A 56,866-nucleotide genomic window follows, 5' to 3' on the forward strand; every position below is an offset into this window, starting at 1 on the left:
ATCAGGAACTGGCCCGGAGGGGGACTCGGCGATGGCATCGACGCACGGGCGGCGCGCGGCTGCCGCACTGTCGGTCGGACTGGCCACCGCGGTGGCTCCGTCAGTGGTGCTGACCGGCTCGTGGCCGGCACGCCTGCCGCACCCGGCCGCGAAGGCGGTGAGCACGAGCAGGATGGCGACGGAAACGGTACGGGCGCGCATGCTCGGTCTCCCATGGACGTGCTGGTACTGAGGGAGCATCATGCGACGCGCGGCACGCCCGTGGGGCAGGAGTGTCCGTCTTGTGATCACCAGCATGCCTGCGGGTCCGACGCGGCAATGTCGTACGGCCCGGTCAAAGGGTGACGGCAGCCCGGACCAGCCCTGCGACGGCCGGCGAGCGGCTGTGCGGGGGCCAGGCGATGACGGTGGTCACGTGAGGGGCGTCGGGGACCGGGACGGCGGTGAGGTCCTCGCCGAGGCCGGCGCATGCCGACTCCGGGACGATCGCGCAGGCCCGGCCGAGTGCGATGAGTTGAGTGAGCTGCGTGTGGTCGCGTACCTGCGGGCCCGGGCCGTCCGCGAAGGTGCCGTCGGGTCGCGGCCAGCGAGGCAGGGGAAGGTCGGAGAGGTGGCTGATCTCCTCCAGCCGCAGGTGGGGGCGGATGCCGAGCGGATGGCCCGACGGGAGGATCACGATCTGGCGCTCCGTGTGCAGGTCCTCGGTGTCGAAGCCGGCCGTGTCGTCGAACGGCCGGTGCAGGAGTGCCACGTCGGCCCGGCCGTCCTGCAGCACGCGGGCCTGCTCCCCCGGCCCGCACAGCATGACCTCGACGCGGACAGCATCGGGTTCGGCGGCGTAGGCGCCCAGGATCTTCGCCAGGAGCTCGCCGGAGGCGCCCGCTTTCGCGGCGAGGACGACGGCGGGGCGACCGGTCGCGGCGAGGGCGGCCCGGCGGGTTCGACGCTCGGCGGCTTCGACGGCGTCCAGTGCCGCTCCCGCCTCGTGGAGGAGCACCGTCCCGGCCGCGGTGAGGGTGACACCCCGGCTGTCACGGTTCAGGAGCGTGGCGCCCAGTCGCCGTTCGAGCTGGGCGATCGCCCTGCTCAGCGGGGGTTGGGCGATGCCGAGTCGCTGCGCGGCCCTGCCGAAGTGCAGTTCCTCGGCGACCGCGACGAAGTACCGCAGTTCACGCGTCTCCATTGCGCCAGCCTAGCGGGGGCTGCCAGGAACGATACCCGGGCGGTATCGCCGGCCACCCGATCGGTCTTGGACGGGGCGCCCGGGCCGGGAGAAGCATGGATGTCATGAGTGAAACGAACATCGCCAATCAGCCGCAGGTCGCGCTCGTGACCGGAGCCAACAAGGGAATCGGGTACGAGATCGCCGCGGGACTCGGCGCTCTGGGCTGGACCGTCGGGGTCGGCGCTCGGGACGAGGAGCGGCGCGAGGCCGCCGTGGAGAAGCTGCGCGCGGCCGGAGTCGACGCGTTCGGCGTTCCGCTCGACGTGACCGACGACGCGAGTGTGACCGCGGCGGCCCGGTTGGTGGAGGAGCGGGCCGGGCGTCTCGACGCGCTCGTCAACAACGCGGGGATCACCGGTGGCGGACCACAGGAGCCCACCACGGTCGACGTGGACAGGGTGCGGGCTGCCGTCGAGACCAACGTGATCGGGGTCATCCGCGTGACGAACGCCCTGCTTCCGCTGCTCCGTCGTTCGCCGTCGCCGCGGATCGTCAACGTCTCCAGCAGCGTCGGCTCCCTCACGCTCCAGACGACTCCTGGCGCCGAAGTCGGCCCCATCGCCGTCGCCTACTCGCCGTCCAAGACGTTCCTCAACGCCGTCACGGTGCAGTACGCCAGGGAACTCGCCGACACGAACATCCTCATCAACGCGGTCTGCCCCGGCTATACGGCAACCGACCTCAATGGCTTCCGGGGAGTGCGTACGCCGCAGCAGGGCGCGGCCTCCGCGATCCTCCTGGCGACGGCACCGGCCGACGGACCGACGGGTCGCTTCTTCGACGACGAGGGCGAAGTGCCCTGGTAGTGGATCCGGGTCGGCGCGCGACTGGGCCGACGCCATGGGTGCGCCGACCGGGCTGGTCGGCGCACCGGCCGCGTCAGGTTCCGACTGATTCGCCGGCGGCAGCAGCGCAGTGCGCCTGGGCTGTCGGCGCGGTGGCGCCCAGCAGACGCCCGCCGTGCGGGGCGGCGTGAGCGTGGTGGAGGACGCGCAGCGCGTCGGTCAGTGCCCGCGCGGCTTCGGAGTCCAGCGGAGCGAGGTAGGCCGCTTCGGCCTCGGCGCGGGCTTGTTCCGCGTCACGCAGACACGTGACACCGGCGTCCGTGAGGGTCACCACGTTTCGGCGACGGTCCCTGGCGCTGCGATGGCGTTCCACCAGTCCGCGGCCTTCGAGTTCGTCGATGACGGCCACCATCGTCGTGCGGTCCATGCCGATCGCCGAGGCCAACTCGTTCTGAGAGCGTTCGGCACCGTCCGCCCCGATCACCGAGAGCACGCCCAACTCGCGGGGCAGCACGCCGTACGGCTCCAGCGCCCTGGCCATGAGGGCGGCGAGTTCGAGGTAGGCGTGCTTGACCAGGTACCCCAGCCGGAGCGTGAGCAGGTCGGACAGTTCGGCGTCGTCCGTCATACGAGGTAGCGTATCCTGCTTCTGATAATCAGCGATGCTGACTATCGGTGGTGCTGCGCACTGGCACCTGCCACGCATGCGCTTCACGACCTCCGCGGACGAGGCGATGAGGGGAACCGGCGTTCCCGCCCATCGCGCCTTCCGTCACCGTCCCACCGCGTCCCGGGCCTCGTTGCGCCGGAACACGGTCCTCCGTCCCGCGCCGCCCTTCGCGGCGCATGCCTCACCAAGGAAGCGACGTCCTCGACATGAGTGACTCCATACCCGCCGGCGCCACCCGGACGGCACCGGGCTCGCACGCCTCCGATTCGGTCGAGCCGGCCGATCCCCGCCGCTGGTGGGGCCTGGTCGTCATCGCCCTGGCCCAGCTCATGGTGGTCCTCGACGCGACGATCGTGAACATCGCGCTGCCGTCCGCCCAGGAGGCCCTCGGCATGTCGGACGGCAACCGCCAGTGGGTCATCACGGCCTACACGCTCGCCTTCGGCGGTCTGCTGCTGCTCGGCGGACGTGTCGCCGACCTCGTCGGCCGCAAGCGGACCTTCATCGTCGGCCTGATCGGCTTCGCCGCCGCGTCCGCGGTCGGCGGTGCCGCGACCGGCTCCGCGATGCTCTTCGGGGCCCGGGCCGCGCAGGGCGTCTTCGGCGCACTCCTCGCCCCGTCGGCACTGTCCCTGATGACGACGACCTTCACCGATCCGCGAGAGCGCGGCAAGGCGTTCGGCATCTACGGCGCGCTGGCCGGCGCGGGTGGTGCGGTCGGCCTCCTTCTCGGCGGCATCCTCACCTCGTACCTGAACTGGCGCTGGTGCCTGTACGTCAACATCCCGATCGCGATCGTCGCCGTCATCGGCGCGGTCATCCTGCTGCACGACCGCCCGGGCCACAAGGACGTTCGGCTCGACGTGCCCGGCGTGATCCTCGGCTGCGGCGGCCTCATCGCCATCGTGTACGGCTTCTCCGAGGCCCAGCCGCGCGGCTGGGGCGACTCGATGGTCGTCTCGCTGCTCGTGGGCGGTGTGCTGCTCCTCGCCCTGTTCGTCCTGTGGCAGTCCCGCGCCAAGTCGCCCCTGCTGCCGCTGCGCATCCTGCGCGACCGGAACCGGGCCGGCTGCTTCCTCACGATGGGCTTCGCCACGATCGGTATGTTCGGTCTGTTCCTGTTCATGACCTACTACCTGCAGGGCATCCTCGGGTACTCCCCCGTCAAGACCGGCCTGGCGTTCCTGCCGATGTCCGCCGCGATCATCCTCGGCTCCACGCAGATCTCCGCCCGGCTGCTGTCCCGCGTCCCGGCTCGTGCCCTCATGGTGCCCGGCATGATCCTGGCCGCCTGCGGCCTGCTCATCCTGACCCAGCTCGGCGTCGATTCGTCGTACGCGACCCACGTGCTGCCCGCCGAGCTCATCCTGGGCCTGGGCATGGGTCTCACGTTCATGCCCGTGTTCTCCACCGCGACACAGGGCGTGCGCCCGCAGGACGCCGGTGTCACCTCGGCCATGGTCAACACCTCGCAGCAGGTGGGTGGTTCGCTCGGCACGGCCCTGCTCAACACCATCGCCACCTCGGCCACGTCCACGTACATCGGCAGCCACCTCACCGACCCGTCCCGCAAGGCGGAGGTCGTGGCCGCCGGGGTGGTGCACGGCTACACCCACGCCATCTGGTACGCGGTCGGCGCGATGGTCCTCGCCGGATTCTCCGCCGCCTTCCTGGTGAACGCGAAGCCCGTCGCCCACGGTGAGTCCGCGACGCCGAACGCCGCGCACTGACACCGAGGCCGGGTGGTTCCGGTCCCGTCACGAGGCGCCGGCAGGGGAAGTCCCCGGCCGGCGCCTCTCGCACAGCATCTGTGGGGACATCAGTGGCGGCAATGCACCCGTACCAGAACCGTCGCGCCGGGCGGTCGCGACGGACAGGCCTCGATACCCATCCATACCTGGCCTCTTGACGGTTCATCAGGCCCCGACTCCGGTTCTCCGGACGCGGCTGCCGCACGTTCGAAAGTGGCTTGCGGCCGCGAAGGTCGGGCAGAACGCAGAGCCCTCCGGCAAAGACTGCCGAAACGCCGGGCACGCCACGCGGCCACCATGACGGTCGATCGTGGAGGACTTCAGGCCGATGGGAACGGGATCCGCGTCCCGCCGGGCCAACGCCGCCTCGGCAACCCCACCGGGATCGACCGCCTCGCCCCCGAGCCCGCTTCATGCGGCCGCTTCATGCCATCGCCTCGTACGTGCATACTCAGGCTGCGCGCACCGGCGTTTGCGAGAAGCAGGAGGTAGGCGATGGTGTCGAAATCGGGGACGGAGCCCCGGAGGGTCACGATCAATGACGTCGCCAGGTCCGCCGGAGTGTCCCGGCAGACCGTGTCGCGGGCCCTCAATGACAAGGACGAGATCGACAGCGACACCAAACAGCGTGTGCTGGACGCCGCTCACGCGCTGGGTTACCGGCCGAGCCGGTTCGCCCGGGGCCTGGTGCGTCAGGACACGATGACCATCGGGCTGGTCATCCCGGATCTGCTCAACCCGTTCTTCACCGAGGTCGCGGCCTCCGCGCTGGAAGCCGCTCGGGCGCGCGGCTGGCATGTCGTCGTGTACGACACCGCCGACCGTGCGGAAGAGGAGCGCGGCACGCTTCAGGTGATCAGTTCGCAGGTCGACGCGGTCATCGGCTACTTCAGCTGTCCGGACAGCGAACTCGACTCGTTCACCCGCGGTATGCCGGTGGTGCTCATCGGGCGTGAGAGCGGGTCCTCGCGGTTCACGTCGATTCGGATCGAAGGTCAGGACGGGGTCCACGCCGCGATCGCGCACCTGGCCGCGAAGGGCCACACGCGGATCGGCATGCTCGACCACCACACCCGGGCCGAACCGAGCATCCGGCACGCGTGGTTCACGTCGGCCGCAAGGGCGCACGGGATCGACGCGGGGATGGTCGTGGGTGCGGACCAGACGGCCGACGGCGGCGGCAAGGCGCTCAGGGAGCTGCTCGGAGCCCATCCCGATGTCACCGCCGTCTTCACGTTCAACGACATCATCGCGATCGGCGCACTTCGGGAGGCCCGGCGCCTCGGCAAGAACGTTCCGCGGGATCTGGCGGTCATCGGCTTCGACGGCCTTCAGCTCGGGGCGCTCCTGGAACCCCCGCTCACGAGCGTCGCCCTCGACACGCGGCAGCTCGGCGCGCTCGCCATCGAGCAGGTCGCACGACTGTTGTCACAACCGCGCACGCAGGTGGCCGACGACCTGATCGTGCGTGCCGAGCTGCGGTTGAGCGGCTCGGCCTAACCCGCCGGAAACGCGTCCGTAGCGAATGTCTTGACGTGGAAGCGCGCCGGAGCGCAGACTTCCGACCACTCCGCATTGCATTGCGCGGGGTATCTCCGGGTCTTCCCGTGAACGCTCCCGTGAGCGTTCACGGGATCGCTCACAAGTACTTGGCCAGCTCTTTCGACCACGTCGCCTCGGCAACTCGGCGCTTGCGCCGGAACCGTCGCGGCGTATGCCTTCCGCCCACAGGGTGTTCAGCCCGAGGGTTCCGCATCGAGCCGTCTAGCACCGTCGCTAGCCGTTGTCTGGAACGGAAATTATGAGCAGCACACGCACGCGCATCCGCCTTGCCGTCGTCGCCGCGGCCGTCGGCTCCGTCGTACTCGCCGGATGCTCATCGTCCGACCCGTCCACCGAGTCGTCCGCGAAGTCCTGCGAGCCCACGAAGGGCAAGGTGACGCTCCAGTACTGGAACACGGTTCCGGGTATGGACAAGGTCGTCGCCCTGTGGAACAAGCAGAACCCGGACATCCACGTCGAGACGAAGAACATCTCCAACGACCAGTACGGCACCCTCGGTAACGCTCTCAAGGCGGGCAAGGCGCCGGACCTCGCCCAGGTCGGCTACGACCAACTGCCCAACCTGCGTACACAGAACGCCTTCGTGGACGCCTCGGCCTGCTCGGCCGCCGGCGCCGCCAAGTCGAAGTTCGTGCCGTGGACCTGGTCGCAGTCCAGCTTCGGGGGCACCGGCGTGTTCGCCCTCCCGCAGGACACCGGCCCCATGGCGCTGTACGTACGCAGCGACCTCTTCAAGAAGCACGGCATCGACATACCGACGACCTGGGACGAGTACGCGGCGGCCGCCGAGAAGCTCCACAAGGCCGACCCCGACCTCGACATCACGTTCTTCGACCCCAACAACGCCGAATGGTTCAACGGCCTCATCTGGCAGAACAAGGCCAGGATGTACAGCTACTCCGGTGACAAGTGGCACGTCACCGTCGCGTCGAAGCAGAGCGGGCAAGTCGCCGACTACTGGCAGAAGTTGATCGCCGCGAAGCTCGTGCGCACCGACCTCGCCAACGGCTCGACGCAGATGTACGCCGCGTACCAGAAGGACCAGATCGCCAGCTATGTTGGCGCCGCCTGGGGCTACAGCATGTTCCGCGACAACCTGCCCAAGCAGGCCGGCAAGTGGAGCATCGTGCCGATGCCGACATGGGGTGCCGACGGCACGTCCGGTGACTGGGGCGGCTCGACCGTCGCGTTCATGAAGGGCGGCAAGCACCTCTACGAGTCGGCCAAGTTCAACGCGTGGCTCACCACCGACCCCGAGGCCCTCGCGCTGGAGAACAAGCTGGGCGGCCTGTACCCGGCCGCCAACGCCGGGCTGCAACTGCCCGCCCTGTCCAAGGGCGTTCCATACTACAACAACGAGAAGATCTTCGATGTCTTCGCGGACTCGTCCAAGAAGATCGACACCAGCTTCGCGTGGGGCCCCACCCAGAAGACGGTGAACCTCGCGCTGCAGGACGCGATGGCCAAGGCGGCGGCCGGTGACGGCACCCTCGCCGACGCGCTCTCCGCCGCCCAGTCTTCCGCGCTGAAGTCGATGAAGGACCAGGCGATCCCGGTCACGGCAGGCGAGTGAGCACGGCATGACCGACCTCGCGACCCGCACGCGCACGACGCGTGAGGTGCCGTCCACCGGGGGCGGCCGCCGTCGTCTTCCGCACGGCGGCGGCCCCCGGGCGGGCACCATCACCGCGTTCCTGATCCCCTTCTTCCTCCCGTTCGTGCTGTTCTACCTGGTGCCGGTCGGCTATGCGCTCTGGCAGAGCTTCCGCGCCGTGCACCGCACCGGAGGCCAGTACGGCACCTCCTACACGACCTTCGGCGGGTTCGAGCAGTACCAGAAGGTGTTCGAGAACACCGAGTTCTGGTCGAGCATCGGGCGCATCGGACTCTTCGGCGTCGTGCAGGTGCCGGTCATGCTGCTCGTCGCCCTCGTCATGGCGCTGCTCCTCGACACTCCCCTGCTGAAGCTCAAATCCGTCTTCCGCATCACCGCGTTCATGCCGTACGCCGTGCCCGGTGTGATCGCCGCGATCATGTGGTCGTACCTCTACTCGCCCCAACTCAGCCCCGTCGTGGATCTGTTGAACGGCGTCGGCCTGCACCCCGACTTCCTCGGCCCGGGCGCGGTGCTCTGGTCGGCGGCGAATGTCTCCACCTGGCTGTGGACCGGATACAACATGCTCATCATGTACTCGTCCCTGCAGTCGATCCCGCCGGAGTTGTACGAGGCCGCCAAGCTCGACGGCGCGGGCAACTGGGCCATCGCGTGGCAGATCAAGGTACCGATCATCGCTCCCTCGATCGTCCTGACCACGGTGTTCTCGATCATCGGAACGCTCCAGCTCTACGCGGAGCCGGCCGTGCTGCGGCAGATCTCATCGAACATCTCGAGCACGTTCACGCCGAACATGCTCGCCTACGCCGTGGCATCGGGGAACAACTACCAGCAGGCCGCCGCGATCTCCGTGGTCATCGCCGTCATCACCTTCGTCCTGAGCTTCGGATTCATGCGACTGACCTCGAAGAGGGCCGGCCTGTGAGCAACGCGTCCACACACCGTGAAAGCCGCGTCAGCCGCTCAGCGGCCATGGCCCTGATGCTCCTGCTCGCGATCTACTTCCTGCTGCCGATCTACTTCCTCATCGTCGCGGCCACCAAGCCGCAGGGCGACCTCGCCTCCACCAACGGGCTGGCGTTCTCGCACTTCAACCTGCTCGACAACCTGCGCGTCCTGTTCACGCGCAGCGACGGCATCTTCGGGCGGTGGGCGGTCAACACCGTCATCTACGCCGTGCTGGGCGCCGCCGTGGGCACGCTCATCTCCGCGCTCTGCGGCTACGCCCTGGCCAAGTTCCGGTTCCGCGGGCGGGAGTTCCTCTTCTCCGTCGTCCTCGGCGGTGTCCTCGTCCCCACCACCGCGCTGGCGCTGCCTCTGTTCCTGCTGTTCTCGGCGACCGGGATCGTCAATACCTATCTCGCGGTGTTCCTGCCCAGCATCGTCAGCCCGTTCGGCGTCTATCTGGCCCGCATCTTCGCCACCGCAGCCGTTCCCCAGGAACTGATCGAGTCGGCACGCCTGGACGGTGCGGGGGAGTTCCGCACGTTCTTCTCCGTGTCGTTCAAGCTGATGACGCCCGCGCTGGTGACCATCTTCCTGTTCCAGTTCGTGGCCATCTGGAACAACTTCTTCCTGCCGATGGTCATGCTGCAGAAGGAGTCCCTGTTCCCGATCACACTCGGCCTGTACCAGTGGAACGGCCAGACCGCCCGGGCACCGCTCCTGCAGCAGTCCGTCATCACCGGCTCGCTGGTGTCGATCGTGCCCGTGATCATCGTGTTCATTCTCCTCCAGCGGTTCTGGCGCACCGGTCTGGCAGCCGGTTCGCTCAAGTGACCACAGCCGCACCCTCCCGCCTCCGCACGCCCGGCCCGTACAGAAGGTCCTCGCCGCCATGAGCAACTCCGCTGTCTTCGTACCCCACTTCCACTGGGACCGGGAATGGTACGAGCCGTTCCAGGTGTTCCGGCACCGGCTGGTCACCGCCCTCGACACCGTCCTGGAGACGGCCGAGACGAACCCCGACTTCCGGTTCACCGTCGACGGGCAGATGGCCGCGGTCGAGGACTACCTGGAGATGCGGCCGGAGAACCGCGACCGTGTGGCGGCCCTGGTCCGCGAGGGACGGCTGGCCGTCGGGCCGTGGCTCATCCTGCTCGACGAGTTCCTCTGCTCGGGCGAGACCATCGTCCGCAACCTGCAGATGGGGTGGTCCGCCGCGGCAGAACTCGGGGGCGCGATGCCCGTCGGGTATCTGCCCGACATGTTCGGCCACGTCGCGCAGATGCCGCAGATCCTCGCGCGCGCCGGCATCGGGCACGCGGCTCTGTGGCGTGGCGTGCCCGGCTCCGTAGACGGCCACGCCTTCCGCTGGCGCGCCCCCGACGGCTCCGAGGTGCGCACCGAGTTCCTCTTCGACGGCTACGACAACGGGCTCGATGTGCTGCTGGTGCCCGACCGGATCGGCCGCGCGTTGAACGACTACGCGGAGATGACGGCCGGCCGCTGGGGCAACGACCCGGTGCTGGCGATGGCCGGCACCGACCACAACGCGCCCGATCCGCACCTCGCGGCGTGGCTGCGGCAGGCGTCCGGCGAGGGGCGCCCCATCACCGTCGCGACGCTGGACGAATACCTCCGCGAGCACGTGCGTGACGGGGTGCCGGCCGTCGTCACCGGCGAGTTGCGCAGCCATGTGCGCGGCAACATCCTCCCGGGCGTGCTCTCCGTCCGCCTCGGGCTGAAGCAGCGGATGGCGGTCGCCGAGCGCACGCTCGACCACGCCGAGCGCATGAACGCCCTGTGGTCCCGGCGAGACGACTCGCCGTTCCTCACGCTCGCCTGGCACAAGGTCATCGAGTCGAGCGCGCACGACTCGGTCGTCGGCTCCGGCACCGACGAGACGTGCGACCAGGTCGCCGCGCGTCTGGCGGAGGCCGCGCAGACCGCTCGCGCCGTCCGGGACGCGGCGCTCGCCGAACCCGCCGGCCTGGTGCCGAGCGACGCCCATCTGGTCGCCAACCCCCTGCCGTTCGAACGCACGGCGCTGGTCGAGGTGAACGTCGTCGCGCCGCCCGAGGGCACGAGCCCGGTCGCGACCTTCGCCGACGGCTCGGAGCACCCAGTGCAGCTGATCTCTGAGGCACCGACGGTCCTCAGCGACGAGCGCATGGACGCCTCACAGCTTGAGCGTGTGCTGCGCCGCATCCACCGCCGTGAACTGTTCGGTCGGCTCATCGACCACTACGACCTCAATCCCGGCTCGCTGGCCTTCCACCTCGCGGAGGTCCCCTCCGGCGGACCCTTCGACCTGATGATCCTGCGCCAGGAGGTCGCCGCCGCCGCTGTCGCCCATCCGGGTGAGTGGCGCGTGCTGACGATGGAGGAGGCCCGCGCCACCGCACTCGTTCCCGTCAAGGTGCCTGCCTCCGGGCTGACCTCCTTCCGGGTCGAGCCCCGCGAGGGCGGCTCCGCCGCGCCGGGCTCCTTCGCGACCTCGCCCGGCCCGGACAGGCCCACACCAGACACGCCCACACCGGCTGCGTACACACCCGCGACCGCGACGGGCCGCACACTCTCCAACGGCCTGGTCGCTGTCTCCGTCGCCGCCGACGGCACGCTGGACATCACCGGGCTCGACGGCACCCGGCTGAGCGGGGTCGGCCGCCTCGTCGACGGCGGTGACCGCGGCGACAGCTACAACTACGCTCCCCCGGCGCACGACGTCCTCGTGCGGGAACCGACACAGCTCACCGTCGACCTCCTCGAGGACGGTCCGCTGCGTTCACGGCTGCGGGTCACCCGCGTCTACGCGTGGCCCGCCGGGCTCTCCGACGACCGTGACCTGCGCGACGAGCGCACCCTGCCGACTCCGGTGGAGATGCTCGTCGAGGTACGCACCGGCGAACCGTTCGTACGTATCTCCACCGCGTTCCTGAACCGCTCCGCGGATCACCGGCTGCGCCTGCACGTACCGCTGCCCGAGCCGGTGACCACGTCCTCGTCCGCCGGCCAGTTCGCCGTCACCGAGCGCGGGCTCACCGCCGAGGGCGGCTGGGGCGAGCACCCGCTGCCGACCTTCCCCGCCAGTACGTTCGTGTCCGCGGGCCCCGCCAGCGTTCTCCTCGATCACTCCAGCGAGTACGAACTCGTCGACGACGGCTCCGAACTCGCCCTCACCCTGCTGCGCGCGATCGGCTCGATCAGCGTCAACATCCACCCTCTGCGCGACGAGCCCGCCGCGAGCGAGATTCCGGCTCCGGGTGCCCAGGACCTCGGTATGCGGATCGAGAACCGCTTCGCCGTCGTTCCGTCGGCCACGGGCTGGCGCGGGGCCCACGCGGTCGCTCTCGCCGAGGAGTTCCGCAACGACGTGCTCGTCACTCGGGGGACCGCGCTCGCCGCCGGCCAACTGCCGCCCGACGCGGCCGGGTTGCGCGTCGACGGCCAGGACGTCCTGGTGTCCAGTGTCCGCCGTGTCACCGACGACGTCACCGCAGCCGGGATCGAGGTACGCCTGGCCGCGATGCGCGACACCGCGTCAACCGTCCGTGTGACGGGCGCGTTCTCCGAGGCCACCACCGTGGATCTGCTCGGCCGACCGATCTCGCGGGCGCAGGCCGCGAACGAACTCGAACTCGCCCTCGGCCCCTGGGAGATCCGCACGGTCGTCGTCCGATAGAGGACCGTGCGCGCCACCTCGCAGCCCCGTCGCATGTGACATCAAGAAAGAGTTGTGACCTCTTGTCCACCGAGCTCTCCCCCCATGTCTCCGACATCACGCCAGGACGTGGCGCGCTGCGTCCGGCGCGCTCGTGGCTGCATTCCGACGCGCCTTCGCTCTCCCTGAACGGGCCCTGGCGCTTCCGCCTCTCCCCCACGGCGTCCGGACCGGAGGACTTCGCGGCCGACGGCTTCGACGACCGCGGATGGGACAGCATCCCCGTGCCCTCCCACTGGGTGCTGGAGGGTGACGGGGCCTACGGCCGGCCGATCTACACGAACATCCAGTTCCCCTTCCCGATCGATCCGCCGCACGTCCCGGACGAGAACCCGACAGGCGACTACCGCCGGCACTTCGACCTGCCCGCCGACTGGTCGGACGCCGAGCGTGTGCTGCTGCGCTTCGACGGTGTCGAGTCGCTGTTCCGGGTATGGGTGAACGGCGCCGAGGTCGGCAGCGCGAGCGGGAGCCGACTGGCCCACGAGTTCGATGTGACCGCCGCGGTCCGCGCAGGCGGCAACACGGTCGCGGTGCGCGTGCACCAGTGGTCGGCGGCCAGCTATGTCGAGGACCAGGACCAGTGGTGGCTGCCGGGCATCTTCCGCGACGTCACGCTCCTCGCCCGGCCCGTCGGCGGCATCGAGGACGTCTGGCTGCGGACCGGATTCGAGGACGGTCACGGACGGATCGAGGCGGAGATCACCGCCGACGCGTCCGCCTTCCCGGTCACCCTGCGCATACCCGAACTCGACATCGAGCACGTCTGGACCGCACCGGGCGAGATCACCCCCCTCGACGTCCCCGATGCGCGACCCTGGTCGGCCGAACAGCCCCGCCTGTACGAGGCCACCGTGTCCACGGCCGCGGAGGCCGTCGCGCTGCGGGTGGGATTCCGCACCGTCGAGATCCGCGGCGACCTGTTCCTGGTCAACGGCCGACGCGTCGTCTTCCACGGGGTGAACCGCCATGAGGCGCATCCTGAGCGTGGCCGTGTCTTCGACGAGGCGCACGCCCGGGAGGACCTGGCCCGCATGAAGCGGTTCAACGTCAACGCCATCCGCACCAGCCACTACCCGCCGCATCCCCGACTGCTCGACCTGGCAGACGAACTCGGCTTCTGGGTGGTCCTCGAATGCGATCTGGAAACGCACGGCTTCGACCAGGTCGGCTGGGCCGGCAACCCGAGTGACGACCCGGCGTGGCGCGAGGTCTACCTGGACCGCATCCGGCGCACGGTCGAACGGGACAAGAACCACCCCGGCGTCGTGATCTGGTCGCTCGGCAACGAGGCGGGTACCGGCGGGAACCTGGCCGCCATGTCGGCATGGGTCCACGCCCGCGACGCCGGCCGGCCGGTGCACTACGAGGGTGACTACACCGGCGCGTACACCGACATCTACTCACGCATGTACGCCTCGGTGTCGGAGACCGAGCAGATCGGAGCCGACGGCGCGCGGTCCCCCCTGCTGAACTGCACCCCCGCGCAGAGCGCCCGGCAACGCACCAAGCCGTTCCTCCTGTGCGAATACGCGCACGCGATGGGCAACGGACCGGGGGCGCTCGACCAGTACGAGGCGCTCGTACGGCAGTATCCGCGACTGCACGGCGGCTTCGTGTGGGAGTGGCGCGACCACGGCCTCCTCGCCGCGGCCCCGGACGGAACGCCGTACTACGCCTACGGGGGCGACTTCGGCGAAGTCGTGCACGACGGCAACTTCGTCATGGACGGCATGCTGCTGAGCGACGATGTGCCCAGCCCGAGCCTGTTCGAGTTCGCGGCGGTCACGCGGCCCATCGACCTCGTCTTCGACGGCGGGAAGGTCGCGGTCACCAACCTGCGGCACACGGCCGACACGGCGGACCTCAGCTTCCGCTGGCGCGTGGAGCACGACGGAGTCCGCGTTGCATCCGGCGAGTTGGACGTGGCCGTCCTCGCCGCGGGCGAGTCCGGGTGGACGCCTCTGCCCCCGGTCACCCCCGCACCCCACGCCGAGACGTGGCTGACGATCGACGTGGCATTGGCGTCGCCAACGCCCTGGGCGCCCAAGGGACATGTGGTCGCGACCGCCCAACTGGACTGCACAGCACGTCGTCCCGTGCCTACCGTTCGCCAGCAGGCCGACTGGCAGCCGTGCGACGGCCACCGCTCCCTCGGAATCGCCGAGTTCACCGGCGGATCCCTTGTCCGCCTCGGCGACCGCCCCGTGTCGGGGCCGCACCTCGAACTGTTCCGCGCGCCGACCGACAACGACGAAAGCCCGTCCGACGGAGTCGAAGGGAGCGACGACAGCATCGCCGGTACGTCGCATGCAGACCTGTGGCGTCGTGACGGCCTGGACCGTCTGACCGCACGGCGCATCGGTGTGGAGCACACGCAGGATGCCCTGCGCACTCTCGACAAGGTCTCCGCGGCGAACTCCGCGGTGTGGGTGATGATGGAGTCCATCTGGTCGGTCGAGGACGGCGAGCTGGAACTGCGCGTCGAGATCGAACCGTCGCACGGTTGGCGGACGGTGTGGCCCCGGATCGGGATCCGTTTCGATCTGCCCGACGTCGCGGCTCCCGTCGACGGGGCCGAGTGGTTCGGCCTGGGCCCGCTGGAGTCCTATCCCGACAGTCTCCACGCCGCCCGGACAGGCCACTTCACGTCCACGATCCGCGACCTCTCCGTCAACTACGCCCGCCCTCAGGAGACCGGCCACCGCGCCGAGCTGCGCCGGCTGACACTGACCAGTGGTGCCACCGAGGTTCTTCGCATCAGGACCCTCGCCGACACCCGCGGACGCCGCCCCGGCTTCACCCTCAGCCGCCACACCCCCCAGCAGATCGCCCGAGCCGAGCACCCCTTCGAACTCACCGACTCCACGACGAGCCACCTCATCATCGACGCGGCCCAACACGGCCTCGGCTCACGGGCATGCGGCCCGGACGTGTGGCCCGAGTTCGCGCTCCGCCCCGAGTCCCGCACGATCAGGCTGCGTATCGCGGCGGGCTAGGAATCCGGCGCCGGTGCAGCGACGGCGGTTCGCGCCGGATGTACCAAGTCCAGACGCGCACAGTCGTCCCACAGAATCCGCGAACCCACTCTCGGGGGTTTGAAATCGCTGACACGGAACACACGGAGTCTCTGACACAGCCTTTATACGACCAGGTAGGAGACACACATCATGGGCATCATCGCCTGGATACTCATCGGTCTGCTCGCGGGCATCATCGCCAAGGCGCTCATGCCGGGCAAGGACCCGGGCGGCATCATCATCACGATGCTCATCGGTATCGCGGGAGGTCTCCTCGGCGGCTGGCTCGGCAAGGTCATCTTCGGCGTGGACTCCATCGACGGCTTCTTCGACCTGTCCACCTGGATCGCCGCCATCATCGGCTCGCTCATCCTGCTGGCCCTGTACCGGGTCATCACCGGAAACCGTCGCCACGCCTGACCGCACCCCCGCTCCCCCGGCGAAACGGCTCCGCCCTCCCGACACGGGAGGACGGAGCCGCCGCCTTTGTGCCGGGCCCACCCGGTTCGTGAGTTCAGCCACCAGGATCACTGTCATGGTGCTCGCGGCGGACGGTACAGGCAACGGCCTTGTCATGCGGAGCAGCGCGGCTCAGTACTCGCCTCCGTAGTACCCGCCCTCCGATGTCACTTGCGACATCGCTCCGAGGACGGTGAACGGCGTCTGGGCGATGGGGCTCTGCCCGCCGAAGGCGTCCAGAGCGACGGCTTCCACGGTGTACGAACCCGGCGCCCACTCCCACCCTGTCTCCCAGGCCCAGGTGCCGTCCTGACCGACCGCCGCGTTGCCCAGGAGGCGTCCTCCCTCGTGGAAGCCGACCCCCACGGCTCCAACCGCCACGCCGGTGAACACCACCCGAGCGTCCATCACCTGCTCGTAGGCCGCCGGCGTGTGCACCGCGGCAGCTCCCGCAGCAAGCTCCTGGGCCACGCCGCCCGACGGGGTGCCGCCCACGAAGCCACCGACACCTGCGGCGCCCGCGTCGAGCGCGGTGAACGCCACTTCGGTGCGCTCGGACTGGAACCCGGAAGCGTCCGCGGAGAAGATCTTCAGCGTGTGCGCGCCCTGGTTCCATGTACGGCCGAGCTCCCAGCTCCAGCTGCCGTCCTGTGCGACGGGAGCCTGGCCGATGAACTTGCCTTGTTCCCAGACGCTGACGCGCACGGCACCGAGGGCCTGACCGCTGAACCGGACCTGGTCGCAGGGCAGTTGGGCATGCGCTGCCGGGGCGGAGACGGTGGGCGCCGGGAACTCGGCGCCTCGCAGCACCGAGGTCGAGGCGAGATAGGTGTCGATCGCGGATCGGTCCGCGTCTGGCTGCTCGTAGCCGTGCCGGGTCACTCCCAGCCGCGGCGCGATCCCCTCGACGAGGAGGTATCCGATGCCGAGCAACGGTGGTGTGTTGCGCTGGGTGACCTTCCCGTGGCCGGTGATGAAGGGGGACTCGCTGAAGATCAGGTTGAAGTTCGGGTACGCCTGCAGAAGCCCCAGGTAGGGCTCGACCTGAGTCGGGTACTGCTCGTCCTGCGGCGAGGACACCATGTAGATGTGGGCTTCGGGGTTCGCGCCGGAGGCGAGCAGGTCCGGAAGCAGGGCATCGAGGACGGCGACGGAGTCGTCGGACATCGCCTCGCCCAGCATGTGCCGGCCGACCTCCGGATACGTCTCCCGCACGAACGAGCCGATCCGTAGCTGCGGGACACTCGCCACGATGTTCCGGAACCCGTACTTCAACCCGTAGTAGAGGGCCGCGCTTCCGCCCTTGGAACTGCCCCAGAGCGTGACGTCGCCCGGAGTGAGCCCGAGGGCCTTCGTGACACTGGTGATCAGGGTGATGACGGACGCCTCGACCGAGAAGTCCATCTCTCTGCAGAGGTAGTAGGTGTTCTTCTCCACGAACCGGTCCCGGATCCACAGGATGTTCGACCGCAGGCCGTCCAGCACACCCGTGCCCCAACCGTAGTCGTCGGGGGCGTAGATGTTCGAGAACACGACCATGAGGTGGCGGTTGCCGCTGCGCGCGTGGGCGAAGCGGTACTCCACCGGGTGGGCGCCGGACGCCTCGATCCCCTTGAGCACCTTTCGCGTCGGCGTGGCTGCTTCGGTCATGTGGGAACTCCAACTCTCCAACGTCTTACGGGTACTGCGGTGCAGACCGATTCAGGGGTGCCCACATCGGGAGGGGGCAGAAGGTCCGACGCGGTTGCGGATTGGTGCCCTGTCACCTCGATACGGCACGATGTCCGGATGACTGCCACGCTGGAGCGCCTCATGCGGCACCGCCGCAGGCGCCTCTGGCCGGCGGTGACCGTCCTGGCATCCCTCCTGCTGGCAGGCGCCGTCATCACCACGTGGCCGCAGACGGCCGGGACCACCACCTCGCATGCCGCCACGCGCGGCCTGACCGTGGCCACCTGGAACATGTGTGGCGTCGCCCGGTGGAAGTGCGCGGGTACCGGAAGCCGCACGGCCAAACGCGACGCGGCCGCGCACCTCGCCACAGGTGGCGGAGCCCGCGTGATCTTCCTGCAGGAGGCCTGCGCCTCGGACGTGGCCGCCGTGCGTGACCGACTGGGCGATTCCTGGAGCTCGGCCTTCCGCCCCTACACATGGCGTGGCGCGTCCGGGCACACCAGCACGGTGCCCTGTGTCACCGGCGGCAAGGAGCCGGCCGGGTTCGCCGTCCTGTCGGCGACGCGGCTCGCCGCTGCCCGCCTCGTGGCATCCCAGCAGCCCACGCTCGGACTGCGCCGCGGCATCCTGTGCGCCGTGGTCGCCGATCACGCTCTCACGGTCTGCAACGCCCATCTCAGCCGCCCGGGTGACGATCGGGCTCACCCTCAATGGGAGCTGAGGGACGACCAGTTGCGGGCCCTGGCCGCCGCGGCGCCTGACGATCGCGTCGTCTACGGCGGTGACCTGAATGTGGATCCGCCGGACCAGGGATCTCCGGTCGGCGTGTGGCCATCGCTCTCGTACTCCGGCCACCGCGAGTGCGACCAGGCGTCGGCCGACGGGCGTTCCGGCCGGCCGACGCACGTCAGCGGGCACAAGCTGGACTATCTCTTCACGGGTCTGCCCAGGGTCCGGTGCTCGGTCCGTGACACCCACGTCTCGGACCACTACGCGCTGTTGCTGACGGTGCGTACGGACTGATCCGGTCGCCGCTCTCACACCACCACGCCCTCGTGGATCTTGTCGTCGTGCGCGGTCCCCTTCGGCGGGGCCGGGCGCGACGGGGAGGACGTGGGCGGTTGAGTGCCTTGGGTGCGGTCGGCGGTGCGCTCCGTCGTGCGCTGGGTGGGGAGACCTGCGAGTCGCTGGTCCGGCCGGGATTCCGCGGGGCGCGACAGGAGAGTGAGCGGACGGGCCGCCCGGGGGGAGAAGACGGTGCCGGCTCTGGGGGCCCGGGCGTCGGCGCGGGCCAGATCGCCGCCCATGACGAGCATGCGGTCGGCGAGTCGGGCAGCGGCGAATCCGTCGTCCAGGTCGCAGAACTGGTTCTGGAACCATCGGTAGCGCTCTGCGTAGGACGCCTGAACCCGGTCGATGTCGCAGATCGCCGAGATCAGTTCCTGCGAGGTGTCGACCAGCGGGCCGGGAGCGCTGGCCGCGAAGTCGAAATAGAACCCGCGCAGGGTGTCGCGGTAGTGCTCGAGGTCGTAGGTGAAGAAGAGGATCGGTCGTCCGGTGTTGACGTAGTCGAACATGAGGGACGAGTAGTCGGTGATCATGACGTCGGTGATCAGCGAGAGGTCGGCCATGTCCGGGTAGTCGGAGACGTCGAAGACGAAGCCGTCGCCGGCGCCGGGTACCGGATCCACGACGTTCGGGTGTCGGCGTACGAGCAGGACGTGGTCGGCGCCGAGGCGGGCGCGAGCGTCGGCCAGGTCGATGCGGAAGTCCAGCTTGTACTTGCCGGGTGCGTAGAACTGGTCGTCGCGCCAGGTCGGGGCGTACATCACGACCCGCTTGCCCGGGGGGAGGCCGATACGTCGGCGGATTTCCTGCTCGCGGCGCTCGGTTCCGGTGCGGCGCAGGATGTCGTTGCGCGGGTAGCCGCACTCGACCATCTCGCCGGGGAAGCCGAAAGCGCGCTTGAGGATGGGGGTGGAGAAGCTGTTGGGTGACACGAGTATGTCCCAGTTCTGCACCTCCTTCTCCACCCGCTCCAGGTAACGCTGGTCGGCGAAGTGGATCGCCTCGATGTCGTGGCCGATCTTCTTCAGCGGAGTGCCGTGCCAGGTCTGCACGACGACCTGACCCTCGCGCTTCTGGAACCAGTCGGGCAGGTGGTTGTTGGCCACGACGTAGGAGCAGGTCGCCATGGCCTCGTACCACTCGGGGGACCACATGCGCACGGCGGTCGCCGTGGGCGGCACCTGCACCTGGTCGTCGCGCACGACCCAGAAGTGCTCCAGATCCACGCGCCGGCGGACGAGTTCCTCGTGCAGGGCGCGGGGGCTGTCGGAGTACTGGGTCCCCTTGAACGCGTCGAAGAGGATCGCCGGCCGCAGCGGAGCCTGCCGGGCGGACTGGTACGCCTTCGTGCGCAGCAGCTTCTGCCGGTAGGGCCCGCGTGCGTTGTCGGGCATGGCGGAGTGCACCAGCAGGGAGAGTCGGTCCCAGGCCTCGGCCTGGATTTCGTAGCGCCGCTCGTTCTCCGTGTGCTCTTCGGGGAACGCGGCGATCAGATCCTGATCGATCTTCACCATCAGGTCTTCCAGCCGGTCTTCACGACTGATGGACGACAGGTCCTGGCGGCGCAGGAAGAAGTCCCATCGGCCCGCGGCCAGCGGGATGTCGCCGGCGAGCGTGCGCATCGCGGCCGGGGTCAGCACGAAGCGAAACCTGTTGCCGTGCCACTCGATCGGAAGCTCTCGCTCCGCACCCTGGGCGCGGGAGCGGACCACGATGTGGGTGGCGCGGTACTCCTCGGGGCTCAGCCGATCCGCCGCGAAGTACTGCGCGATGACCTCGAGCGCTCCGTTCTCACGCCAGAAGTAACGTTTCGCCACAGGGAGGCTCGCGCGCTCGAAGAGCACCAGGTAGCCGGAGCCGTTGCGGTGTACGACCACCTCGCGGTCACCTTCGGACGTCTGCAGCGCCGCCGGGATCCGGTAGCTGCCGTCAGGTACGTCCTGCGCCATGACCGGATAAATGGTCATCTTGCGGCCCTCGACGTGCAGGGTGGTCTTCCAGCCGTTGCTCCCCATGTTCCAGGACTGCGGAATGTCTCCGCCGTCCTGGCCCAGGGCGCGGAAGCCCGGCACCAGGGTGCGCAGGGGCAGTCGTGTGGTGAAGGTGCACCATCCGTCGCCGCCCGGCGTGAAGTTGACCCGTGCGTCGTGCTGCCCGGACCCGCTCATCGACGTGACACGGAACTTGCCCCACTCGGGGGTCTGGGGGCCGAGGTAGACACCGCGCAGTTCCAGTTGGTCGCCGACCAGCCGGTGACCGGTGATGCGGCAGCGCACGATCTCCACCCGCAGCTTGAGCTTGCCCTGCAGGAACAGGGGGAGGACGCGCGTGTTGGCGTCCACGTAGCGGTAGGGCGGGTTGGCCGCGGTGTCGGACCCGCCGCGGTCGACGCCGCGGTAGCGGAACAGGCCCCGGCTGAGCACTCCGGTGGCCACGTCCCAGGTGCCCTCGGCCCATTCGCCCTTGCGCTTGAGCCGGGTGACGTCGATCTGGGTCTCGAAGCCGGCCCAGTCGTAGCAGTAGCGATTCTGGTTGGACCGTTCGGTGGCCTGCGGTGCGTACGTGGTCTTCGCGGTGGCGACGAGGGTGCGCCCTTGCTTCTTGTTGCGCAGCGCGATGGCCTTCACGGACATATGTTTCTTGTGCACGTTGAGGAAGCGCACGTACGCGGTGCCGGTCAGCGTCAGCTGATTCTGGTCACCGTTCCACCGGGCGCCGGACAGCACGCTGTGCAGCGAGAACTCTTCGTCCAGGCGGTACGCCTTACGGTCGAGACCTACCTCCTTGTCCCCGAGGTAGGGGTACTTCAGATAGCGCCGGAACCGGCGCTGCACCGGGATGGGGCCACCCTTGCGTTCGAACCTGATGACGTCGAGGAGTTCTTCCAGACGCCGCTTGCGCACCAGGAGCCACTTGACGCGGGCCTCCGCGGGCAGCTCCTCGATGATGTCGTCGTCGGCCTCGTCGAGAAACTCGTTGGCCCAGTGAAGGAACGACTCCTGATACTCCTCGTCCGCGTCGGGCAGGACCTTCAGATGCAGCATGAGGTCGGACTTCAGGCAGGCCAGGTCGTACTTGCGTTTGCTCTCCGCGTACAGCTTGGAGCGCCGCTCCGCGAGGAAACGGCTGACGGACCGGACCGCCGCGACGCGGTCGCGGAGGTTCGAGAGTTCCGTGTGCCGTTGGGTGATGGAAGGTGCCGCGCCTCCGTCCCGGCGGCGCCAGAAGTAGACGATGTCGGTGAGGACGTCGACCTTCTCGGCCCGGAAGTGGGCGAACATGTTGACCCAGGAGTCCTCGTAGAGGACTCCCTCGGGGAACTCGATGAAGTGGTAGTCCCAGAACGAGCGGCGGAACAGCTTGTTCCACACCGTACGGTCGTAGATCAGCGCCTCGAAACGCGTGATGTGTGTGCCGCGGCGGGACTTCAGCATCGGCGTCTTGTGCAGCGGTGACTGCCACTTGGTGGTGGAGTTCATCATCTGCACGTTGCCGGACACGAAGTCCGCCTCCGAGCCTTCCAGGGTGCGCACCATGAGTTCGTAGGCGTACTCGGGGATGACGTCGTCGCCGTCCACGAAGGCGAGGAACTCCCCCTTCGGGTGCATGGCCCGCAGCGCGGTGTTTCGCGCGTGACCAGGACCTTGAGCCTCTTGCCGGATCACGCGGAAGCGCGGATCGGCCGCACAGAACTCGGCGGCGATGCGGGACGAGTCGTCCGTCGACCCGTCATCGACAAGGATCACCTCGAAGTCCCGGAACGACTGGCGTGCGATCGACTCCAGACATTCGCCGAGGTACATCTCGACGTCCTGGAACGGCACCACAACACTCAGACGGGGCTGAACCGTCAACGCACTCTCCTACCAAGACCCATCACCCCAGCGTCCATGTCTACGGACCTGGCAGTGCCATCCCCCTGCTGGGTACGCCCGACAGACGCTTCGCTGCGGTCTTGGCGTCGCCACACCTGTGACGCCGGTGAACTCCCCGTTCACGACCGTCACAGGATGTGCACATCTTATGTCAGCCTTAAGAGTGGTCAAGGGAAGTTAAGGTGTAATCCATGTCTCGTACAGGCATGTGCCTGTTCTTTTGCCCACGCCGGACGTTGGGCGCCGAACAACCCCCCTTATAGTCATCTCTTCGTCATCGTTCTGCCTGCACGGACCGGTCTCCCCCCACCCGGGCCCTGGCACTCCGCATCGCGGAGCCCCTGAGGAAGAGGAACCGGACCTGATGTCCCACAGCGCCACCGCAGAGCCCAGGTCTGCCCGGAGAACCGCCCCCAGCCCTCAGCGACGACGGCGTCGCGACAAGCCCGGCAAGCGACGCCGGCTGCGCGCGACCCTGATCACCCTGGCGGTACTCCTCATCGGCGCGGCAGGCACCGGCTACTGGTTCTACCAGCACCTCGACGGCAACATCGACGGCTTGGACCTGAACAAGCAGCTCGGCGACGACCGCCCCGAGCGGCTCCCCACGTCGGGCCAGAACATCCTGGTGCTCGGATCCGACTCGCGCGCCGGCGCGAACGCCTCGCTCGACACCGGACATGTGTCGGGCGCCCGGTCCGACACCGCGCTCGTGATGCACATACCCCAGGGACGGACCCGCGCCACCGCGGTCAGCATTCCGCGCGACACCCTGGTCACTCGCCCGGCCTGCACCAAGGCGGACGGCACCACTGTTCCGTCGGCCCGGCGCGTGATGTTCAACTCCGTCTACTCGCAGGTCGATTCGGCCTGCGTGGTCAAGACCGTCGAGGCCATGACGGGTGTGCGGATGGACCACTACGTAGAGATCGACTTCGCCGGATTCAAGGGTCTGGTCGACGCGGTGGGCGGTGTGACCGTCACCCTCGACCAGGACATTCACGACAAGTCGAGCGGGTTGCAGATGTCCGCCGGCACACACCGGCTGAACGGCACCCAGGCCCTGAGGTTCGTCCGCACGCGTCATGGCGTCGGCGACGGAAGCGACCTGGGGCGTATCGGTCTGCAGCAGAAATTCATGATCGCACTGCTTTCGGAGATCAAGAAGCAGGACCTGCTGGGCAGCCCCACGAAGACGTACAAGATCGCCAATACCCTGACGTCGGCACTGACCACCGACTCGGATCTCGCATCGCTGACCAAGCTCGCCACCTTCGCCCGCAGCATGGGCGACGTGGATCCCGGGGACATGGAGACGATCATGCTCCCCGTCGCGTACGACAAGGTCGACCCCAACCGGGTGGTGACCGCCGAACCGCAGGCCACGCAGTTGTGGAAGGCGATTCGCACGGACTCCGCGATCCCCGCCTCGGCCAAGAAGTCACCCGCGACAGGCGGCTGATTGGCCGCCCGGCCGACACCTCAAAGGCGAACGTCCGAAAGGGGCGGCCGGACCTGGTCCGGCCGCCCCGTCACAGTTCCCGCCATGCCGACAGGCTCAGCCCCGCCCCGTTCTGGCGAGCCACTCGGGGGGTTCCGTCCTCACCGATCAGGGCGACGGCGATCCGGCCGCGGCCGTCCCGCGCCAGCGCGGGGGTGCCCTGGCACTGCTCCTGCGGGTACCACCAGAATCCGCCGGACTCGTTCTCGGTGGTCCCCAGACCGACGACGGCTCTGCCCGTGGCATCCCGGAACGCGAGCATCACGCAGTCGTAGCCGTCGACCTGGGCGCGCAGCGTGGCGTAGCCGGCTTCCGGTCCCACCGCGCCGAGCGGCTGCGGCCAGCTCCCGGCCCGCCAGGCCTCCCCGGAAGAACTGTCGGCATTTGTCCAGAAGAACGTCGCCCGCCCCGGTCCGGTCTCCAGCGCGGAGACCGTGCCGGGTGCGGGGCGCAGAGAGAACCCTCGCGGGCCCTCGAAATCGCCGCCCGGGGCAGTCTGTCCCCAGGTCATCACGCCCGTCTCCGCAGCAGCCACCACTTCGATGCGGCCATCACTCAGGGCCACCGGAACCGGCCAGGGGTCCAGCCCGCCACCGCGCAGATCCTCCCAGGCCCGCCACTTGCCCGCGGAATCCTCCCGCCGCAGCAAGAGGCCGCCGTGGGCGCCACGCGTGAAGACATGGACGCTGCCGTCCCCGGTGACCACACCGGCCGGCGGGCCGACCCTGCGGCCCTGGTCACCGTCCCGGTGCGGATTGCCCAGGGAGCGCCAGTCGGTGAAGGCGAGCCCGGTCTGGTACTGGATCGCGTGAACCACGTCCACCGTGGCCACGCCGTCCGCGCCCACCCGTTCGCGACGGCCGAAGAAGTGCACATAGCTGTCGGCGCCCTGAGCCACGCTCACGTGCGTCAGGTGCGGTACGGACACGAAGTGCGGCCCACTCCAGGACGGGCCGCCGACCGCCGTCTCGGTCCACCGGGCGAGCCCGCCTTCGACCAACACATACACCGTCAGCCGACCGTCCCTGCCACAGGTCAACCACCGTCCCCGCGCGGTACGCGGCGTCGGGGGTCGCACCCCCGAGCCCGCTGCTCCGGTGGCACTCGCGGGGCCTGACGCTGATCGCCGCATGGCCTGGTGCACCTTTCTGAGGCCCACTGCACGGACACATCACGTGCCTTGAGAATCGAAAATCCTCATCATCATATGCGGACCATTCGGCTCTCCCCGTCCCGGCCCTACCGCCTCTCCGCTTGCCCCGGCACAGTACCCACACGACAGCCGCCGCCCCCCAAGCACGATCGATGGGCGGTGGCCGACAGGGGCCCGTGCCATGGCCGACCTGGGGCAGGCACGGTGCTGTGGGCGCACCTATCGTGCAGCCCGACTCAGAGAACGTCGGCCGAGGGGGCTGCTGAGTGACTTGGCTCGCCCCGACCTCGTTCCGTCACGCCGGTTCGACGGGCAGCCACAGCTCACAGGTCGCGGTGTCGAAGTCGGCCGCTCGCTCCAGGAACGCGACGATCGAGGGACCTGGCCGGAGACGCCACGGGTTGGAGGGGAACCACTCGGTCGCGGTCGCGGCCCAGGTTGTCTGCAACGCCTGCGGAAACGGTCCAGCGGTGCTGAACACCGCCCACTTGCCGGCCGGCACCTCGATGGCGTCGAGGTCGTCGGGTGCCGGCGTGTCCCGGGAGACGGCGACCCCGTGGAGGTACGTCAGTTCCGTTCCCTCCGTTGCGTCGGGATCGACGTCGTCACTGACTTGCAAGAGGCCCCCCGGTTCGGCGTTGCCGAGGTCCTTCAGCCGGACATGTGCCTCTTGCGGCAGTGCGGCGATGTGCTGCTGGATGTGCGGGTTGACGCCCTGGTGGATGAGCGGTACCCGGGCGGCGTGTCCGACCAGCCGGAACGCGGGGCGGTCGGCGAGGCGGGTGTCCATGGGGGTGCTCCCTTCGACGGTCAGGTGGAACCTGAGCTTCGGTTGTGTCCGCAAGGGGCCTCCATCGCGGCGCACGTCACCGAGCCCGGCGCCGTGGACAGCACGGAACGCGCGTCCGAACGCCTCGGTCGAGCCATATCCGTGCCGGACGGCGATACTCAGCAGATCGTCGTCACCTCGGACCACATCGGCGGCGGCGACGGTCATACGGCGTCGGCGCACGTACTCCGACAGTGGCATGCCGGCCAACGACGAGAACATGCGACGCAGGTGGTATTCCGTCGTGCCGATCCCCCGGGCCAGTCCTCGCACGTCGAACTCTTCGGCGAGGTGCTCCTCCACGAGATCGACGAGCCGGTTGAGTGCCGAGATCATGAGGCCTCCTTTCGACTTCCACCCTGCCCGGCACCACCCCGGCCGCACCCGACCGCTGCGAACCGATCCGATCATGCGCCTGGACGGACGTCCGGCCGACCACGCTCACGACTTCGGGCAAGCATGCGAAGGGACTGTGCCAGGACAACTCGCCGGGCTTCCCGCCCTACTCTCCCTGGTCAGTCACGAGTCAGGGCCATGAGCACGTGCTCAACCCGCCCATGTAGGGCGGCGATGAGAACATCGCCCTCCGCGGAAGTGCACTCCATGACCAGGAACCGGTGATTGAGGCGCCCCTCCCCCTGGGCCGGAGGGCGCATGCGTCCCGGCCGCACGTCCGAGGGCAGCATGAACCGTCGCTCCTGCCGTGCACCGGGCTCCCACGTCCATCTCCCGGACTCGATGACGAAGTGCCCACGTGTCCATCGGGACGCCTGGGGCCCTTTCACCACGCACAGGACCTTGATCCGCCGTCCGTCGATGAGGTGGGCCGTGGTGTCGCGTTGCTGCTTGTTGAGATGAAGGGCCGCCATCACCGCTCCAGCGAGGAACACGGTCAGGGTCGTCGCGAATGCAGGCACGAACACATCCAATCAGCAGCTCTGGCCGTCGTGGAACTCGCTGTTGCGCGCTGTCGGTCGGGCTGAACACGTCCGCCGGTGATCCGGCCGATTCCTGCGGTCACGCTGTCCTCACAGCCAGGCCCGCCGAGCGGCCTGCCAGGCGAGTTGCATGCGCGTCTCCGCGCCGGCGAGCTCCATCATGCGTTGGATGTGCCGCTGCACGGTACGCCGGCTCAGTCCGAGCTGCGACGCGATCGCCTTGTCGGTCACCCCCGCCACCAACAGTGACAACAGCTTCCGGTCGACAGGGGTCAGCGGGGACGGGGTCGCGCCGTCGTCGGTGCCCACCGCAAGTCCGCTGTCGTCCACGCGCAGAGGGACCGCGTCCTGCCAGTAGCGCTCGAACAGGGCGATCAAGGCGCTCAGCAGGTTGCTGTCCCGGACCAGTGCGGTGGTCGGCTCACCCGGGCTCCCCGAGGGACCTCCCGGCACGAGCGGGAAGATGGCGACCGACCGGTCCGCGATGGCCAGGCGCAGGGGCAGTTGGGGGGCCGACCGGGCGATCTCGCCGGCTCGCACCCCTGCGACCACGTTGTCGACGGCTCCCTCGTCGTCGAAGAAAGCCTTCTCGTAGAGCACGCGGTACCGGACGCCGCGCGCGAGCGCCTCGAACTCTTCGGCGTTGCTGCCGGAGGGCATGGCAACGTACTCGGCCTTGCAGAACCAGAGCATCTCGTCCTGCGCGCTGGTCTGGATCTGCCGCAGTTGCTGCCGCAGAGCTTCGGCCCCGGTGATGACCTCCAGGAGCTGGCTCGCGTCGTGCCGGCGCAGCGTCTCCTGGTACGTCTCGACGAGTTGTGCCGCCTCACTGCGAGCGAGATCCAGTGCTTCGGCGCTCCGCTTCAGACGGGGCAGCAGGGCAACGTCGGGCGGAGCGGCTCTGAAGTGGCGGGGCGTTCCGTCCGTGTGGCTGGCCAGCCCAGCGGCGGTGAGCGCGTCAAGGATCTCGGCTGCTTCCGGCCGGCTGAGGTCCGACCGCGCGGCGACGTCTTCGGCACTTACGCGCCCTGAGAGCACGAGCATGCGGTAGACGACTTCTTCTGCCGGTGACATTCCGGCGGGTTCCAGAGACACGGCCGCCCTCTCCGACACCAGCGGCTGCGACAGTTGAACACTTTACTACGGGAGAGGGGTTGATTCGGTGGGGCGGGTGACGTCACTTGCCGTCACCCGCCCCACCCGGCATCCGTCAGCCGCGCATTGAATAGGCGCGCTGTACCGTCTGCCGCACACTTGTTCCGTCGTCGGCCGTGGCGGTGACCCGCAGTGTCACGTACCCCTTGCCGCGAACAGATGACGGACGCCCGACCTGCGCGTCAAAGGAGTTGCCGCCACGGCCCCGTACCTTCGCTCGCGACCAGGTGCGGCCGTCGTCGTACGAGGTCTCGACGTGGACGTCCACGCCGTGCGGGACCCGTAGCCCGTCCTGCGCGCGGATCTTCACCCCGATCGTGGTCGTCGGCGCGGAGCGGACGGTGTTGTGCGCGTCCACCGGTACGTCGTAGTCGAGCTGAAGCAACGAGAGGGGCGTGGCCTCCGCCGTCCGGCCCGAACGGAACGACCAGGAGGTCGTGGTGGCCGTGCCGTACTTCCAGTCGTCCGAGGAGCGCGCCGTCGACAGATCCAGCCGGTACGTCGCCGGGCCCGCCGGTACCTCGACGTCGGCCCAGGCGCCGCCGATCTCCCCGAACTTCACGCCGTCCCGGTAGAGCTGGGCGGAAGCGCTGTCTCCGGCCGGTGTGGCGGCGGAAGTTCCGACGCCTCCGTCACCGGACTCCAGCAGGCGTGACCAGTGTCCCTCGCCGGAATCGGTGAACTCCGGTATACGCAGCCGAAGTTGATCGCCGTCACGCACGGTGGGGGTCCCGAAGTGGGCCGGGATCGAAGGCCGGACGACCGCTCCCTGCCAGGCCTCCTGCGCGTGGGTACCGGCCTTGTAGGTGCGCGGCGCGTCCCGAAGACCGACGGCGAGCGGCATGTCGACGTCGAACGTCGTGGTGTGGTGGACGAGATGCTGCCAGCTGGTGTCGTCCGCGCTGATGTACTCGGTCCGTTCGAACCCTGTCGGCACGAAGCGGGTGTACTGGAGCCAGGCCGTGTCCTGGTAGGGACGCCTGCCGAAGCGCTGTTCACTGGCCCAGCCGTTTCCTCCGTTGTCGGCGTAGGTGGTCCGGACGACAGCGCTGTTCCGCTCGGAGACGGTGTACTCGACGTGCTGGGGAATACGCTGCTTCGAGACCTGCATGACGTCGTACAGGTAGGGGCTCGCGGCTGTGCCGGAGAATTTCACCGTCGTCGGGTGGGCGCGAGCCCGTGCCGTCAGTTGTGCCCCGGCGCTCGCTCCGACGCGCACGGTCGGAACGGCCCATCGATCGCCGACCGGTGACCAGCGCGTCCAGCCGATGTCGTTGAAGTGGATCAGCATGAGTGCACGGACACCCGCGTGTGCGGCCTTCTGAGCCAACTCGCTCTCGTTGACGCCGTCCTTGTTGGTGACCAGCGCCAGGCGGCCACGGGCGTGGGTGAACGAAGGGTGGGCGGCGTCGCCCGCGTCGACCGCGGTCAGGGTCGCTCCGCCGTCACCGAACAGCGGCGACGCGGGCATGTAGTAGGCGTCCGGGTCCAGCTTCGTCCCGGGGACCTTCATGGTGAGGAGCGGCGCGACGAGCTGCCATCGGGAGGAGAACTCGAACGTTCCCTTCGTGACGGCGTCGGTGGGGCTCACATAGAGCCGTTTCGCGACGTCGAAGTACATGGTGCCCGCGGTCAGGCTCTGGCCGTCGAGCCGGCGGTACGTCTGGTAGCTGAAGATGCCGCGCTGTTCAGCCGGCTTGGGCGTGCGGATGGTGACCGGTGTGGTCTTCCGCGCGTCCAGCGTGACGGTCCTGTCCTTGGTCACCTCGACCTGGGGCAGGACTACCTGGCGCAGCTCGTCGCCATCGCTCGCCTGGTCGATGGCGGCGTAGTCGAGTTGGTAGACGCCTTCCTCGACTTCCGCGACAGCGTTGTCGGGATCCGTGTAACCGACGAATCCGTCAACGCCCCAGATGGTGGGCAGGGCCTGGACGCGCCGGCCGTCCTTGTCGTACGTCCTGACGGTGATCCGGTGCACCGGACCGTGCACGACCAGACTGATCGTGGTGTGTGCGGTGGCCTTCCCGTCCGAGGAAGCCGCCGTCACGTAGCCGTAGTACTTGCCCTGGCGGGCCTTCGCCGGATCGGCGGTGAGGGGAACCTCGACCGTGCTGTGGGCCGGAACCCGCACGGAGTCGGAGCCGAGCCGCACCGCTCCCTCCCCAGGGGCCGTGCCACCCTGGGTCGCCAACCGCAGGGCCAGCGCAAGAGTGACCTCGGTGTCGGAGCTGTTCGTGTAACGGAGGGGGACCGTACGGGCGTCGCCGGAGCCGGTCTCGAAGGAACCCAGCGTGACACCACCGGTGGCAGTCACCGAGCCCAGCACGGCTGCCGGAAGATCGATGCGACCGCCGCCCTGCTCAGTGACTTCTTGTCCTGACACGGTGAGCGCCGTACTCGTCAGGGCGTCCTTGAGCCGGGACCCCGTCCAGTCGGGATGCCGCTGGGCGAGCAGCGCGGCGGCGCCGGTCACATGGGGAGTGGCCATCGACGTACCGGAGGCTGCAACGTAGTTCGCGTCCACGGGGTCACCCATGCTCGTGCCCGCCGCCCGGGCCGCGACGATGCCGACGCCGGGCGCCGTCACATCCGGCTTGACGGCGCCGTCGCCCACGCGGGGGCCGCGACTGGAGAACGGTGCGAGGGAGTCGTCCCGGTCCACCGCTCCGACGGTCAGGGCGGCGTCCGCCGCGCCGGGAGAGCCGATGCTGCCTTGGCCCTGCTCGCCGCTGTTGCCCGCGGCCACCACGAACAGAGCGCCGGTGCGCTCGCTGAGTTCGTTCACCGCCAGGCTCATCGGGTCCGTGCCGTCGGTGGCCTCGTCCGAGCCGAGGCTCATGTTGACCACCTTGGCGCCGTGCGCCGTGGCCCACTCCATGCCGGCGATGACCTGCGACTCGCTGCCGAACCCGTCGTCCCCGAGGACCTTGCCGACCAGCAACTGCGCCGCGGGCGCCACGCCCTTGCGTGTTCCACCCGATGCGGCACCGGTCCCGCCGACAATCGACGCCACATGGGTGCCGTGGCCGAAGACGTCGTTCGTACCCGCGCTGCCGGAGAAGTCCTGTGCCTCCGCGATCCTGCCGGCGAGGTCCGGGTGGGTCTGGTCCACCCCGGTGTCCAGCACAGCGACCTTGACACCTTCGCCGTGATACCCGGCCTCCCACACGGCCGGTGCCCCGATCTGAGCCGTGCTGCGGTCGAGCACGGCGGCCACCCGGCCGTCGAGCGACACCCGCGGGGTGGTCCTGAGTTCCGAGGCGCTCATCCGGCCGTCGGCGCCGCCGGTGACGTCCTTCCAGAAGGTGCTGAGATCGCCGGCCGGTACCCGCACCGCGCTGGCGCCGATGCTTTCGAGTCGCCGGACAGGCGACCCGTCAGCGGCGAACGCGGTGAGCCGGCGCACGGCCGAGGCCTCGACGCCGTCGGGCCGGCTCACGATGACCGGAAGGGTACGGGTGTGAGCCGCGTCGTAGTGCTGGGCGACAAGGGCCGTCACGTCGAAGAGGTTGCGGTCGAGCCGGCCCGACGCGACCAGGTCTCCGGCGTCCGAGGGGAGGACCGTCAAGTGCCCGTCGTGTTCGAAGGTCCGGAAGAGGATGTGTCGCCGTCCCGGGCCAGGCTCAACGGAAGCGACCTGCTTCCCCTCTGCCGACGACCCGACCGTCACGCTGTCACCGGTGATCAGCCGTACCGTCGCACCCGCGGTGGACCGGGGCGACACCTTGGCGGTTCGGGCGGCGTCCGTGCCGGCGGACACCGGTGCCACCGCCCCGGCCGTCAGCGCCAGGCCCGCCGATATTGCCGCCATCAGGCGGATCCGTCTCATCAGTCTCGTGCCTTTCATCGAACACGGGCTTTTGTTCACCCAGTTGACAGAATCCGGTGATCGCGAGCCGGGTGTCACGAGAATCCACTGGCACAGGTGGGACATGTCCCAACGGCGACACACACTCGCCGCGGAACGCCCTTTCTTCGGCCTGTCGACGACCTCGGCAGCGTGTGGACCAGCCGGAGCACGCCCACCGCAGTGAACGGGGGGAACGGTGATCAGCAGAAGGCTGGGCCGACCCGCACGGCAGATGACCTCACGTGGATGACCCGGCCCACCGAGTTCTGCTGACCATCACGTCGAGGGCGGCCATGCTCGACACCCTGACGCTTCATCGGGCGACGCCGGACGCACACGAAGACGAACGAACCGGCGGGGCCATCGGGCTCAGCCCGCGCGGAGAACGTCCTCTGCGGCAGGCCGCGTACGACCTGCTCAGGGCGCGACCGAGCAGTCCTTCCAGGCGCCGGCCAGGGTGTCGGGAATCGCTGGGATGTCTCCGCAGCCGTGCGGTCCGGCGGGGAAGCCGTCGCTCGCGACATAGGCCCAGCCGTCGCCGGAGTTCCGGAGGTACTTGGTCGCGCTGCCTTCGTCCTGCATGCCCACGAGTTCCTGGTACGTCGCACCGTCGACGGGCTGGAAGCGGGTGGCCGCGTATCGGACGGTGCCGCACTGGCCGTAGAAGAAGCCGTGCGGCACCGGCTCGATGTGTGCGAAGTGGACTCTTCGGCGGTAGGCCCGGGTCACGGTGGCCTTCACCTCGGCGGTCGCGGTCAGGTTGCGGCAGCCGGGGACCGCCGAGGGAGCGTGACTGGTCCCGGAGGGAGCGGTTTCCTCGGCCCGGGCAGGGGCGGCGGAGACATGTGACGGCGTGGGCGTGCCTGCGGAACTCGACGAGGGTGACGTGGCCGGGGCCGAGCCGTCCGCCCGCGCGGCCGCTGTCGCGGAGGCGTCCGGGGAGGAGTCCGCCGGGCCTGCGGAAGTACTGCCCGTCGAGCCCTGGCACCCCGTCAGCAACATGATCCCGCCGGCCAGCGCCATCACCGACGTACGTCCGAGACCGGGCATGTCCCATCCTTGTCTCCACCGAGGAGGCCACGGGCCCGCCCCACGTGACCATGGCTCACGGCCACCGTGCGAGCGGCCGTGAACTCTGCCCCATAGAACAGCACGGGTCGGCCTGGAAGTCGCGGCGAGTGGGGTCTCGATTCCGCATAGATGCCCTGGTCGCCGGTTCGCCGGGGCAGCCGGCTCTCCCGTCGCTAGAGCTCGAAGTCCTCGGCCAGCTCCTCCCAGCGGATGCCACGCAGCGCAGGATCGGCGTCCTCGCCTGACGGGACGTCCGGGACATGCTGGAACCAGACCACGATGAGGGCGGAACGGTGCAGCACCGGATCGAGCTCGGGAGCGACCGCGGTCGAGCGGAAGACGCCGGTGCACACGACGGAAGGCAGCACCTCAACAGGGCCGAAGGCGCCGCCGGTCCGCTCCGGGTACTCGCGCAAGGGCGTGACGAGATGGACCGGCGCGAAGGAAAAGGTCTGCTCGGCCTCCCGCTGGAGGCCCCTGACCTTCCTGTCGTTGATGAGCTTGCACGGGTAGCCCTCCAGCAGCCCGCCGTAGGTCGAAGACATCCGCAGTTCGGCAAGCTCGACCGTACGACGGGACGAAAGGACTATGCGGCTCAGCGACATGCCAACCCTCCTATGCTCAAGATCTACTCGCGGTACACGGCCTAGCTGCCAACCCCGGCCTCCCACTTGCGCAGGCGCAGCACATGGTCGCTGAAGAGGTGTCGGCTTCGGTCGAGCAGGTCTGCCACTTCCGCGTCGCCGCGTCCTGCGTGCGACGTCGGCTTCCAGTGCTGCACGGATTGCCCGGCCCAGAAACGCAGCTTCGCGTCCGGGTCCTCCAACAGAGCGACGGCGGCCCGGAGCGCCATGATGCCGCCCCGCGCCTCGAGCAGCCGGAAGGCGCCGAGGCGGACATGCCGAGGACGCTCGGAGCTTGTGCGCTACAGGAGCCAGTCGCCGGGCAGGTCCGTCGCACAGGGGAGCAGGGCGAGGACCGTCTCGCGGACGACACCAAGCCAGTCACCGGAATCAGTGACAACTAGCGTGCTCCCGAGCCGCGCCCGTCCGGCGAGCCGCACTGCGGCCGCCGCCGTGTCCTCGACGTCGTCGTACATTCCCGCCCCTCCCCGAGCCGTACGCGGTGATCGTAAGACGCGGAGTCCGTGCGGGGCACGCGAAATATGCCCCGGCGGATCAGAGCAGTGCCATCCCGCTGCCGGGCACCCAGTGCATGGCGCCGCGCGAACGGGAGTGGTTCGCCCTGTGCCGTGACGGTCGTCTGCACACCCGCCCTTGCAAGTCCGGTGCCTGCCCCGTCCGCAGGTGGGCGTCGCGCAGACCGCCAGTAGCCTGCGGCCGGCTACGCGACGCAATGGAGGCAGTGCGGTGCACGAGCACCCTTCCAAGGGTCTCCTGCGACGGTCACGCCTGCCTGATCACCCGGAACTGTCGGGCGAAGCGGAAGGAGACGGCGGCGGGTAGGTCGGGTGCAGCGAGGAAGGCAGCGGCGCCAGCGACTCGCACAGTGGGGGCGGGAAGGCAGGCTCCTTGCGCTGCACATCCCCGCAGCCTCCGGCCGAGGTACGGATGATCGGCTCCCAGCCGGACTTCTTCGCGCGGAAGAACCAGCGGTCACCCAGCCGCGACGTGCAGGCCGGGTCCGTCGAGTCTCCGCAGGCCGGGCCCGTACGCCAGGAGAAGTCCAGCACAAGCCACTTCCCGTCGCACTGCTCCGAGTTCCGGTAGGTGTGCCGGGGTGCGCCGACCGCCATCAACGCCTGGTCGTACGAGGCGGCTGTGCAGCCGGTGGCGGCCGGTGTGCAGCCCAGGTTCCCGCACAACCGCAATGCGGGCGGCTCGGCTCCATCGGCGGTGAAGTGCGTGTAGTTGTCGACGATCACGTCCCGGTCGCCCAGCGGCTCGGGCAGCATGACCTGTGCCGTGGACGGGCTCTCCTTGGTGCATCCGGAAGCCCGGTCCCCCGACGGCGAGGTGAAGGTGACCTGAATCCGCACGAGGTCGGTTGCCGGGTCGGTGAGCACGGCCTTGAGCTTGCGAACGCACGCCCGGGCTCCGCTGGGCACCTGCGTGTCGAGGAACAGCGTTCGGCGGTCCTTGCCGAGACGGACCCCGGTGACCGCCGAGGGTTGCATCGTGGTCCAGGGGATCGGTTCAACCGTCGGCTGCGAAGACGGGTTCTCGCCTCCCTGCCCGTACACCCGGGTTCCGCACGCGCTGAGAAGGAACAGGATTCCGGCACAGAGTGACGCGGCCACGGCCGCTCGACACCCACCACGTGATCGCCGCACGAGCCCGTCCCCCTGAACGCACCGACATCTCCCGGGCCAATATAGAACCGGTCCTCGAACGGCCTTGCACCTGTTGCTGGTTCGCAACCTGACGTCGGCGCTGGGGGTGCGGCACAAAAGCATCCAGAGCCTGCCACTCACCTCACGAGGCAGACGCCGTCCGTGCCGGAGCGACCGCGCGACGAACGCAGTCTCGCAACAGGTCGCGCCTCTGGTCGTGCACTTCCGGGGGTTCCGTCGCGGTGGCGGCGTAAACGTTGCTCACCGGCGACCAGGCCATGGACATGGCGATGACCATGGCCATCACGTCGAAGGGGTCACCCTGTCTGATGCGACCGGCGGCCTGGGCCTCGGCGATGGCGTGGAGCTTGCGATCGTCGTACTGCTCGTGCTCCGCTACGAGATGCCCCGTAGGGCGCCGCTCCAGACGGGCCCAGGTGGCGAGGCGGATGAGATCGGGGCGGGCGAGATACTCGTCGTAAAGGCGCACGGCCCAGTCGGCCAGGTCCTCGACGTCGATGGGGACGACGTTGGTGATGCGCTCCAGCGACGCGAAGAAGATCGCGTCGAAGAGTTGTTCCTTGTTGCCGAAGTAGCCGTACAACTGCGCCTTGTTCGTCCGGGCGGCGGCGATGATGCGCTCGATGCGGGCCCCGGCGACGCCGTACTGGGCGAATTCTTGTGTGGCGGCATCGATGATCCGCTGGTGCGTCGCGGCCCCACGGGCGCTGGATGGCTGGTCAGGCATGATCCCACCGTAACAGACAGACTGGTTTGTTTGCATAACAGGGACAGCGCACCTAGGCTCAAATAGACCGAACGGTTTGTCTGAGGAGAGATATGCGCACCACAACCGGCTGGCAGGCGGATCCTTCGACCGACGCCCTGCGCCGCACGAGCCTTCAGCGCCGAGACCTGCGTCCGGACGACGTCGCTGTCCGCGTGGACTACTGCGGTGTCTGCCACAGCGACCTGCACGCCCTGCGCGCACACAAGAACGACGGGGACGGGATCCTCGTGCCGGGGCACGAGTTCACGGGCACGGTGAGCGAGGTCGGCGACGCGGTCACCGACTTCGCCCCTGGCGACCTCGTGGCCGTCGGCAACATCGTCGACTCGTGCGGGACGTGCCCCATGTGTCGGGCCGATCAGGAGAACTTCTGCCGCGAATTCCCGACGCTCACCTACGGCGGAAGGGATCGCCGGGACGGTGCGACCACCCTGGGCGGCTACTCCCGTGAATACGTCGTCCGTGAAAGGTTCGCCCACCACCTGCCCTCGGGCCTCGACCCGGCCGGAGCGGCCCCCCTGCTCTGTGCCGGCATCACCGTCTGGGAACCCCTGCAGGCCCTGGGGGTGGGCCCTGGCAGCACCGTCGCTGTGGCCGGACTCGGCGGTCTGGGACACCTCGCCGTCAAACTGGCCGCCGCGCTCGGTGCGACGACGTCCGTCATCAGCCGCACACCGGACAAGGCGGCCGAAGCACGCAGCCTCGGCGCAGCCGGATTCGTCGTCTCGACCGACGCCGATCAGATGGAAGCTGTCCGAGACCGATTCGACGTCGTCATCGACACCATCTCCGCCCCGCACGACCTGACTTCCTATCTGCGCACGGTCGCCATGGACGGCACACTCAGCCACCTGGGCCACCTCGGCCCGGTCACGGTCAACGCCACGGACCTGCTCATCGGCCGCAAGAAGCTCAGCTCCGCCGGCAGCGGAGGTCGCCCGTCAACCGCCGCCATGCTGCGCTTCTGTGCCCAGCACAACATCACCGCCGACATCGAACTGCTGCCGTCGTCCCAGGTGAACACAGCCCTTGAACGCCTGGACCACAACGACGTGCGGTACCGCTTCGTGCTGGACATGTCCGACCTGGACTGACCACCCCGAGCCGAGGTCAGGCCGTTTCCGGCAGCAGGCCGCGCCAGTTGGGCGGGATGGCATCGTGGCAGTGGGCAGGGCTTCGGCGATGACGTCCTTCGTGGGGGCATGGGACGTCTTCGCCCAGCTTAGGAATGCGGGGCTAGTGCTGCTCGCGCTGCTCGGGTTCGGCCTGTGGCAACTCGCCTCGCGGAGTGTCGCGTTGCTGCCGCGGCGGGTTGAGGTCGGGGCGCCCGTTGGCGGTGCCTGGATTCTTGAGGTCGCGGGCGGCCGCTTCGTCGTGGTCCAGGTCCGAGGCAAGGGTGGCCGTGTCCGGATCGATTCCCTGCCAGTGCCAGCCGTGCTCGGCCATCGCCTCTTTCGTCCACTCCCGCAGACACCGCGCGCCCTCCTCGCCACGCCCCATGTCATGCCCACCCCCCGAGGCGAACCAGAACAGGAGGGCGCCGGCCGCCGGCTTCTCACCGTCGCACGGGCTGCACAACTGAAGGTGGATCGGCCGACCGGCAGCGTCGTTCCTCGGCGCGATGCAGCTCACGAGAAGTTCCCCGCCGCACCGGGAGCACGGCGGGAGCCGGTCAGAGGTTTCGAGGCTGTGCACTTCGCTCCATCCCGGAAGACCAGGGCGATCGGCGGACCAACGCAGGGGTCCGGCGTCACGCCGGGCCCCTGCTCTCGCAACGTGACAGGAATACGCGCCTGGGCTCACGGAGCCCGGGCCGTCCCGTGAGTTGTCGTGGTCGTCAGCCGCGGACGATGTTCTCCGCCTGGGGGCCCTTCTGGCCCTGGGTGACGTCGAAGGTGACGTGCTCACCCTCGTTCAACTCCCGGTATCCGTCACCCGAGATGTTGGAGTAGTGGGCGAAGACGTCCGGTCCGCCGCCGTCCTGCTCGATGAAGCCGAAGCCCTTTTCGGCGTTGAACCACTTCACGGTGCCGCTGGCCATACTGCTGTCCTTCGCATAGCGCCGGGAACCCCCGGCTGATCTGAGAGAGGTGTCCGTCCGTGACCGGAGGACACCCGGCAATTGTCGTACCCCACCAGTCGCGCCGATCACCCACCTGCGCGACCGCGCTGTACCCCCCGCCGGTCACCCGGCATGTGGCCGAGGCGCCTCAGCCCGCGTACGGCGCCGCGGCGCCGGGGTACGCGTCGACACCCTTCGGGTTGGGGCCGTACTCGTTCGGACCCGGATTGCCTTCCAGGACGGTGAAGATGAACAGCACGAGCCCGCCGACGAACGGCACGAAGCTGATGAAGAACCAGGCGCCCGAGCGACCCGTGTCGTGCAGCCGACGGACGAGGACGCCCAGCGACGGGAGGACCACCGCGAGGATGTACGCGACGTAGAGGACGTAGAAGACCGTCGACTTCGTGGCCGCCGCCAGACCGATCAGAACCAACGCGATGACGACGTTGAAGAGAGCGAACATCCAGTACTCGCTCCGTCTGGCCCGCCCCTGGAACGACGCGTACTTCTTGAGGACGTCAGTGTAGTAGTGCATGGATCCCCCTGCTGGATGGCCTACCCACCCCGATGGCATGGTCATGTTCGTATGACCAGGGCGCGAACGTAAACGGCACGGGCCGCCCTGGTCAAGACCATTCCGGCGCCTCGCCCTCGGCGCACCTTGACACCGTCGACGGCCGAAGCCGACCATCCTCGGGTCGCACACCGGTCTTCGTTCGGACGGGAACGCCGGCAACGCAGCGGCCCGCACGATCCCGATGCCGGCGACGGCATCAGGTCACCGCGTACGACCGCCCGGGCAGCGACGAGAGGACGGGAACCACCATGGCCGACACTCGGCCCACCGCAGCCACGAACGCCCTTGCCCGGACGGCTGTTGAGGAGGACACCGGAATGCGCCCCCGGGAGCTGCTCAGTGGGCAGCGCACCTGCGTATGGATCGCCACCGCCGACTCCCCCACTCCCGAACTGGCCTACGAGACCTCCGATCTCCTGCTGGAGGCTCCCAACTGGTCCGCTGACAGCACCCATCTGGTGCTCAACGGCGACGGAAGGCTGTGGCGGCTCGACCTGGCGGAGAAGTCCCCCGAACTCGTGGAAGTCCCCCTCCACGGCGTCCCGCCGATCAACAACGACCACGTTCTGTCTCCCGACGGCACACACGTCTTCCTGTCGGGCATGGACGGCCACCTCTACCGCGCCCCGCTGGGCGGCGGCACCGGAACGCGTCTCACCGGCGACGACGGACTGCTGCACTTCCTGCACGGAGTCAGCCCGGACGGTGACACGCTGGCCTACGTGGCCATCCCGCGCCACACGGCAGGTGCCCCCGGGCAACTCGCGCTCATGCCGGCGGAGGGGGGCCCGAGCCGGCTCGTGGACACGGGCGCCGGTCATGTCGACGGTCCCGAGTACTCCCCCGACGGTGCGTGGATCCACCTCAACACCGAGGCGTTCGCGTCGGTCCCCGGGCATGCGCAGCTCGCCCGCCTTCCCGCGGCGGGCGGACCGTTGGAGCGCATGGTCGCGTCCGACACCGTGGACTGGTTCCCGCATCTGTCTCCCGACGGCCGCTTCGCCACGTACGTGGCCTTCCCACCCGGCACTCTCGGCCACCCTGAGAACGTCCACGTCGACGTGCGCCTCGTCGCGACCGATGCGTGGGAGAGGCCCCTTCGCACCTTCCCGCTCTTCGGGGGCCAGGGCACCCTCAACGTCAACAGTTGGGCCCCCGACGGCCGGCGATTCGCCTTCGTCTCCTATCCCATGACGGACCACTGAGCGACGGGGGCACGCGAGGGACGCCCTGGTCCTTCGTCGGTCATGCGTGAGGCGCTCAGAGCCGGCGGATCATGACCTCTGACCTCGCCCCTGAGCTACAGGTGTGGTGCCGGCGGCAGCGGCGTCCGCGCTCCCGTCTCCGGTGCCGCGCGGAACGCGTCGATCACGTAGGCGGCGAAGCGTCGGGAGGCCGCGTGCCGGGCGGCGCGCGGCGCGTCTTGAAGGCCGCGGTGGGCCATGAGCATGAGGACCAGGTCGTCGACGACGAAGCCGGGGCGGAGCCGGCCGGCCTTCTGGGCCCGGCGGGACAGTTCGGCAACCGCGCGCAGGGTCCGCTCCCGGTCGGCGGTGAAGTCCATGGCTTCGGGGAAGGACGCCATGAAGGCGTCGGCGAATCCCCGGCTGTGCGCGTGGAGTTCGCAGATTCGCTCAATGAGGGTCCGGAATCCGTGCCACGGGTCCGGGTCCGCCAAAGCGTCGCGGACCGCTGCGTGACAGGCTCCCCGCTGCTCGGTGAAGGCGCCCTCGATCAGTGCCTGTTTGGTCGGGAAGTGCCGGTACAACGTGGCGGGGCCGACGCCTGCCCGCCGGGCGACCTCGCGCAGGGGCGTATCGAGGCCCTCCTCGCCGAACACCGCTCGGGCGGCCTCGAGGATGCGGGCCCGGTTGTCGCGGGCGTCGGAGCGCGTGGCGTGAGGCAAACGGTCGGTCATGGTCTCTCACTTTAGCCAAGCGGACGGGGGCGTCCGTTACGGTCCGATGGCGGTCGGGCCTCCGCCTGAGCACCTTGTGGGTGACGCCTCGGGTGGTGGGCCGGACTCGCCCCCGCGGTCGCAGGCGACTACGACCCGACCGTTCACCGACTTGAGGAGCAGAGATGAAGGCCGTCGTGATCAGGAAGTTCGGAGACCCTGAGGGTATGGAGGTCGTCGATCTGCCCGTTCCTGTGCCTGCCCCGGGTGAGGTGCGGATCACCACGGAGGCCATCGGGGTGGGCGGTGTGGACGCCGTGATCCGCCGCGGCACGCTCGCCGCCTACGGCTTCCAGGAGGGCCATCTCCTCGGCAGCGAGGTGGCCGGACGCGTCACCGCGGTGGGAGACGGCGTGGACGCCTCCTGGATGGGGCAGCGGGTGTGGGCGTTCACCGGACTGTCCGGCGGGTACGCCGAGCAGGCCGTCGCCTCGGTCGAGGACGTCCTTCCGCTGCCGGAGGGCCTGTCCGGCGCCGACGCGGTGACTCTCGGCGGGTCCGGCGTGGTCGCCCACTTCGCCTTGGACCGCGCTCGCCTCGCGCCCGGCGAGACGGTGCTCGTTCGTGGCGCGGCGGGCAGTATCGGGATCACCGCGGTCCAGCTTGCCGCCAGGGGTGGCGCGGGCGCGGTGGCGGTCACCACCTCGTCGGCGGAACGTGGCGCCCGTCTGCGGGCCCTGGGCGCGACCCACGTCCTCGACCGCTCAGGCGAGGGCGGCCACGACGCCCTGTCGGGCTTCGATGTGGTGATCGACGTCGTCGGCGGTGCCCAACTCCCCCTCTTCATCGACAGGTTGAACGCCAACGGTCGGTACGTCGCTGTCGGCGTGGTCGGCGGGCAGCCGCCCGCGGACTTCGGCAGGCGATTGATGGACGCCTTCCGCAGGTCGCTGTCGTTCGCCACCTTCAGCTCCGACACCGTGCCCGGCTCCGAGCGACAGGCCGTGCGATCGTCCCAGTTCGCCGCTGCCGTACGCGGTGACCTGCGCACGGTCGTGCACAAGGTCCTGCCGCTGGACCAGGCGGTGCCGGCCCACCGCGAAATGGACGCGGGCACGGTGTTCGGCAGGGTCGTGCTGACGCCCTGATCCGGGCAGGAATCTCGCCTGCGGTAGCCGGAGACGGCACGAGGACCGCGAAGACAGCGGCTCAGCGCGGTTGACGGCGGCGCCTTCCGTCCCCCGGGCGGGGACGGGAGCGACGTGCCCGAGGTGACACCGCAAGCGGCGGGCGGGTTCACTGCGATGTGAGGCGGCCCAGGCGATGCGCCGCCTCTTCGGTGAGAGCCGACCGGGTCTTCTCCCAATCAGAGCTGTCGATGCCGGTGACGTGGCGCAGGTAGGCAAGGGTGACCTGCTGCACGAGGGCGACGCGTTCCGGGTTCTCGTCGGTGGTCTCGGCCACCTCGTAGCCGGAGATGCCGCCGAGGAAGTGCTGACCGCCGTGGACGGTGAGCAGGCTCTTGTGGGTGCTGCCGCTGAGGAGGTACGGGTCGACGGTCCAATCCGGTCCCCGGGTGGACAGCCCCACTTCGTCCTCGTCCCCCGCGACGACGAGCTGGGGCGCGGTGATGTGGGAGAAGTCCTGGTCGCGCAGCCAGGGCAGGTTCTCGTGGGCGAAGGGAGTCAGTTCGTCGCCCCCTTTGCCGGCCGTGGCCAGTTGGACACTTGCCATGACCCGCCCGTCGGACAGGTCCTCGGCCATGCCGGTCCTGGGGTCCGTCACGCGCAGTCCCACGAGAATGCCCGCGGTCTGCCCGCCGAAGGAGTGGCCGGCCGCGACGATCCGGCTGTGGTCCGTGCGCCCGGCCAGTCCGGGCACGGCTGCTTCCACCGTGTCGAGTTCGTCGAGGATGCGCTTCATGTCCCGGACGCGGTGGAGCCACACGTCAGGCTTGCGAGGGTCGCCGATGGGGACGGCCGGCCGCTTGGAGTCCAGATGAGTTGCCTGGACCACCACGAAGCCGCGCGCGGACCAGTAGTCGACCAGGGGCGCGTACCCGTCCAGGTTCGAGCCGAAGCCGTGCGCGAACACGACGATCGGCAGGCGCTCCCCCGCGACCGGCGCGGAGACGCGTACGTGCAGGTCGTCACCGCGTCCGGGTGCGGGCAGCACGATCGGCTTGACCGAGACGATGCGGGAGGGGGTGGTGACGGGCAGGTCGGTCGAGGTCATCGGCGATCGGCTTCTCTCTCGTGGTGCCTGTGATGCGAGGGGCATGCACCGGGCGCTGCGTCGTCGGGTGGGAGTCCTGCGGGGCCCGTACGCGTTACGCTAAAACCTGACGTTGACGTCAGAGGCAAGTGTTGTGATGCAGGTCGCGTAAGGAGTGCAGCGTGCGTATCGGTGAGCTGGCCACGCGGACGTCGGTCAGCGTTCGGGCGCTGCGGTACTACGAGGAGCAGGGCCTCCTCGGCGCCGAACGCAGCCCGAGCGGTCAGCGCCGCTACTCGGCCGACGCGGTCGACCGCGTCCTGTTGATCCAGCAGCTCTACGCCGCAGGCCTTCCCAGCAGAACGATCGCCGAGCTCATGCCGTGCGTCATCGACGGCAACGCCACCCCCGAGCTGATCGAGCGCCTCACGGCAGAGCGCGACCGCATCGATCAGCAGATCACCGACCTGGCAGCGACACGCGACCGACTCGACGCGGTCGTCACCGGCGCCACCACCAGCCTGCACACCGGCCAACCGTGCCCGGCCGCCGGTTCACCCCGCGCAGCTCAGGACATGGCAGGAGCCTGATCCCGGGACCGGTGCCGTACGGTCCCCGTCCCGGGATCAGGCTCCTGCAGGCCACGTACTCGTCAACCGGCCGTCGCGTAGCGGCTCGTGGGGCGTGGGAGGTCCAAGTGGGCGCGGAGGGTGGTGGACTCGTACCGCGTGCGGAATACCCCGCGCCTCTGCAGTTCCGGGACCAGGCCGCGGGTGATCGCTGTCAGGTCGTGGGGCAGGGTGGCCGGGCGTAGGCGGAAGCCGTCGAGGCCCGCTGAGCGCCAGTCGAGGAGCAGGTCGGCGAGTTCGGTGGGTGTGCCGGTGAAGACCTCGGCGTCGGAGACGAGTTCGGCTCCGGCCACCTCGTCGAGGCGGGCCTTGCGGCGGGCGGCGGCGCCGGGTTCGTCGTCCAGGAGGACGAGAAGGTCCGCGAAGGTCCGCAGCGGCCGTTGCGTCAGGTCCCTGCCGGTGCGCCGCACCGCCTCCTCGACCTGGGCGACGATCGCCACGGCGCCGGCCCGGTCGTGCGGGGTCACGTGGACGACATCCGAGCTGAGAGCCGCGAACTCGTACGGGGTGGAGGCGTGAGCGAGGCTTGCCACCAACGGCTGGCCCTGGGGGGTGCGCGGGGTGATCGAGGGCCCCTTCACGCTGAAGTTCGTTCCCTGGAAGTCGACGTGGTGGATCTTGTCGCGGTCGATGAAACGGCCTGTCGCCGCGTCCCGTATCTCCGCGTCGTCCTCCCAGCTGTCCCAGAGCCGCCGCGCCGCCTCCACCGCCTCGGCGGCCTCCGTGAACAGTTCGCGCAGCCGCGCGGCGATCAGTTCCGAGTCGGTCACGTCCCCGTCGGTGAGCTGGGGGGTGGTGCGACGGCCGAAGTGGGCGGCGTCGGCGGCACGCGACGAGATCTGCGGGCGCCATCCGGCGCGGCCCTTGGCGGCGTGATCGAGCGTGGCGATGCCGATGGCCAGGTGGAACGGCTCGGTGTGGGTGACGTTCGCGGTCGGGACGAGGCCGATGTGGGTGGTGAGCGGTGCGAGGTGGGAGGCGAGCAGTACCGCGTCCATGCTGCCCCTGACCTGGTCCGTACGGTCGTCGGGCCGGTGGAAGGCGGCGGACTGAAGTCCGAGGGCGTCCTCGAAGGTGACGAAGTCGAGCAGGCCGCGCTCGGCCTCCGTGACCAGGTCGGCCCAGTACGCGGCGGTGAGCAGTTCGCCGGGCCGGGCGCCTTCCTCGCGCCAGGCGGCCGGGTGCCAGCCGGCGCCGTCGAGCGCGACGGCGAGGTGCAGCGGGGCTCCGGCTGCGCCCGTCGGCTCGGTGGTCGCGGTTGTGCCCGTCATACGGAGGTCTCCTTGTCGTCGCGCGGGGCAGGTCCGCCCCAGCCGGGCGGGCGGGGTGCGTCGGACAGGCCCAGGTGGTCGCGGAGCGTGCCGCCGGTGTAGTCGTCCCGGTGGACGCCCTTCTCCTGGAGCAGTGGCACCACCCGGTCCACGAAGTCGTCCAGGCCGCCTGGGGTGAGGTGGGGGACGAGAACGAAACCGTCGGCGCCCTCGGTCTGGACGTAGTGGTCGATTGCGTCGGCGACCTTACGCGGGCTGCCGACGAAGGTCTGGCGGCCGCCGACCTCGATCACCAGCTCCCGGATCGACAGGTTCCGCTCCTCTGCGAGCTTGCGCCACTGCCGGGCCGTCTCCCCCCTGCCCTTGCGGAACACGGAGTGCCCCTTCAGGAGGTGGGCGTCGTCCTCCGGCTCGATGTCGGGGAGCGGTCCGTCCGGGTCGTACGCGGACAGGTCGCAGCCCCAGACGGCCTCCAGGTGGGCGATCGCGGTCTGCGGGCTCACCAGCTCGCGGCTGATCTCCTCGGCGTAGGCGGCGGCCTCCTCGTCGGTGTCGGCGACGACGGCGTTGGCGGTGGGGAGGATCAGCAGGTCGTCGGGACGGCGGCCGTACGTGGCGAGGCGCCGTTTCACGTCGCGGTAGAAGTCCCGGGCTGCGTCGATCTTGCTGTGTTTGCTGAAGATGACCTCGGCGTCGGATGCGGCGAACTCACGGCCGGCTTCGGACTCCCCGGACTGGATGATCACCGGGTGCCCCTGCGGTCCGGGCGGGGTCGTGAAGCGGCCGGATATGTCGAAGTGCCGGCCCCGGTGGTCGAAGCGGCCGGCCCCTGCGGTGGCGAACTCCCCCGTCGCCGCGTCGGCCCGCAGGTCGCCGTCGGCCCAGCTGTCCCACAACTGCCGTGTCGTGTCGAGGAATTCGGCGGCCCGGGCGTAGCGGTCGGCCTCCGGAAGGAAGCCGCCCCGGCGGAAGTTCTCACCGGTGAAGGCGTCGTAGCTGGTCACGACGTTCCATGCGGCTCGCCCGCCGCTGAGCCGGTCCAGGGTGGCGAACCTGCGCGCCACCTCGTACGGCTCGTTGAAGGTGGCGTTGACCGTGGCGGCGAGGCCGAGGTGCGTGGTGACGGCGGCCAGGGCGCTGAGCACGGTCAGGTTCTCCGGGCGTCCCGCGATGTCCAGGTCGTAGACGTGCCCCTTGTGCTCGCGCAGCCGCAGGCCTTCGGCCAGGAAGAAGAAGTCGAACTTGCCGCGTTCGACGGTCTGCGCGAGCCGGATGAAGGAGTCGATGGAGATCTGGCTCTCGGAGCGTGGGTCCGACCAGACGGTGACGTTGTGGATGCCGGGCAGCTGGGCTGCGAGGTGCACCTGTTTCCTGCGGGTGGCGGGCACGGCTCGGTCTCCTCCTGCGAGGTCGGGCGGCGGGACGGGGTGGTCGCTCTCAGAGCGTGCACGGGCCGGTCGGCGTCTGCACAGCTCGGCCGGCCCCGCTTCACGAGGTTTTCATGCCGTGGTGACACGCTCCGGGGCCGTGGCGGCGAGGGGCACCGGAACTGCGGCCGGGGTGATGGACGGGGTCGGGGAGACATACCGCACCTGGTTCTCGAAGGCCACCCCGTGGCTCTTCACGTCGATGGCGACGCGGTCGCCGTCGGCGATGCGGAATCCGTCGTGGAAACTCGCCTCGTCCGCGCCCAGGAGTACGTAGTTGACCAGTCCGGGCCGTCGCACCGCCGGGAAGGTGAACAGGTGGTCGGCCATGTCCTGCACGCGGTAGTAGAGGGCGTCGTCGCCGCAGTCGAAGAGTCCCTCCCAGGCGGTCGTGCCGTCCCGGACGATGGTGACCCGCCCCGTCACCGTGCGCGGCGGCGGGCCGAGGAAGAGCCAGGGGGTGAGAGCGGTGTCGCACAGCTTGCAGTACGGGTTGTAGCCCGGGTCCTGGCGGTGCAGGCCGATGTCGCACAAGTCGTTGCCGAAGGTGTAACCCGCGTAGTGCGGTGTGCCGTCGGCGTCGTTCACGTAGACCAGGGCGACCTCGGGTTCCTCGATGAGGGCGACCGGGTGCGCGGGCACGTTCAGCGCCTCGCCCGGCAGGCGCACCCAGTCGCCGAACCCCTTGAAGAACCACTTGGGCGGGGTGAACTCCCCGCCCTCAGGCGCTGTTTCGCCGCCCCACTTCTTCTTGTGGGTGCCCATGAAGCCGCTCAGCAGGGCGTTGCCCGTGGCCGCCGGGAGCAGGGGTGGCAGCAGTTGTACCTCCGGGTCCCCGGCAAGGACGGTGACGGTCTCCGCCCCCTCGGTGAGGGCGGCCCGCAGGGCTTCCTCCGAACCGTCCGTGGCGATGAACGCGGCGGCCGTCCCGCCGTCTTCCACTCGGTACAGGGTCTGCGGGGCACCGTCCTCGGCGCGGCCGAAGCCGACGTGGCGCGCGCCCTTGTACAACGCCTCGAAGAGGACGGGCAGGTGAGGGTGGGACACGGAGGGCTCCTTTTGTGCGTAGGTGAGTTGAGGCGGATCAGGGGTGAGGGAGGAGGGCGGGTGGCTGTGCGCCCGTGAGGTCGGCGAGCACCTCGCCGACCCGGTCGACCGACTCGCGTATCCAAGGGAGGTCGAGTGGCTCCGCGGCGTCCAGCGCGGCCGTGCGCCGTTCGTGGGTGTCGCCGTAGAAGTGGCTTGTCGCCGCTCGGATGCGCAGGGGGCTGCCGGGTTCCCCGAAGGCGCTCGCGGGCAGGACTCCGACCCCGTGGCGCTCCGAGAGGAGGCCGGCCAGGGCGTCCCCGTCGCGCACACCGTGTGCCTGGGCGAGGTGGTCGCGCAGGGGCTCGAAGTCCGGGTAGAGGTAGCAGGTCGCCGCGACGGGCGCCAACTCCGCTCCTGCGGCGGTGAAGCGGGCGGCCACCGCGCGTACGACCTTCTCGTGCAACCGCCTGCTCACGGCGATGCGCTCGACGACCTCGGGCGGCTCCCCGAACGCGTACGCGGCCGCCGTCTGCACCGGCGCGGGCGGGCTCGACCAGATCTGGCTGGCGATCGCGACGAGCCGGGTGCGCAGGACGTGCCCCCGCTCGCTGTCGGGCAGCCGGGCCACTCCCGTGCGCCAGCCGCCGAGCGCCAGGTTCTTGGTGAGGCCGGTGGTGACCACGGTCCGCTCCGGCGCGTGCAGGGCCGGGGAGACGGCCGGCGCGGCGGTGTCGTACACCAGATCACGGTAGATCTCGTCGGAGACGACGACGAGGTCCAGTTCGCGTGCCGCGTCGGCCAGCCGGCGTACGGTGCCTGCGGAGGCGACCGTGCCGGTCGGGTTGTCCGGTGTGGTCACGACCACGGCCCGCGGGTCCTGTCCGGCGGCCCGGGCGTCGGCGACCGCCTCGCGCAGCCGGTCCGGGTCGGGCACGCCGCCCTGGCCCGGCAGGATCGGGACGGGGATGGGCCGGGCACCTGCCAGCCGGGCCTGTGCCGTGTAGCTGACCCAGCTCGGGACCGGCACGATCACGTCCCCGCCGATGGCGAGGAGCAGCGCGAACAGCAAGGACTTGCTGCCGGGACCCGCGACGACGAGTCCCGCGTCGACACCCAACCCGCGTCGCTCCCAGTACCCCGCAACGGCGCTACGCAGGAGGGGACTTCCGGCGACGGAGCCGTAGGCGTTCTCGGCTGCAGCGGCGGCGAGCCGGTCCCTGAGCGTGGGCAGGACGGGCAGGCCGATCTCCCCGCTGGCCATCGACAGGACCCGCTCCCCGGCCCGGCGTCGTCGGGCCAGGGCCTCGTCGGCGGCGAGGGTCGCCGACATGGGAACCGGTGCGGGGCGGGGCATGACAGCTCCAGCGGTCGGAGGAACGGGGATCAAGTGCCGTTCAGAGAAAGGGTGATGTCGACGGCACGGTGTACCGCTCGCGCAGCTCCGCCTTGCGGACCTTGCCGGTCAGCGTCTTCGGGAGGGCGGGGACCAGTTCCAGCCGGTCCGGCAGGAAGCGGGGATCGTGGCCCGCCTGCGCGACCCGGTCCCGTACCTCCTGGAGTGTCGGGCCGCGGCCGTCCCGCGGGACGACGACGGCGACGATCACGTTCCCGGGCCCGGCTCCCCTGTGGTGAGCCTGCGGCTCCAGGCCGACCAGCGCGGCCTCGACGGCCTTGGGGTGACTGCCGATCACCGCCTCCAGCTCCGTCATCGGCGCCACCTGACCGTCCCGCAGGACCGCGTCGCGGGCACGGCCGACGATGCGGATGCCGCCCCTGCCGTCGTCGCGGGCGAGGTCTCCGGTGTCGAACCAGCCGTCCGCTCCGAGTTGGGCCGCGAACGCCTCCGGGCGCCGGTGGTAGCCGAGGGCGAGGGACGCACCCCGCACCTTGAGCCGGCCCACGGAGCCCGGCGTGCCGGAGGCCTGGGGGTCTCCGAACTCCGCGGACGTCTCGATGCGGGTCTCCATGGCGTCGATGGCACGGCCGTTGCTCCGCGCCGCCCAGCCCGCCGGGTCCTCGGGCCGGGTGGTGGTCACGGGACCGTTCTCGGACATGCCCCACAGGGAGTGCGCGCGGGCCCCGAGCGTCTCGTGGACCTCGTCGGCCAACTCCCGCAGGACCGGGGCCGAGCCGATCACCACGTGCCGCAGCGTGCTCGTGTCGCGCCGCTCGGCCCGCTGTGACGCGGCGACGTCGGCGAGGGTGGCGGGCGGCCCGTACAGGAGGGTCGCCCCGTACCGCTCGACCAGGTCGAGCAGCGCCTCGTTGCGGCGTACGTCCTGGAAGGTGACCGTGCCGCCGAGCATGATGCCCGCGAGGACGCCCTGCGCGAAACCCGAGTAGTGGACCAGGGGTGTGGACACCGCCGCCACCCAGTCGTCGCCCGCCCCGAACGCGTCGACGTAACCGCGCACGGCCGAGTGGACCGTGTTCTGGCTGTGCACGACGCCCTTGGACAGGCCCGTGGTGCCGGAGGTGAACAGCACCACGAACGGGTCGTCCGCGCCGAGGGCCAGGCCGTCCAGACGGGCGGCGGCACCCTCATGTTCCTCCCGCTCCGCCGACACGAAGTGCTCGTGGAAGGAGAACGCGCCCTCGGGTACCGGGCCGTCGACCACCGACACGTGCTCCAGGGCGGGCAGTTCACTCTGAAGCCGGGTGATGATCTCCGCCAGCGGTGTGCCCGCCCATTGAGGAAGGGTGACGCACACCCGGGCCCCGGTGAGGCCGAGGCGGTGGCGCAGCTCCTCCTCGGTGCAGATGGGCGAGATGGGGATGATGACGGCGCCGACGCGGATGGAAGCGAAGATCAGCGGCACCATCTCCCACCGGTTGGGGAGCTGTACGGCCACGAAGTCGCCGGGGCGCACGCCGAGTTCGAGCAGGGCCAGGGCGAACCGGTCGGTCAGCCGGTTCAGTTCGGCGTAGTCCAGCGTGTCGGTGCGGGACTCCGCGACGCGCCGGGCCGCGACGGCCAGCCTGCGCGGACGCTGGGCGGCCTGGCGGTGCAGGTCGTCGAGGAAGGTCTCCTCCCGCCACCAGCCACGGCGGCGGTACTCGGCGGCGCGCCGCTCCGGGACGGCTGTGTCCGCCGGGTTGGCCCGCTCCCCCGCCGTCGCGGTCGTCCCCGCCCGCGCCGTGGCCGTCGTGCCCATCAGCGGTCCTTCCGTCGGGCGGCCAGCAGCTCGGGCAACGGATTGCCCGCGCGGGCGGCGGCGATCTCCAGCAGGTCCCGGGTGTTCTGCCGTACCCGGTCCCCGACCCAGTCGAAGACCCATGCCTTGCGGGCGTCGGCGGGCAGGTCGAAGGGGACGACCCGGGTGACGGCGAGGGCCGCGGAGGCGGCGCCCCCGATGTTGGCGATCACTCCGGGAACCAGGGCGGCCCCCGAGGCGGCCACCTTCTCCTTCGCGGCCGCGCTGGAGGCCAGGTTGGCGCCCTCCACCACCAGGCCGGCTCGCAGGCGGTGGGTGTTCTCGGCCGTGAGCGCGTACTTCTGCGCCGCCAGGATCAGGATGTCCGCGTCGACGTCCAGCCAGGCGTCGGGCTCGCCGGCGAGGTGCACGCCCTGCGGGAGGCGGGTGCGGTCGATGCGCCCGAACTGGTCGGTGATGGCGACGAGTTCGGCCACCGGCAGCCGGGCGGCGCTGATCGTGCCCTGGACGTCCGCGATGCCCACGATGATGTGCCCACGGTCCTCGAGGAACCGCGCCACCGCCCGGCCCACCGCGCCGAAGCCCTGCACCACGACCCGGCCGGGCTCGGTACGGCCGCTCGCCTCCAGGGCGGTGATCGCGGCGACGCCGACCCCGTGGCCCGTGGCGTCGATCAGGGGCTCGTAGTACGTACGCCAGTCGATCGGCATGTCGGGGGCGCCGAGGCGGTGGCGGGGGTCGTAGTTCGCCTCGGCGAAGAAGACGGCGCGGTCGGCGGGAGTGACACCCATGTCGATGCCGAGGTGGATGCCGCCGTGCAGAAGCGGCTTCACCGTGCGGCCGAAGGTGCGGAACGTGTTCTCACGGTCGGTGCCGTCGGAGACGATCCCGGCCTTGGCCCCGCCGATGCGCAGCCCTGCCAGGGTGAACTTCTCGGTCATGTCGCGGGCCAGGCCGGCGACCTCTTCCTCGGTCACCCCCGTGGTCATCCGGGTGCCGCCCATGGCCAGGCCGTCGACGAGCGTGTCGACGACCACCCAGCCCTTGATGGCGCCGCCGCTGCCGTTGAGGTGGACGGTGAGGGCGGGGTCCTGCGGCTCTTCCGGAGCGCTCATGGCGAAATTCCTTGCGTCTGGTGTGTGAGGGATCTCAGAGACTGAGAGGTGTGGGGAATCGGGCGGGGTGCGGGTCACCGGTAGAGCTGCGCGAAGCCGCGCAGGATCTCGAGGCCGTCCTTGCGGAACTCCAGATGGGCCTGGGAGCCGAAGACGCGGCCGTCGTCGGAGCGGAGGAACTCGACGGGCGCGTGCTCGGAACGGCCTATGGTGCGATAGCCCGCCGGGGCTTCCTGGAGGTAGAGGGTGTGCCGGTGGAAGACGGTGACCGTCGGCTTCACGTAGGTGAAGAGCGGTTCCTGCGTGTCGACCTGTGCCTCGTAGCCGCCGACCCGCTGCGGCCCTTCCTCCAGGCGGCCGCCGGCCGCGACGGAGAGGATCTGCATACCGCCGCAGATGCCGAAGACCGGCACGTCCGTGGTGGTGACGAGGTCGATCAGCGGCTTGTAGTACTCGGTGTCGTACGCGCGCACCTTGGTGCCGCTCAGCACGATCGCCTGGTAGCGGCCGTCCACGCGGGCGGGTACGGACAGGGCGTCGGACGCCTCCGTGTCCGAACCCAACGCCTCGAGCCGGGACCGGAGTTGTTTGAGCGACAGGGTTCCGTTGTTGACGACCAGTACGCGGGGCCGCGTCATGCGTTCGCTCCTGAGGTGTGGGTGGAGTGCCGCGCGTCGGTGACGACCGTGCCGGTACGGCCGCCCAGCAGCTCGGTGACGGCGGCGCTGCCGATGACGACCCGCTCCACTCCGTGGTCCAGTGCCTCCCCCGCGGCCCGCAGCTTCTTGCGCATGCCGCCCTTCGCGCCCTTGTCGCGGAAGGCGGCCGCGTCCCGGCCGCTGATCAGCGACACCGGTTCGCCGTCCATGAGGAGGTGGCCGACGTCGGTGACGAGGACCAGGTCGGTGGCACCGGTGGCCCCGGCGATGGCGGCGGCGGCCCGGTCGGCGTCGGTGTTGACCTCCAAGCCGGCCGTGTTCCGTGCGAGCGGGGTGACGAGGTGGGCGTGGCCGGGCCGGAGGTTCTTCAACGAGGTCACGTCGACACCGGTGATCGGTCCGACGAGGTTCTCCAGCTCGACGAGTTGCTTCTCCCGCCACCACCAGCGCTCGCCCTCGCCGGCGCTCACCAGGCCGTCGCTGCCGAGCAGCCGCTCCGCGGTGATACCGCGGTCCTCGAGGCGACCCAGCACGTCCGCGGCCAGTTCGGCACTGACGGCCTTGATGTCGTCGATGACCTCGGGCGTGGTCCAGCGGCTCTGGTTGCCGTAGCGGTCGCGCAGGATCGCCGACGGTTCGCTGTAGCGTGCGCTGAGCCGCTTGAGGGGCTTGGACCAGCCGTGCACGAGGACCAGGGGGCGGTCCCGGCCGTGCCGGGCCAGGTCGTCCCACCAGCCGCCGTCGAGGTCGTCCAGGCAACTGCCGCCGAGCTTCACGACCGTGGGGGCAACGTTCTGCGCGCTCATGCCGGCATCACCGGCTGTTGCGTCAGTCCGGTCTCCTCCGGCAGGCCGAACCGCAGGTTGACCGCCTGCACCGCCTGTCCGGCGGCGCCCTTGACGAGGTTGTCGAGCGCGGCGAGCACGACGATCCGGCCGCCCTCCTCGTCGTGCAGGACCGTCACGTCGGCGAAGTTGGAGCCGAGGACGACCTGCGGGTCGGGCACCGGGATCAGCGTCTCGTCGTGCCGCCGGACCCGAACGAACGGGTGCCCCCTGTAGAAGCGCAGGTATGCCCGCGACAGCTCCCGCTGGTCCACCTTGTCGTCGGTGAAGACGTACGAGGAGGTCAGCAGACCACGGACGTTGGAGACGCCGTACGCCGACATCGACAGGTTGCCGACGGCGCCGGGCTTGCTCCGCTCCAGGAAGTCGGCGACCTCCGCGGCGTGCCGGTGCCCGGTCGGGGAGTACGGGGCGATGGCGCCGGACCGGAACGGGTGCAGGTCGGAGGTGCGCAGTTGGAGCCCCCCGCCGCTGGAACCGCTCTTCCCGTCCACCACGACCGTCTTGAGGTCGAGGCCGAGGCCGAGTGTGAGCGGGGCCAGCCCCAGGGTGATCGCGGTGGCGTAGCAGCCGGGCAGCGAGATGAGCGCGGCGTCCTTCAACTGGTCGCCGACCAGTTCGGGTACGCCGTAGACGAAGCGGTCGGCCAGGTCGGTGCGCCGCGCGACCTTCGGGTACCAGCGGTCGTGCAGGTGGGGCGTGCGGATACGGAAGGCACCACTGAGGTCGACGACGGCCGGGATCCGGTCGGCGAACAGGGAGGCCAGCTCGGCCGAGACCGGCGCCGGGGTGGCCAGGAAGAGGACGTCCACCTCGTCGGCGACCGCCTCGGTGACGGGCTGGACGGTCAGGCCCTGGTGGATGCGCAGACCGGGGTGGAGCTCGGAGGGGCGCCTGCCGATGCTGGAGGAGCCGCCGAGGAAGGTCAGCTCCAGGTCGGGGTGCTGGGTGATGAGTCGGATGAGTTCGCCGCCGGCGAGCCCGGAGGCACCGACGACTCCTGCACGGATCATGCGAGTAGCTCCTGCACATAACGGCCGATGGCCGAGGGGATGTCCGCGCCGGTGGCGGAGGCCACCGCCCGGAAGCCGGGTGCGTGGTTGACCTCGTTGACGACGTAGCCGTCGGGGGTGCTGAAGAGGTCGACCCCGTAGATCCCGGGTCCGAGCGCACCCACCACTCCGTCGACGATCTTGAGTACGTCGGGGTCGTGGGCGACCGCGCGGTTCTTGTTGCCGAGAGCGGCGTTGTTGCGCCAGTCGCTCCCGCCGCTCTCGAACTCCGCGGCACCGATCAGTTCCCGCCCGACGACGAAGCAGCGCATCGAACTGCCGCCCAGGTACGGCTCGACCACACTGGCCTGCTCGAAGGCGTGGGCCAGGTCCTCGATGTAGTCGTAGACGGAGTGGGCGGTGTCGGCATGCCGGATGAGGGTGACCCGTTTGCCCATGCCACCGAAGACGGGCTTGAGGACGACAGGCAGTGGCAGTTCGGCGAGCGCCTTGTCGAAGTCCTTGCGTGAGAGCACCAGCCGGTGGTCGGGCACCGGCACGCCCGCCGTGTGCAGCAGGGCGCGCAGGGCGGCCTTGTTCTCACAGGCGTGGATGGCCCGGGCCGTGTTCAGGGCGGGGACGCCGGCCGCCTCGGCGAGGGTGGCGATCAGGCCGCCGCGGGTGTAGCTGCGACTGCGGATCAGGAGGGTTTCGTAGCCCGTCACGCCCGGGGCGTCCGGGTGGCCGAGGCAGAGGGATTCGTCGTTGATCCAGTCCAGACGGAGTCCGAAGGCCGGAGCCGCATCGATCAACAGGCGTTCCTCCCAGGCGATCCGGTCGGCGACGACCGCTACAGCACGTCGACTGCTCATGTCACTGGCCCCAGTCGCGGAGCTGCACCTCGATCATCTCCAGCGTCAGGCGACCGTCCTCGACGGCCTCGACGCGGAGGGTCAGGATGCACTCGGGGCACGAGAGGGTCTCGCCCTTGGTGACCGGGGGGACGGTCAGGTCGGTCTCGCACTCGGGGCATACACCGGTCAGGGTGGCGGTGGACATCAGTCAACTCCGTTGTGATGGGCGGGACGTGGGGTGTTGTGGTCGGACGTGAAAGCCGTCGGACGTGGACGACGGTCCAGCGCGGGCGTCCTTCAGACGCGCGCGGGGCGGAAGTCGATCGCTGCCTTGCGTATCGCGTCACGGTCGAGCGCCGGGCGTCCGTCGCGCTCCTGCCGCTGGGCCAGCCACGGGGTGAAGGCGTCGACGTCGACCTCCAGGCCCGAGTCGGTCAGGGCCCAGGCGACCAGAGCGGTGGTGAGACGGCCGCGGACCCGCAACTCGCGCCTGTTTCCGACGAGTTCGGCGGGCAGCGTCTCGTACGCCTCGGGGTGGGTCAGCTGGCCGGGGAGTTCGTACGCGAAGGCGTGCGGGGTGGTCGGCCCGGACTGGAAAGCGTCCCCCAGACCGGCTCCGCCGAGGGCGATCCTCGACAGTTCGGTGAGATGCCTCAGGTCGAAGCGGGTGTCGCCGTGGATCACGCGCAGCGAGGTGAGCAGCTCGGCCAGCGGGGCGTTGCCACCCCGCTCACCGATGCCGCCGACGGTGGTGGAGATCCACCGGGCGCCGGCCCGGACCGCGGCGAGGGAGTTCGCGACGGCCATGCCGAGCATGTTGTGCGAGTGGATCTCGATCTCGGAGCCGTCGATCGCGACGATGTCGGCGATCACGCCTTCCATCTGCCAGGGGGACAGATGGGCGACGGTCTCCGCGAGCCGGAACCGGTCGGCCCCCGCCGCGAACCCCGCCTCGACATAGGGGACGAGCCGCTCCTTGGGGGTGCGGGCGCCGTCCTCACCGCTGAACGTGACGTGGAAGCCGCGCTCCTTGGCCTGGGTGATCGCCGAACGCGCCAGAGTCTGCAGGAACTTGGGGCTGGCCGAGTCGAGCTTCAGCCGGGCGTGCTCCTCGGAGGTGGGGATGGAGTACATGATGTGGCGTACACCGAGCCGCTCGGCCTCGTCGAGAGCCCGCGCGACCTGGCGGCGGTCGCGTACGACGAGGAGCGTCATGCTGCGCTCCGGGCCGACGGCGTCGTGGGTGGCGAGGACGAGATCGGCGTCCTTGGAGTCCGGCCCGGAGACCATGCCCACCTCGACGAGTTCGACCCCCGTGCGCACCAGCAGGTCGGCGATGGCGGCGGCGTCATCGGGGCCGAACTCGACGCCCGCCATGTGCGCGGAGTCCCGGAGCGTCGCGTCGGATATGCGGGGCGGCCTCTCCTGTTTCTCGAAGCTCTCTGCTTCTGCCATTTCCTTCACTCCTTGTTCCCGAAGGGTCTGCATTCCCGAAAGGGTCTGTGAGTCGGAATTCCGGGGGCACCGGGCTGATCGCCGTTCAACATCCTTCGCCGCCGGGCCGGAAAGAGCAACATCGTCCGCGTCAGGCCTGTGTGGTGAAGTGTCAAGGAGTGTCAGGAAGGAAAAGGATTGCCGGGCGGATGTGGGCCGCCTGCCAAATTTGGGTTACGGAGGGGCCATTCACGACGCTCGGGCTCTACCGTGCGGTCATGGATCTCTTCTCGCTGCCCCGGCTGGGGGTCGTCGTGCCACCGGAAAACCCCACGGCGGAACCGGAGTTCAACCACCTGCTCGGTACCGCGATGAATGTGTACACCTCGCGTTTCCCGGTGACGCCGGGAACCGGGCTCAGGGCCATGCTGGAGACGTACAACGAGGTTCTCCCGGCGCTGCTCGCCGGCTTCGGCGAACTGCGGCTGGACGCCACCGTGGTGGCGTGCAGCGCGTCGCACTACCTGCTGGGCCCCGAGGGCGACCGGGCCTTCTGCGACGAGCTGTCCCAGCGCGCCGGCTCTCCCGTGCGATCCTCGACACAGGCGATCCTCGCAGCCTGCGAGGCGCTCGGGGTGACCCGTCTGACGCTCGTCTCCCCCTACCAGCCATGGCTCACCGACACCTCGCGCGCCTTCTGGGAGCGAGCCGGTCTCACGGTCGACGGGGTGGTGCTGGTTCCGGCGGGTCCGGGT

At 69.7% G+C, this 56,866-nt stretch carries 49 protein-coding genes (2 of these 49 running past the window's edge); 16 read left to right on the plus strand and 33 right to left on the minus strand.

Features of this window, described 5'->3' with window-relative positions:
• Together ACIRQH_RS00945 and ACIRQH_RS00950 are read right to left on the minus strand one after the other, a co-directional pair.
• Positions 1 to 201, minus strand: the 5' portion of a protein-coding gene (locus ACIRQH_RS00945; protein WP_388879791.1) for a hypothetical protein. Its footprint begins 78 nt before the window's first position; the window shows 201 of its 279 coding nt (coding positions 1-201); it begins with the start codon at positions 199 to 201; its stop codon lies off the left edge, out of view.
• Positions 202 to 334: 133 nt separating this feature from the next.
• Positions 335 to 1,183 carry a LysR family transcriptional regulator gene (locus ACIRQH_RS00950; RefSeq protein ID WP_404223432.1) on the minus strand — a complete coding sequence of 283 codons (849 nt, stop codon included), beginning with the start codon at positions 1,181 to 1,183 and terminating at the stop codon, positions 335 to 337.
• A gap of 104 nt (positions 1,184 to 1,287) precedes the next feature.
• On the opposite strand from ACIRQH_RS00950, the gene ACIRQH_RS00955 reads away from it, so the two are divergent.
• On the plus strand, positions 1,288 to 2,031 hold the full coding sequence (locus ACIRQH_RS00955; protein ID WP_388879793.1) for an SDR family oxidoreductase: 744 nt from the start codon (positions 1,288 to 1,290) through the stop codon (positions 2,029 to 2,031).
• 73 nt (positions 2,032 to 2,104) lie between these two features.
• On the opposite strand, the gene ACIRQH_RS00960 is transcribed toward ACIRQH_RS00955, so the two are convergent.
• Positions 2,105 to 2,638, minus strand: coding sequence for a MarR family winged helix-turn-helix transcriptional regulator (locus ACIRQH_RS00960; protein WP_404223435.1), 534 nt, complete (start codon positions 2,636 to 2,638; stop codon positions 2,105 to 2,107).
• A 248-nt stretch (positions 2,639 to 2,886) separates the two neighbouring features.
• Between ACIRQH_RS00960 and ACIRQH_RS00965 the strand changes: the two genes are divergently transcribed.
• From ACIRQH_RS00965 to ACIRQH_RS01000, 8 genes are all read left to right on the plus strand, one after another.
• Entirely contained in the window at positions 2,887 to 4,410 is a 1,524-nt protein-coding gene (locus ACIRQH_RS00965) for an MFS transporter (protein ID WP_404223436.1), read from the plus strand.
• A gap of 516 nt (positions 4,411 to 4,926) precedes the next feature.
• Complete coding sequence (locus ACIRQH_RS00970; RefSeq protein WP_388879802.1) at positions 4,927 to 5,931, plus strand: LacI family DNA-binding transcriptional regulator; 1,005 nt, start codon at positions 4,927 to 4,929, stop codon at positions 5,929 to 5,931.
• A gap of 301 nt (positions 5,932 to 6,232) precedes the next feature.
• Positions 6,233 to 7,567 (plus strand): ABC transporter substrate-binding protein, encoded by a 1,335-nt coding sequence (locus ACIRQH_RS00975; protein WP_358816401.1) that lies wholly within the window; start codon positions 6,233 to 6,235, stop codon positions 7,565 to 7,567.
• A gap of 7 nt (positions 7,568 to 7,574) precedes the next feature.
• Positions 7,575 to 8,534: a carbohydrate ABC transporter permease gene (locus ACIRQH_RS00980; RefSeq protein WP_404223439.1), complete on the plus strand. Its 960-nt coding sequence runs from the start codon at positions 7,575 to 7,577 to the stop codon at positions 8,532 to 8,534.
• Positions 8,535 to 8,581: 47 nt separating this feature from the next.
• A complete protein-coding gene (locus ACIRQH_RS00985) occupies positions 8,582 to 9,388 on the plus strand; it encodes a carbohydrate ABC transporter permease (RefSeq protein ID WP_358816403.1) in 807 nt (268 codons plus the stop codon).
• Between the two features lie 58 nt (positions 9,389 to 9,446).
• Entirely contained in the window at positions 9,447 to 12,233 is a 2,787-nt protein-coding gene (locus tag ACIRQH_RS00990) for an alpha-mannosidase (RefSeq protein ID WP_388934524.1), read from the plus strand.
• 62 nt (positions 12,234 to 12,295) lie between these two features.
• On the plus strand, positions 12,296 to 15,271 hold the full coding sequence (locus tag ACIRQH_RS00995) for a glycoside hydrolase family 2 TIM barrel-domain containing protein (RefSeq protein ID WP_404223442.1): 2,976 nt from the start codon (positions 12,296 to 12,298) through the stop codon (positions 15,269 to 15,271).
• A 171-nt stretch (positions 15,272 to 15,442) separates the two neighbouring features.
• Positions 15,443 to 15,712 (plus strand): GlsB/YeaQ/YmgE family stress response membrane protein, encoded by a 270-nt coding sequence (locus ACIRQH_RS01000; protein ID WP_164369821.1) that lies wholly within the window; start codon positions 15,443 to 15,445, stop codon positions 15,710 to 15,712.
• Positions 15,713 to 15,883: 171 nt separating this feature from the next.
• Here ACIRQH_RS01000 and ACIRQH_RS01005 read toward each other — a convergent pair whose 3' ends face one another.
• On the minus strand, positions 15,884 to 17,401 hold the full coding sequence (locus tag ACIRQH_RS01005) for a hypothetical protein (RefSeq protein WP_388879813.1): 1,518 nt from the start codon (positions 17,399 to 17,401) through the stop codon (positions 15,884 to 15,886).
• 138 nt (positions 17,402 to 17,539) lie between these two features.
• Here ACIRQH_RS01005 and ACIRQH_RS01010 point away from each other — a divergent pair, with 138 nt between their 5' ends.
• Positions 17,540 to 18,448, plus strand: coding sequence for an endonuclease/exonuclease/phosphatase family protein (locus tag ACIRQH_RS01010; protein ID WP_404223444.1), 909 nt, complete (start codon positions 17,540 to 17,542; stop codon positions 18,446 to 18,448).
• A gap of 14 nt (positions 18,449 to 18,462) precedes the next feature.
• On the opposite strand, the gene ACIRQH_RS01015 is transcribed toward ACIRQH_RS01010, so the two are convergent.
• Positions 18,463 to 22,347, minus strand: coding sequence for a CDP-glycerol glycerophosphotransferase family protein (locus ACIRQH_RS01015; protein WP_404223446.1), 3,885 nt, complete (start codon positions 22,345 to 22,347; stop codon positions 18,463 to 18,465).
• A 385-nt stretch (positions 22,348 to 22,732) separates the two neighbouring features.
• Here ACIRQH_RS01015 and ACIRQH_RS01020 point away from each other — a divergent pair, with 385 nt between their 5' ends.
• Positions 22,733 to 23,830 (plus strand): LCP family protein, encoded by a 1,098-nt coding sequence (locus tag ACIRQH_RS01020; protein WP_388879821.1) that lies wholly within the window; start codon positions 22,733 to 22,735, stop codon positions 23,828 to 23,830.
• A 70-nt stretch (positions 23,831 to 23,900) separates the two neighbouring features.
• On the opposite strand, the gene ACIRQH_RS01025 is transcribed toward ACIRQH_RS01020, so the two are convergent.
• The 11 genes from ACIRQH_RS01025 to ACIRQH_RS01075 form a co-directional block, all read right to left on the minus strand.
• Entirely contained in the window at positions 23,901 to 24,872 is a 972-nt protein-coding gene (locus tag ACIRQH_RS01025; RefSeq protein ID WP_404223447.1) for a hypothetical protein, read from the minus strand.
• Between the two features lie 445 nt (positions 24,873 to 25,317).
• Positions 25,318 to 26,187, minus strand: coding sequence for a GyrI-like domain-containing protein (locus ACIRQH_RS01030; protein WP_404223448.1), 870 nt, complete (start codon positions 26,185 to 26,187; stop codon positions 25,318 to 25,320).
• 179 nt (positions 26,188 to 26,366) lie between these two features.
• Complete coding sequence (locus ACIRQH_RS01035; protein WP_404223450.1) at positions 26,367 to 26,768, minus strand: hypothetical protein; 402 nt, start codon at positions 26,766 to 26,768, stop codon at positions 26,367 to 26,369.
• A 111-nt stretch (positions 26,769 to 26,879) separates the two neighbouring features.
• Entirely contained in the window at positions 26,880 to 27,884 is a 1,005-nt protein-coding gene (locus ACIRQH_RS01040; protein ID WP_358816406.1) for a helix-turn-helix domain-containing protein, read from the minus strand.
• 115 nt (positions 27,885 to 27,999) lie between these two features.
• Positions 28,000 to 31,773, minus strand: a complete 3,774-nt coding sequence (locus ACIRQH_RS01045; RefSeq protein WP_404223452.1) for a S8 family peptidase — start codon at positions 31,771 to 31,773, stop codon at positions 28,000 to 28,002.
• Between the two features lie 438 nt (positions 31,774 to 32,211).
• On the minus strand, positions 32,212 to 32,844 hold the full coding sequence (locus ACIRQH_RS01050) for a hypothetical protein (RefSeq protein ID WP_404223454.1): 633 nt from the start codon (positions 32,842 to 32,844) through the stop codon (positions 32,212 to 32,214).
• A 194-nt stretch (positions 32,845 to 33,038) separates the two neighbouring features.
• A complete protein-coding gene (locus ACIRQH_RS01055) occupies positions 33,039 to 33,470 on the minus strand; it encodes a hypothetical protein (protein ID WP_388934533.1) in 432 nt (143 codons plus the stop codon).
• Positions 33,471 to 33,511: 41 nt separating this feature from the next.
• Positions 33,512 to 33,718, minus strand: coding sequence for a hypothetical protein (locus ACIRQH_RS01060; RefSeq protein ID WP_404223456.1), 207 nt, complete (start codon positions 33,716 to 33,718; stop codon positions 33,512 to 33,514).
• 72 nt (positions 33,719 to 33,790) lie between these two features.
• A complete protein-coding gene (locus ACIRQH_RS01065; RefSeq protein ID WP_404223458.1) occupies positions 33,791 to 33,964 on the minus strand; it encodes a hypothetical protein in 174 nt (57 codons plus the stop codon).
• 321 nt (positions 33,965 to 34,285) lie between these two features.
• On the minus strand, positions 34,286 to 35,002 hold the full coding sequence (locus ACIRQH_RS01070) for a hypothetical protein (RefSeq protein ID WP_404223460.1): 717 nt from the start codon (positions 35,000 to 35,002) through the stop codon (positions 34,286 to 34,288).
• 298 nt (positions 35,003 to 35,300) lie between these two features.
• A complete protein-coding gene (locus tag ACIRQH_RS01075) occupies positions 35,301 to 35,906 on the minus strand; it encodes a TetR family transcriptional regulator (RefSeq protein WP_358816412.1) in 606 nt (201 codons plus the stop codon).
• A 92-nt stretch (positions 35,907 to 35,998) separates the two neighbouring features.
• On the opposite strand from ACIRQH_RS01075, the gene ACIRQH_RS01080 reads away from it, so the two are divergent.
• Positions 35,999 to 37,042: an NAD(P)-dependent alcohol dehydrogenase gene (locus ACIRQH_RS01080; protein ID WP_404223462.1), complete on the plus strand. Its 1,044-nt coding sequence runs from the start codon at positions 35,999 to 36,001 to the stop codon at positions 37,040 to 37,042.
• A gap of 142 nt (positions 37,043 to 37,184) precedes the next feature.
• Here ACIRQH_RS01080 and ACIRQH_RS01085 read toward each other — a convergent pair whose 3' ends face one another.
• The 3 genes from ACIRQH_RS01085 to ACIRQH_RS01095 form a co-directional block, all read right to left on the minus strand.
• The gene (locus ACIRQH_RS01085; RefSeq protein WP_404223464.1) at positions 37,185 to 37,856 is read right to left on the minus strand and encodes a DUF6300 family protein; all 672 of its coding nucleotides are present in this window, start codon (positions 37,854 to 37,856) and stop codon (positions 37,185 to 37,187) included.
• Entirely contained in the window at positions 37,786 to 37,989 is a 204-nt protein-coding gene (locus ACIRQH_RS01090; protein WP_404223466.1) for a cold-shock protein, read from the minus strand. The genes ACIRQH_RS01085 and ACIRQH_RS01090 overlap by 71 nt, the downstream gene beginning before the upstream one ends.
• A gap of 169 nt (positions 37,990 to 38,158) precedes the next feature.
• Entirely contained in the window at positions 38,159 to 38,548 is a 390-nt protein-coding gene (locus ACIRQH_RS01095; protein WP_388879851.1) for a DUF805 domain-containing protein, read from the minus strand.
• Between the two features lie 290 nt (positions 38,549 to 38,838).
• Here ACIRQH_RS01095 and ACIRQH_RS01100 point away from each other — a divergent pair, with 290 nt between their 5' ends.
• Positions 38,839 to 39,795 (plus strand): TolB family protein, encoded by a 957-nt coding sequence (locus ACIRQH_RS01100; RefSeq protein WP_388879854.1) that lies wholly within the window; start codon positions 38,839 to 38,841, stop codon positions 39,793 to 39,795.
• A 95-nt stretch (positions 39,796 to 39,890) separates the two neighbouring features.
• Here ACIRQH_RS01100 and ACIRQH_RS01105 read toward each other — a convergent pair whose 3' ends face one another.
• The gene (locus ACIRQH_RS01105) at positions 39,891 to 40,508 is read right to left on the minus strand and encodes a TetR/AcrR family transcriptional regulator (RefSeq protein WP_404223469.1); all 618 of its coding nucleotides are present in this window, start codon (positions 40,506 to 40,508) and stop codon (positions 39,891 to 39,893) included.
• Between the two features lie 164 nt (positions 40,509 to 40,672).
• On the opposite strand from ACIRQH_RS01105, the gene ACIRQH_RS01110 reads away from it, so the two are divergent.
• Positions 40,673 to 41,635, plus strand: a complete 963-nt coding sequence (locus tag ACIRQH_RS01110) for a zinc-dependent alcohol dehydrogenase family protein (protein ID WP_404223471.1) — start codon at positions 40,673 to 40,675, stop codon at positions 41,633 to 41,635.
• Positions 41,636 to 41,783: 148 nt separating this feature from the next.
• On the opposite strand, the gene ACIRQH_RS01115 is transcribed toward ACIRQH_RS01110, so the two are convergent.
• Entirely contained in the window at positions 41,784 to 42,722 is a 939-nt protein-coding gene (locus tag ACIRQH_RS01115; protein ID WP_404223473.1) for an alpha/beta hydrolase family protein, read from the minus strand.
• A 161-nt stretch (positions 42,723 to 42,883) separates the two neighbouring features.
• On the opposite strand from ACIRQH_RS01115, the gene ACIRQH_RS01120 reads away from it, so the two are divergent.
• Positions 42,884 to 43,291 carry a MerR family transcriptional regulator gene (locus tag ACIRQH_RS01120; RefSeq protein WP_388879866.1) on the plus strand — a complete coding sequence of 136 codons (408 nt, stop codon included), beginning with the start codon at positions 42,884 to 42,886 and terminating at the stop codon, positions 43,289 to 43,291.
• Positions 43,292 to 43,353: 62 nt separating this feature from the next.
• On the opposite strand, the gene ACIRQH_RS01125 is transcribed toward ACIRQH_RS01120, so the two are convergent.
• The 12 genes from ACIRQH_RS01125 to ACIRQH_RS01180 all read right to left on the minus strand — a co-directional run bounded on the left by ACIRQH_RS01125 (position 43,354) and on the right by ACIRQH_RS01180 (position 56,132).
• Complete coding sequence (locus ACIRQH_RS01125) at positions 43,354 to 44,601, minus strand: LLM class flavin-dependent oxidoreductase (protein ID WP_404223475.1); 1,248 nt, start codon at positions 44,599 to 44,601, stop codon at positions 43,354 to 43,356.
• Positions 44,598 to 45,989: an NtaA/DmoA family FMN-dependent monooxygenase gene (locus tag ACIRQH_RS01130; RefSeq protein WP_404223477.1), complete on the minus strand. Its 1,392-nt coding sequence runs from the start codon at positions 45,987 to 45,989 to the stop codon at positions 44,598 to 44,600. Before ACIRQH_RS01130 ends, ACIRQH_RS01125 begins: the two co-directional genes overlap by 4 nt.
• A gap of 111 nt (positions 45,990 to 46,100) precedes the next feature.
• Positions 46,101 to 47,075: a fumarylacetoacetate (FAA) hydrolase gene (locus tag ACIRQH_RS01135; RefSeq protein WP_404223479.1), complete on the minus strand. Its 975-nt coding sequence runs from the start codon at positions 47,073 to 47,075 to the stop codon at positions 46,101 to 46,103.
• A gap of 37 nt (positions 47,076 to 47,112) precedes the next feature.
• The gene (locus tag ACIRQH_RS01140; RefSeq protein WP_404223481.1) at positions 47,113 to 48,411 is read right to left on the minus strand and encodes a pyridoxal phosphate-dependent aminotransferase; all 1,299 of its coding nucleotides are present in this window, start codon (positions 48,409 to 48,411) and stop codon (positions 47,113 to 47,115) included.
• Positions 48,412 to 48,451: 40 nt separating this feature from the next.
• Positions 48,452 to 50,212: an AMP-binding protein gene (locus ACIRQH_RS01145; RefSeq protein WP_404223483.1), complete on the minus strand. Its 1,761-nt coding sequence runs from the start codon at positions 50,210 to 50,212 to the stop codon at positions 48,452 to 48,454.
• Complete coding sequence (locus ACIRQH_RS01150) at positions 50,212 to 51,327, minus strand: Glu/Leu/Phe/Val dehydrogenase dimerization domain-containing protein (RefSeq protein WP_404223485.1); 1,116 nt, start codon at positions 51,325 to 51,327, stop codon at positions 50,212 to 50,214. The genes ACIRQH_RS01145 and ACIRQH_RS01150 overlap by 1 nt, the downstream gene beginning before the upstream one ends.
• 74 nt (positions 51,328 to 51,401) lie before the next feature.
• Positions 51,402 to 51,965 carry a type 1 glutamine amidotransferase gene (locus tag ACIRQH_RS01155; protein ID WP_404223487.1) on the minus strand — a complete coding sequence of 188 codons (564 nt, stop codon included), beginning with the start codon at positions 51,963 to 51,965 and terminating at the stop codon, positions 51,402 to 51,404.
• Positions 51,962 to 52,792 (minus strand): acetylglutamate kinase, encoded by an 831-nt coding sequence (locus tag ACIRQH_RS01160; RefSeq protein WP_358816428.1) that lies wholly within the window; start codon positions 52,790 to 52,792, stop codon positions 51,962 to 51,964. The genes ACIRQH_RS01155 and ACIRQH_RS01160 overlap by 4 nt, the downstream gene beginning before the upstream one ends.
• Entirely contained in the window at positions 52,789 to 53,844 is a 1,056-nt protein-coding gene (argC, locus tag ACIRQH_RS01165; protein ID WP_358816429.1) for an N-acetyl-gamma-glutamyl-phosphate reductase, read from the minus strand. Before argC ends, ACIRQH_RS01160 begins: the two co-directional genes overlap by 4 nt.
• Entirely contained in the window at positions 53,841 to 54,695 is an 855-nt protein-coding gene (locus ACIRQH_RS01170; RefSeq protein ID WP_404223489.1) for a RimK family alpha-L-glutamate ligase, read from the minus strand. Before ACIRQH_RS01170 ends, argC begins: the two co-directional genes overlap by 4 nt.
• A gap of 1 nt (position 54,696) precedes the next feature.
• Positions 54,697 to 54,882 carry a lysine biosynthesis protein LysW gene (locus tag ACIRQH_RS01175; RefSeq protein ID WP_081222306.1) on the minus strand — a complete coding sequence of 62 codons (186 nt, stop codon included), beginning with the start codon at positions 54,880 to 54,882 and terminating at the stop codon, positions 54,697 to 54,699.
• Between the two features lie 92 nt (positions 54,883 to 54,974).
• Positions 54,975 to 56,132, minus strand: a complete 1,158-nt coding sequence (locus tag ACIRQH_RS01180; protein WP_404223491.1) for an isopropylmalate synthase — start codon at positions 56,130 to 56,132, stop codon at positions 54,975 to 54,977.
• A gap of 257 nt (positions 56,133 to 56,389) precedes the next feature.
• On the opposite strand from ACIRQH_RS01180, the gene ACIRQH_RS01185 reads away from it, so the two are divergent.
• Positions 56,390 to 56,866, plus strand: the 5' portion of a protein-coding gene (locus tag ACIRQH_RS01185; RefSeq protein WP_404223493.1) for an arylmalonate decarboxylase. The gene runs 285 nt beyond the window's last position; the window shows 477 of its 762 coding nt (coding positions 1-477); the start codon lies at positions 56,390 to 56,392; its stop codon lies off the right edge, out of view.

Origin of the sequence: Streptomyces sp. NPDC102279 (assembly GCF_044766365.1) — a bacterium.
GTDB lineage: Bacteria > Actinomycetota > Actinomycetes > Streptomycetales > Streptomycetaceae > Streptomyces.

Coding starts and splice junctions, on each gene's coding strand:
- ACIRQH_RS00950 (WP_404223432.1), bottom strand. CDS start 1,183: ATGGAGACGCGTGAACTGCGGTACTTCGTCGCGGTCGCCGAGGAACTG.
- ACIRQH_RS00955 (WP_388879793.1), top strand. CDS start 1,288: ATGAGTGAAACGAACATCGCCAATCAGCCGCAGGTCGCGCTCGTGACC.
- ACIRQH_RS00960 (WP_404223435.1), bottom strand. CDS start 2,638: ATGACGGACGACGCCGAACTGTCCGACCTGCTCACGCTCCGGCTGGGG.
- ACIRQH_RS00965 (WP_404223436.1), top strand. CDS start 2,887: ATGAGTGACTCCATACCCGCCGGCGCCACCCGGACGGCACCGGGCTCG.
- ACIRQH_RS00970 (WP_388879802.1), top strand. CDS start 4,927: ATGGTGTCGAAATCGGGGACGGAGCCCCGGAGGGTCACGATCAATGAC.
- ACIRQH_RS00975 (WP_358816401.1), top strand. CDS start 6,233: ATGAGCAGCACACGCACGCGCATCCGCCTTGCCGTCGTCGCCGCGGCC.
- ACIRQH_RS00980 (WP_404223439.1), top strand. CDS start 7,575: ATGACCGACCTCGCGACCCGCACGCGCACGACGCGTGAGGTGCCGTCC.
- ACIRQH_RS00985 (WP_358816403.1), top strand. CDS start 8,582: ATGGCCCTGATGCTCCTGCTCGCGATCTACTTCCTGCTGCCGATCTAC.
- ACIRQH_RS00990 (WP_388934524.1), top strand. CDS start 9,447: ATGAGCAACTCCGCTGTCTTCGTACCCCACTTCCACTGGGACCGGGAA.
- ACIRQH_RS01000 (WP_164369821.1), top strand. CDS start 15,443: ATGGGCATCATCGCCTGGATACTCATCGGTCTGCTCGCGGGCATCATC.
- ACIRQH_RS01005 (WP_388879813.1), bottom strand. CDS start 17,401: ATGACCGAAGCAGCCACGCCGACGCGAAAGGTGCTCAAGGGGATCGAG.
- ACIRQH_RS01010 (WP_404223444.1), top strand. CDS start 17,540: ATGACTGCCACGCTGGAGCGCCTCATGCGGCACCGCCGCAGGCGCCTC.
- ACIRQH_RS01020 (WP_388879821.1), top strand. CDS start 22,733: ATGTCCCACAGCGCCACCGCAGAGCCCAGGTCTGCCCGGAGAACCGCC.
- ACIRQH_RS01030 (WP_404223448.1), bottom strand. CDS start 26,187: ATGATCTCGGCACTCAACCGGCTCGTCGATCTCGTGGAGGAGCACCTC.
- ACIRQH_RS01045 (WP_404223452.1), bottom strand. CDS start 31,773: ATGAGACGGATCCGCCTGATGGCGGCAATATCGGCGGGCCTGGCGCTG.
- ACIRQH_RS01050 (WP_404223454.1), bottom strand. CDS start 32,844: ATGCCCGGTCTCGGACGTACGTCGGTGATGGCGCTGGCCGGCGGGATC.
- ACIRQH_RS01055 (WP_388934533.1), bottom strand. CDS start 33,470: ATGTCGCTGAGCCGCATAGTCCTTTCGTCCCGTCGTACGGTCGAGCTT.
- ACIRQH_RS01060 (WP_404223456.1), bottom strand. CDS start 33,718: ATGGCGCTCCGGGCCGCCGTCGCTCTGTTGGAGGACCCGGACGCGAAG.
- ACIRQH_RS01065 (WP_404223458.1), bottom strand. CDS start 33,964: ATGTACGACGACGTCGAGGACACGGCGGCGGCCGCAGTGCGGCTCGCC.
- ACIRQH_RS01070 (WP_404223460.1), bottom strand. CDS start 35,002: ATGCAACCCTCGGCGGTCACCGGGGTCCGTCTCGGCAAGGACCGCCGA.
- ACIRQH_RS01075 (WP_358816412.1), bottom strand. CDS start 35,906: ATGCCTGACCAGCCATCCAGCGCCCGTGGGGCCGCGACGCACCAGCGG.
- ACIRQH_RS01080 (WP_404223462.1), top strand. CDS start 35,999: ATGCGCACCACAACCGGCTGGCAGGCGGATCCTTCGACCGACGCCCTG.
- ACIRQH_RS01090 (WP_404223466.1), bottom strand. CDS start 37,989: ATGGCCAGCGGCACCGTGAAGTGGTTCAACGCCGAAAAGGGCTTCGGC.
- ACIRQH_RS01095 (WP_388879851.1), bottom strand. CDS start 38,548: ATGCACTACTACACTGACGTCCTCAAGAAGTACGCGTCGTTCCAGGGG.
- ACIRQH_RS01100 (WP_388879854.1), top strand. CDS start 38,839: ATGGCCGACACTCGGCCCACCGCAGCCACGAACGCCCTTGCCCGGACG.
- ACIRQH_RS01105 (WP_404223469.1), bottom strand. CDS start 40,508: ATGACCGACCGTTTGCCTCACGCCACGCGCTCCGACGCCCGCGACAAC.
- ACIRQH_RS01110 (WP_404223471.1), top strand. CDS start 40,673: ATGAAGGCCGTCGTGATCAGGAAGTTCGGAGACCCTGAGGGTATGGAG.
- ACIRQH_RS01115 (WP_404223473.1), bottom strand. CDS start 42,722: ATGACCTCGACCGACCTGCCCGTCACCACCCCCTCCCGCATCGTCTCG.
- ACIRQH_RS01125 (WP_404223475.1), bottom strand. CDS start 44,601: ATGACGGGCACAACCGCGACCACCGAGCCGACGGGCGCAGCCGGAGCC.
- ACIRQH_RS01140 (WP_404223481.1), bottom strand. CDS start 48,411: ATGCCCCGCCCCGCACCGGTTCCCATGTCGGCGACCCTCGCCGCCGAC.
- ACIRQH_RS01145 (WP_404223483.1), bottom strand. CDS start 50,212: ATGGGCACGACGGCCACGGCGCGGGCGGGGACGACCGCGACGGCGGGG.
- ACIRQH_RS01150 (WP_404223485.1), bottom strand. CDS start 51,327: ATGAGCGCTCCGGAAGAGCCGCAGGACCCCGCCCTCACCGTCCACCTC.
- ACIRQH_RS01155 (WP_404223487.1), bottom strand. CDS start 51,965: ATGACGCGGCCCCGCGTACTGGTCGTCAACAACGGAACCCTGTCGCTC.
- ACIRQH_RS01160 (WP_358816428.1), bottom strand. CDS start 52,792: ATGAGCGCGCAGAACGTTGCCCCCACGGTCGTGAAGCTCGGCGGCAGT.
- argC (WP_358816429.1), bottom strand. CDS start 53,844: ATGATCCGTGCAGGAGTCGTCGGTGCCTCCGGGCTCGCCGGCGGCGAA.
- ACIRQH_RS01170 (WP_404223489.1), bottom strand. CDS start 54,695: ATGAGCAGTCGACGTGCTGTAGCGGTCGTCGCCGACCGGATCGCCTGG.
- ACIRQH_RS01175 (WP_081222306.1), bottom strand. CDS start 54,882: ATGTCCACCGCCACCCTGACCGGTGTATGCCCCGAGTGCGAGACCGAC.
- ACIRQH_RS01180 (WP_404223491.1), bottom strand. CDS start 56,132: ATGGCAGAAGCAGAGAGCTTCGAGAAACAGGAGAGGCCGCCCCGCATA.